The following is a 52,311-nucleotide window of genomic DNA, read 5'->3' on the forward strand; positions in this document are numbered from 1 at the left end:
GCTGGTGTTGGTGCCGGTGCGGGAGTTGGTGCGGGCGCCGGAGTTGGTGCCGGTGCGGGAGTTGGTGCCGGTGCGGGAGTTGGTGCCGGTGCGGGAGTTGGTGCCGGTGCCGGAGTTGGTGCCGGAGTTGGTGCCGGTGCCGGCGGTGGCGGGGGTGGGGTCCCTCCGCCCATACCGGGTGGAGGAGGTGGTGGTGTAGATGGCGGCAAAGATACCAAACAGTTGCCAATCGTATTGACCCAACTGTTTACCATGTGACATGCGCTACAATCATAGCCTGTCGTGGAGCAGTGGCCTCCCGGCAAACTATGGCAATCACTACACTGGCCCAGTGCCTGAGAGTGATCGATAGGAAGCAGGGTGGGTATCCATGCATTCGTGCTATGACAGCCTTCACAAAAAAATGAGGTGTTAGGGTGAGTAGCGGGTTTTGCTGTGGATCCACTGTTGCCATCATGGCAACCGGATTGAGCACAGGGCTGGCCTGCGACTATGGCGTGATTTAATAAGGCACCTAACCAAGAGGTCGTGCTATGGCAGGCTTCGCAAGCGAAAGTGGTTGGGATATGACTGGACCCTTTGCCTGTGGTTATGACGTTATCATGGCAATTTTCACAGGCCTCCGTTGTTTGAGAGTGGTCGATTAACGTAAATGAGTTCCACGTCGTTGTTGAATGACATGCCTGACATAAATCTGATGTGAGTGGGTGGGTGGCTCCTTTATTGGGCGCATAGACATTGTCATGGCATCCGGACTGGGTACAGGCGAGATCCTGTACGGTGGTATGATCCAGAGCTCCGGGTGTTGCACTTGTCAAAGCGGAAATTGCGCTTTCGCCGTAGTCGTTTTGAGCGGTGATATAAAAATAGACGGTGACGTCATTGCTAAGATTTACCTGGGTATGGCTGGTATCTGTGGTTGTCGCGACTAGGGTAATGTTGCCGGGGATTAGGTCCTCACGGGGGCCCATGTAAACATTGTACGCCGTGGCATCATTCAGTGCTTGCCAGTTGATGCGTACAGCGCCGTTCATTTCTATGACTCGGGCAATTTGCGGTGCGTCCGGTATCAAGCCCTGACCGGTGGCGTCCACCGAAATGGAAATATGATCGCCGGCGGAAACCGTTAAACCCATGGCTTCACAATTCCATGCGATTCCCACCGGCTGGTAGGCGCTTACCCTTTCACCTGTGGTTTTATTCTTACATTTTACTTTTTGTATAGTGGTTACGCCGCTTAAGCTGCCACCGGTTTGCTGGGCAAACACGGGTACTGAAATTAGAATGGCGAATAGCAGGACGAAATGCCTGTATTTATGCTTTAAGCGAGCTATATTATCTATCTCCATTAATATGCTCCTTATTATTACAGCTGCTTATATAAGTTAACGTGCAATCTGCGTAACACTAGCAATTAATTTAAGTAATTCAAGTCCGGTTGTGTAAAAAGGTATTATTTGCCTGAAAACTGATGGAGCAATGTGCAAATTGAACAGAGTCTGTTCTAATGGATTTTGGTGTGGGGGTAATAAAAAGGCGGATACGAGTGTATCCGCCGGAGTAGTTTAAGCTCAGTGTTTAATAATTGAGCTTAGAAATTGTAGTTGACCTGGGCACTGATAATGTTAACGGAAAGGTCGTAAGTTCCGTTCAGGGTCTGACCCAGGGCATTTGTTCTATTAATCGCCGTATCGTCGATCATTATGTGTACATAGCCAAAATCAAAACTCATGGTACCTTGTTTGTAACCCAAGCCTAATGCCAGCCAAGTACGGTCGTTGTCCGGTACCCGAGGTGAGCGGTAGGTGGAATTGGGGGCGGCGCCTTCATCGAAAGCAAATCCACCACGGTAGGTGAAGTTTTGATTGGCAAGATAGTTGATCCCGACAGAATATTTGAAAGTGTCTTTCCAGTGCATTTCTTCTACGGTGGTGGGCGTATTGGGATTGCTGTATTCCACTTTCAGCTCATTCAAGCGACTCCATTTTGTAAGAGTGATATCCCCAAGGAGCTGAATTTTTGGAGTCACCATTTGCACGGAACTTAGGCTGGCGGTTTCCGGTAGCGTAAGGTTCGCAGTCGCATCTGAATTAGCAAAGGCTATGGCTATTGGTGTGGCGGCGAGTGGTGCGGGTATAGTGAAGTTGGATTGGCCTTCCAGTTTGTGTTTGACCTTGGATCGGTATGAAAACCCGATTTTGGCAGATTGGGACGGTGCGAATAAAATTCCTGTGTTATAGCCCATAGCCCAACTGTCCCCGGTGATTTCAGCAAATCCGTCCAATGAACCTGCAGGGTTGCCGGAGATGGTACCAAAGTCCACTACATTGCTGAGAGTGGCATCTGCATATTGGAGATTCATTCCAAAACCCAGAGACCAGCCGCCGGCCACGCTAAAGGCTAAAGAGGGATTAAAATTTACGGTTTTCAGTTGGGACTTTACGGCTTGGTATCGTCCTACCCAACTCTTATCGTACTCGGTGGTCAGTCCATAGGGAGCAGAGATACCGATTCCAAATTTAGTTGCGCTGCCAATATTGGTTACATAGTAAGCATTGGGAACCAGCTCCGTACCGCCGGCATCGCCGCCGTTACCGCCGCTCACCGTTCCTCCTCCGCCGTATCGGGTATTGCCATTGCTAAACTTAGCTGAGGGTGTAATGGCATGTAGAGCAAAACTGCCGGTATTGCCATTGAGTTGGGTCATCCCCGCCGGATTAAAGAATACAGTAGAGGCGTCATTGCTAACGGCTGCCGACCCTGCATAGGCGTTGCCCAGACCGCTTACGTTTTGTTCGACAATGGAAAATCCCGCAGACCAAGCCAGCCCCGGTAAGGCCAAGGTGCTTAGAATTGCGGAAGTTTTTATTAAACCCATAGTTGGTGTTTTCATGGGATCAGGCTCCTTGCAGCGTTGGTTTCATAGTTGTTTGTCTTCATAATTAATTCAAAGATAGAAATCGCTATTTCGTATATAAAAAGACGCTGGTATTCTTAACTGGCGCCGTACTTTGTCACACGAAACTCATCAAAAAGCTTCAAAAAAATTACGCCTGGCTTAAATTTTTAAATTGGTGTAAATGTAACAGAAAAATTGGTTGTATAATATTTTTATTGGAGCGAATTCTTTATCTCTATTAAAGTGGAATAGAGCCGTACCATAATAAAACGCACCGGGAGAATCTCAAGTGAAAAAATCACATTTCAAACAAGTCTTGCCGCTAGGATTGATGAGTCTAGTCTTATCGCCTGGGTTGTATGCTACCAACGGTATGAATTTAGAAGGCTATGGCCCCGAAGCACATGCTATGGGTGGCGCTTCCATGGCATATGATAATGGCACAGCTGCCGTTATGAACAATCCGGCTACATTGGGTTTTATGGAAAAAAGCAGGCTGGATGTGGCGTTTGGGTTTTTAGGGCCGAATGTGACTTCCAACGGCGCTGATTCCTCCGCCGATGCGTTTTATATGCCGGCAATCGGGTATATCCAAAAAAACAATAATTTGTTTTATGGGGTTACCATGTTTTCCCAAGGTGGGATGGGGACGGAGTATGACAACGCTGGTTTTATGACAGAAGGGGGCCCAAGTTCCGGTAAAACTGTGCGGTCGGAAGTGGGTGTTGGACGGTTAATTTTTCCATTGGCAATGCGTGTTAATAATCAGCTTAGTGTGGCGGCAACCTTAGATTATGTTTGGGCAGGTATGGACTTGCAAATGGACATGAGCGGAGCACAGTTTGGTGATATGACCGTGGTGGGTTCTCAGTCCAAGGGTTCAGTATCCGGTTCACTCCCAACTCAATTGGGGGGAATGGAATTTGTCGGCATACTGCAAGGCGGTAATCCCGTAAATTGGGCCCGGTTTGACTTTTCAGATGGCAGCCCATTTACTGGAAAAGCAAAAGGCACCGGGCTGGCGGGGAAAGTCGGCGTTATGTTTCAGATGAATTCCCAGGTTTCCTTCGGCGCTACTTACCATACTGAAACCTCGTTAGGTGATATGACCTCGGATAATTCCACCATAATGATGAGCGCCAATATTGATGATAACTACTTAAACCAAACTTGGGATGGCGGCGGTACCGGCACAGCGGCGGGAACATATACTGCGGTAACCATTCCACTAACTGGTAAGATTTCAATCAAAGATTTTCAATGGCCCGCCGCCTTGGGATTTGGTACTCAGTTTAAACTAAACAATATAATCACCTTGGTCGCAGACATTAAACAAGTATTTTGGTCGAGCGTGATGAAGAATTTCAACATGACCTTTAATGCTGGAACTCAACCCGGATTGGCTGCTGGATTCTCTGGTGGAGATCTGAACGCTGCGTTAAAACAGGAATGGGATGATCAAACGGTATTGCAATTAGGGGGAGCCTATCAGTTCAATCCTGATTGGGTTTTTAGAGGTGGTTATAACTATGCATCCAATCCTATTCCTAACGAATACCTCAATCAATTGTTTCCCGCAACGATTGAACATCATCTGACGATGGGGGCAGGGCACAAACTGGATGGATCCTCTTCAATCGATTTTTCATTAGCGTACGCTTTGTCAAATGAATCTGCCGGAGTTAAACACAGCCAGACCAATTGGCAATTTCTTTACACCCATATGTTCTAAGATTGAGCGATTTGCGAGGTCTGATAAAAAACCCCCGGTTAGAAGCCGGGGGTTTTTCGTAGATCAAAACAAATGGTCCGAAGGTGCTATTCCAGCAACTTCTTTAATAACCCCATTTCCCCCCGATCATAGTTTTCCAGGGCAGCGGAGGTATCTTCGTGGCCTTCGTTTTTAGCCAAGGAATATGCCGTGTTGCCCAGTTTGTTAACCTGCGTGGTTAGAGCGCCGTAGCTGAGCAGGGTGTTCAGGGTGTCTGTCTTGCCCAATTCGGCCGCCAGCAACAGGGCGGTGTTGTCATAGTTGTTTTTCAGGTTCACATTGGCGCCGGCGTCCAGTAACATTTTGACAATGTCTTTGTAGCCGCCAGTGGTGGCGAACATGAGAGCGGTGTTACCGCTTTTGGATTGAATATCCACATGCGCGCCTTTTTTCAACAAGATTGTCACAACCTCAGCGTAACCGCCTTTAGCCGCACGCATCAATGGGGTTTGTTGATTTACGTCGCGGATGTTAATCTCGATCTTTCTTTGTGACAGCAACACCTTGACCATATCGGCAGAGCCGTGATCGGCGGCAAACCACAATGCGGACCGGCCGTAACCGTCAGTGCCGTTTATATTGGCACCGGAGGCGACTATTTTACGGGCGATGGCATCATAGGAAAAACGTGCGGCTGTGGTAAGCGCGGTTAAAAACGTTTTGTCCTGAATGGTTCGGTTTGCGCCTTTTTCAATGAGGAAAGAGGCGACATTAAAGTACCCCATACGAATGGACCAAATAAGAGCGGTGCGGCCAAATTTATCGGTTGTGTTCATGCTGGCACCACGGCTGAGAAGCTCAGCGACCGCTTCGCGTTGGCCATTGCGGGCGGCCCAGGCCAAAGGTGTGAGTCCGTCCAAATCTGCCAGGTTGATGTCACCACCGTGTTTTTGCAATAAACGAATGATCGCCGGATGACCGCGCCAAGCCGCATAGGTCATGGCGCTGCGACCGTCTCGGTCACGGGCATTGATGTTGCCTTTCGGGATCAGTTTGCTTACCTCGTCCTGTTTGCCTTTCCATGCGGCATACATAAGCTGGGTCCAACCGTCGTATAACTGGATTTTTTCGGCGGGATCCGGGGTTCTGTTTTTGAATCGCTCGCTTTTGGCAGCCAAAGCGCTGGTCGAGCCCAGTGAGGCAATAAGAAAAATACTACTAAGTGTAGTAAATATGGTAAATTTGGCGCTTGTCATGGCGATATCGATTCCATTATGAATAAAACAGGACAACATATTGTAATATTTACGGTTCGGGACCGGAAGAGGGTTTCCGTTGAAATAGTCTATCGATACAATGGACCCGCTGATTCAGGTTTTTAGCTTATCTTTTATGATGAAAATAAGATATATCATTGTTTTTACGTTTTTTTTAGTGGTCGGTGTAGCATCGGCGGACGAAGCCAAGCCTGTGGAAAGCAAGGCCAAAACTTCGAAAAGCACAAAAAAAACACCATCTCAAGACGATGCAGTGTCTGCTGCTTCTAAACAGGTTGTGATTCCCTCGGCTGTAGAGTGGTATTTGGATATGGCGGAAATGGGGGACAAGGATGCTCAGTTTAATTTGGGTTCCATTTATGAAACCGGTTTTGGCGTAGAGGTGGACTATAAGTCGGCGGTGAAGTGGTATACCGAAGCGGCGAAACAAAATCATCCCGTAGCCCAAATTAAATTAGGTATGATGCACTATCTGGGCTTGGGGGGTGAAGTCAGTATTATTCGTGGTAAAAAATGGATCAATGAAGCGGTAAAAAACGGAAACTCGGTTGCCAAACTGTTGCAAACCAAAGTGCTGGCGCACGATGCAGAAGCCGATATTGACCCAAAGAAAGTTATAGGTAAAGTTCGAGCTGCTTACGATAAAGGCGAAATCAATGCAGAAGAAACTTTGCGTTTGGAGTTACAAAAAATTCAGCGGCAACGCAAAGTAGAACAGCCCAAGGAGCGATTTTCCGGAAAAGTGACCGGCTCCGGCGCTAAACCCGGTTCGGTCAAGAATCGAGTTCCTGCTTTTCTGGAAGACAAAGTCAAATCGGTGGTTCCAACAGGGGATAGCCTGGTCATGATTCGCCGCAATGCTCGCGAAGGAGTTCCTGAAGCCCAGTTCGAATTGGCGCAATTGTATGCAAGTGGGGAAAAAGTAGAACGAAACCTCAAGGAAGCGTTTCGATGGTATTCCTCTGCGGCTAATCATGGGTACAAGGATGCTCAATACCGCTTAGGTTTGGCTTATCTGTATGGGTTGGGGGTCAATAAGAGCCTGGCTCAAGCAGGCATGTGGTTAAAGAAAGCCAGTGAACAGCAGCAGAAATCTGCCAGCTTGTTGTTAGCCTATTCCAGTTCGATTCGTGGCGGAGCCGTGGATAGAGAGAACTCCATACTTCTGAGTTGGTATATCGATGCTGCGATCGACGGTGACGGTGCAGCAATGATGGGTTTGGGGACTATGTTTGAATACGGGTGGGGCGTTCCCATGAATGTGGATGAAGCGAAGCAGTGGTATCGCAAAGCTCGTGATATTGGAATACGCGGCGCCGCCAAAGCCTTCCGCGGAGTGAGAGTCGGTGAGGGTGAAAACGTGGGGCAACAAGGGGCAGCTTCCGAGGACGATGCCAATAAATTCGTTCCGCTCAAGCCTCGACGTGAGCGTGAAGCACCGGAGGAAGCGAGCCCTCAGCGCCGCACAGAGAGCCCGCAGCGGATGGAGAGCCCTCAGCGGATGGAGAGCCCGCAGCGGATGGAGAGCCCTCAGCGGATGGAGAGCCCTCAGCGGATGGAGAGCCCTCAGCGGATGGAGAGCTCTCAGCGGATGGAGAGCCCTCAGCGCACAGAGAGCCCTCAGCATAGCAGAGTCCAAGATCAAGCCGCCGACGGACAGCATACCCCTCTGGTGGTACAACAAGGCAGCCGCAGTCCCTTTCAGCATCCCATGCCAGAGGCTGAATCCTCCGATTCCATTAACATGGACCGCTTGAAAGAAACGGTTACTCCTGTGTTGCTATTGTTTCTGGGTTTATTTCTCGGTGGTATGGCATTTAATTTTTTGCGTCGCATCACCTGAAATGTCGAGTAAACCGGGGTCAAGCGGTTTACTCGATCGCCTTATTCAGTCCCGAACTTGGTTTCGATTTGTATGCCTAGCTCTCGCAACATGGGGGTGGGTAAAACTCCGCCCGCACAGACAATGATTCCGTCATTGGGGAGTTCAAACGTGTCGTCTTTGTATTTCATTACTACGTTGCTTGGCGTGATGTTTTTTACTTGAGAGCCCATTAAGCATTGTAGTTGGCCTGCTTTAACGGCGTCGTCAATTTTCACCACGTTTTTCGGGTTGGCTTTTTGGAAAGCGCTGCCGCGGTAGGACAGGGTGACTTCCGTGCCTATTTCTTCAGAAATCTGTAAAGCGGCTTCCAGAGCACTGTTACCACCACCCACCACCAGTACTCGTTTATTGCGATACTGGCTGGGGTCGTCCAGCTTGTACACCACCTTTTCATGTTCCTCTCCGGGTACGCCCAGCTTGCGTGGGGTGCCCCGTCGTCCGATGGCCAGGAGTATGGTTTTAGTGTGGTACTTATTACGCTGGGTCGTCACTAAATAACCATCATCAAGTTTCTCAATTTTATCCATGCGTTCCAGCGTGTTGATGCGAACCCCGGATTTTTGTTGCGCTGCATTCCAGAAATTGATCAGGATTTCTTTGGTGGTTTCACCGAATTTTACGTGGCCGATGATGGGGAGCTTAACCGGTGCAGTCATCACTATTTTTCCCCTGGGGAAGTGGGCCACAGTGCCCCCCAGAGTTTCCTGCTCAACAGTGATGTAATTTAAGCCTTGTTCATGTGCAAACAGTGAAGCGGAAAAGCCGGCAGGACCGGCGCCAATGATGATTACATCGTAAGGGGCGGAGCTCTCCATCATACGTACCGTCTTTGACAGGTTCTCCATGGCCTGGCGACCCTGTTCTATGGCATTTCGAATCAACCCCATACCTCCCAATTCTCCGGCGACGAAAATGCCGGGTACATTGGTTTCAAAATTGGGCTGTACAAACGGTATGTCCACACCCCGAGTTTCTGTGCCCAGTACTAAGGTGATGGCATCTGTTGGGCAAGCGGTTTTACAGGCACCGTGGCCGATGCAGTGGGAAGGGTTCACCAATTGGGCTTTTTCCTTGATGACGCCCAATACATTACCTTCCGGGCAGGCATCCACACAAGTAGCACAACCCAGGCACAAATTCCTGTCGATAATAGGGTGCAGGGACATGGGTTCAAAATACCCTGTCTCCTGTGCCATTAATAAGCTGCTGGTACTTTCCCGGTCTCTTTTGGCTTTAACTTTTTTGTAGATTGCCCAGGAAAGTAAAACCGGGATCAGATATATGAGAATTTTAGGAGCGTCTTCTAAGCCTGTAACCCTCAATAAATACAGTAAATCGGCTATGAATTGAGATTTGTCTTCCACTGTGAGTCCCCAACCACTGGATTGTTGTTTTTATAGTTTGTGTATTCTTTCTTTTTCCGGATTAATTTCCTTAACAGTTCCATTGTTTTAGCTGCAATTTCCGCAGTCTAAAATATAGATATCATCACCCTAATACAAGCGGTTTATATAAAATTCTGTTTGAAATAACCCGGAGGGATTATAACAAGTTAGAAAATCTGTGCGGTTATTTTTCTTCCTCTACGTACGAAAAAGATTGATGGGGTCATTAAGATATTGCTTGCGGTACTTTTTCTGGCTAGAATGCCAGTAAAAGTATTACTTATGTAGTAAGATTATTTTTTATGAAGTGGTTACGAGATCTCTAAGCGAGATTGAGCTTCTCTCTATAAGTGTTTGATTCTGCAGTTTTGTGGCATAATGAAATTGACAAAACAGGGCAACGCGGTGTCTACTTGCGTGTTTCCGGGCGGTAAAGGTAGGCGGTCGCTATAACTATTTTAATGATTTGATAAGTGTGCTTGATTATAATGACAAGCCAGTTAGCACACTTGGAAAAAGGAGTCACAAGTGGCTGACGATACATTGGGGGCAAAAGGCGCTTTTTCAAAAGTCGCCAAACATCCCTTTAGTTTTGCGGTGCTGGTGTTAAGCCTTGTCATTTTGCTGGTTTGGTATGATCTGCGGGGTACTTTGAAACAGGAGCAGAATCCGGCGAGCATGATAGGACAGGATTCCATGCGAGGCCCAATGGGGTCGAGTGAACCTCTTGTACCGTTGGGGCCGGCTACAAACTCCAACAGCGGACGTTCCCAACCGCAAGTTTTGGAGAATTTGACGGGACAACAATCTTCAGCCGCAGGCGCCATTGGCGATTTGGTGGGCAGATTAGAAGAAAAAGTAAAATCGGATCCCAAAAATATTGGCAATCGGCTGTTATTGGCTCAAACCTATAAAGAACTGGGGCGAGCAGATGAGGCGGTGTTGCTGTTGCAGGAGCTGCATAAAGAAAACCCCGAGAATCAAAGGGCTGTATTGGTCTTAGTGTCCATTTACAGTCAAAGCGACAATCCTCAGGAAGTCTCCGAGGCATTGAAGCTGGTGCAGAAAATTAAACCGGATGCAACAACACCGGAATATCTGCTGCGCATGTATACCGGGGATGCAATGATGCGGCAAAACAATGTAAAAGATGCTGTGGTACAGTGGCAACAGGCCTTAATCACCATGCCACAGAGAGATCCTAATTATACGGTTTTAGAAAAAAGAGTTATGGAATTGTCAGCAAAGGACTCAGCGAACCCCTGATGCAACTGGGGCGACAATTATGACTATTCGTGGTTTTGGGATTTTTCCTTGTCTTGACGTAATGAGCTTGCATAGTGAATCAGGCAAGAGAAGGCATAGAAGAACCCCTTTAGTAGTTATAGGAAGTAGACGTGCATGACAAACTTTAACACAGATATTAAACAGCAGGCGATTGAGCTGGATGGAGGGCCCGCTATGTCATTTGACTCCGGGCCGGCCGCAGAACAAAGATCGCAGCAAACTGCCGAGGCAGCAAAGGCGCAGTTTAAATCACAAACCCATTCAGATGTTTTTGGTCTCAATTCTCCTGGTGGTGGTGCGGCACCCATCATTGGGGCGACGGCGCTATTGGCGGCAAAGTATCCCACCCATGCTGCGGAAAAAAACGATCGCAAATCCCGGTTTGAAACCCGCCTGGTGTTGTTTATCACCCTGGCCTTAACGGCATTGATTGTATATGGGTGGACTCAGTGGGGTAAGATCAATTTCAGGGCATCCTTTGATTTTGTTTATAATTCCGGCTTGATTGGCGGTATTTTGATGCTGTTGACCCTGCTATATGCAATTCGCAAGCGCGTAAAGCTTTTGAAAAAGCTCGGTGGTATGGAAGGCTGGTATTATTTCCATCTGATTGGCGGGGTCATTGGTCCTGTTATTGTGATTTTTCATACCTCATTTTCTTTGAAGTCGGTAAACAGCACCATGGCGTTCGTAGCAATGATGTTGGTGGTGATCAGCGGCTTGGTGGGTCGCTATATATACACTCGCATCGGTTATGGCTTGTATCGCAAAATCGAATACATTCGAGATACCGAAACAGCATTGATAGATTCTTTGCGGCGTTATCCCTCACAGGGGGTGGAGAATATTGAACGCAGGCTGTCTACGTTTGCCTTGGCGTGTTTGGCCGGCCCGAAAGATTTGATTAAATTGCCTTTGAGGTTTTTGGCCATCCGAACCGCTTCAGCCACATGCTACGTTCGCGCATCAGAAGATCTTAGTACTATGTTGCGGTATCTTGCCCAGGAAGAAGGGTGGAGTATCGGTATCTATAAAGATCTTCTGGAGCAAGAGAAGCGTTTGTTGCGGGATCACATTAACTCAGTGGTGGATATCGCTTATGTCCATTTGTACGAGCGACTCCTGGTGCGTTGGCGAATCATCCACATACCTTTGTTATACATTCTGTTCATCACCGGCGTGGCCCATGTAGTGGCTGTGCATATGTATTAGTTGATACAGTACTGGTACATATTTTATGGCTCGTTTGCTTTCCCATCCATTGTCCGGTCCCTTAGCTGATAAAGTTAGGGGTTGACAGCTATGTTTTCACTACGGATAGTACTTCGAACAGTCGTTTTAGCTTGGGGATTTTTTTTGATGACGGTCATGCCCTGGGCGGAGGCTGCGATCGATCCCATGGAGCGTATGGAGCATTTGGTACAACCCGGGGATGTCATTAAAGGGCATGCACGCTTTGAAAAAAAGTGTAATAAATGTCATGAACCGTTTAATAAGGAAAAACAGAATACTTTATGTCGAGATTGCCACGAGCAAATTGACAAGGATTTGAAAGGAAAAAAAGGATTTCATGGGCGAATCCATAATGCCCAGAAGCGTGAGTGTCATACCTGCCATACCGACCATAAAGGCCGGGATATGGATATCGTGCAGATGGACCGGGAGACATTCGATCACGATAAGACCAATTTTAAACTTCGGGGAAACCACGACTCCATAACATGTAACAGCTGTCATAAAAAAGAAGGTTTCTATCGCCTGCCTCGCCATAGCTGCATAGATTGCCACGAGAAAGATGACTCCCACAAACAACGTATGGGCACGAAGTGCGAAAATTGCCATATCGAGGCCGCTTGGTTACCTGCGTTTTTTGACCATTCCAAGACCGATTTCCCTTTACGAAATAACCACACAAATGTCGGTTGTCAGTATTGTCATGTGAATGAGACTTATGCGGATTCACCAAAAAACTGTTATTTCTGCCATTATCTGGATGATGTTCACGAGGGTAACCGAGGTATTAAATGTCACGAGTGTCATAATGACCAGCGTTGGTCTCGAATTGAATTTGATCACGACGACGACACGGAGTTTGTATTAAATAAGGCGCACACTCGCTTATTGTGTAAGGATTGTCATAAGAAAAATATATTCAAAGAGGAGCTTTCCACTACCTGTTTTTCCTGCCACGAGGTTCACGATACTCATGCCGGTTTGTATGGCAAACGCTGCAACGATTGTCACACGGAAAAAGCCTGGTTAGATCTTAAATTTGACCACGACAAGGATACAGGGTTTCCCCTCAAGGGCGAGCACAAAGATTTGAGCTGTAAAGCCTGTCATAAGGGCGATATATTTAAAGATAAGATTTCCGCAAGCTGTTCCGGTTGTCACAAGTTGGACGACGCCCACGAAGGGCAGGTGGGGGACAAGTGTACCCACTGCCACAACGAGGAAAGCTGGGTTAAAAAAGTTACCTTTGATCATGATATTACTAAATTTCCCCTACACGGCTCCCATCCCTTATTGAGCTGCGAGGACTGCCATACCTCCGGAAAATATCAGGATGCTCCTGTGATATGCGACGCCTGCCACAAAAAGGATGACACGCATGAGCGCAAGTTGGGTACTAAATGTGAACGTTGTCATGGTCCTCTTGACTGGTTGGCCTGGAATTTTGATCACGATAAAGAAACAGATTATCCTTTGGATGGTAAACACGAAGGCTTGGATTGCCACGGTTGCCATAGTGAGCCGGTGAAAGACAATAAGTTTGAGTTGGAGACCTTTTGTTTCGCTTGTCACGAAAAAGACGATAACCATGGTGGTCGGTTGGGGCGCCAGTGTGAAAAATGTCATATTACCAAGTCATTCAAAGAGATTCAGGTGAAATAGACCCATTCTATGTGACTTCGCTTTGCGGGATTGCAATATTATTCCACCTCAAACAGCGGACTTATTGAGTAGCAGCATAATTGCTGTAAACTGTCATAGATAGCATTACACCCGCAGGAAAATCGAGAAACTGTAACGTTATGGTTGCGAGTATGATCAAAAAACTGAGCAAACCCATGCTTGGAGCGGGTTATTGCTTAATTTTTTGCCTAAGTTTTGTGTTCCCAGTTCAATCGCAGGTCCTGATTGAGGAATATGACCACTCGGTTCAAGTGGAAGATCCGAGTCGTTTCAGTCATTTAACCACGGGCTTTCCTTTAACCGGTGCTCACGAGCTGATTACTTGTATTTCCTGCCATAGTAACGGGTTTTATGAAAAACTTCCGCGCCGCTGCGATTCTTGTCACAACAATAAGCGGGCGCAGGGTGCATCCGGCCAACATGCAACCATAAACCAGCCCTGCGATGTGTGTCACACAACCTCCGGTTTTTTTGAGACAATCGCTATGGACCACGCCATCGTTAACGGCAACTGTATTTCCTGTCACAATGGCGCCACTATATCGGGTAAACCTCAAACCCATGTTCGAGTCAGCGACTGGTGTGATGCCTGCCATGATCGCCGCTACTGGAAACCCTTGCGAAAATTGGATCACGAGCAAACCCAGGCGCCTTGTCTGGATTGTCATAATGGCAGTATCGCGACCGGCAAATCAGCGAGTCATATTGTCAGTACGGACCACTGTTCCGGGTGTCACCAGTCCCTCACCTCATGGGAGCTATCGGCGCGACTGAATCATGACCAATTACAGAATCCGTGCACGGTCTGTCATCGTTCGAATGCTAAACATTTACGTGTATCACAACAATGCCAAAGCTGTCATGGTACATCCCACTGGATACCGGTTATCAAACTGGATCATTTGGCTTTGATGGGAGATTGCGCTAATTGTCATGATCAGCCGGTTCAGCACCCAAGAGCAACGGTATCTTGTATCTCCTGTCATAGCACGACCAATTGGCGTTTAATGGAACTTGATCATAACCATTTTTTGGGTACGTGTTCGCAGTGTCACCAAAAGGATTTCCCGTCTGCCCATATTCAAGTTCGACGTAATTGTGGTGCTTGCCACCATACAAAAACTTGGCAAGATAATGTTAAAATGGACCACGAAGAAGTGCAGGGTTTATGTAAGAGTTGTCATCAAAGTCCCAAAGAACATCCTGTTTTCGGTTATGACTGTGTGGTTTGTCATAGCACACGAGGTTTTGAGCCTGCCGTGATTGATCACAGCGCTATTTCTCCTCATTATTGTCGTGTTTGTCACAATGGTAGAATTGCTGAAGGTAAACCGGTGGAACATTGCCGGACTCGCCGCGAGTGCGATTATTGCCATGAGAAATCGGGTTGGGAGAATGCACGATCGTGTAAATCCAGGTAAACTTCGACTCGGTCTAAACAATTTGATATAAAAACAATATTGAGGGTGAATCGCGGGTGTCTGTTAAAAATATTATATTGATAATGGTTCTCATCACCATTGGATATATATATACCACCTACATGGGGGAGAAACCAGAATCTTTGGTTGCGGATTTGGTGTTAACCAAAGAAAAGGACGGTGGCAATATTCATCTGGATTTTTCCGGGCCTGTTCGGCATTTGGGGCATTTTCCAGAAGTGGAAGGGAATATCATTCAAATTAAACTGCGAGCCATTTCTTTTCATAAATTTCAGGAAAATTTCTCGGTTGTTGATAAGTTTTTGCTCGCGGGACGGGCTGGAGATTATTTTATCCAAGATATTCGTTACGAAGGCGATGTACCCGGCGGCCCTTTTGTCATCATAAAGTTTACCAAACCCATGAGCTATCTGGTCAATGAAGGGGACGGGTTGAAGGGTTTATTAATTAATTATAAATCACTTTGATTTATCAGAATTAATTGTTAATTTATACGAATTTATAATAATAATTCACCTTATTAGGGCATGGGATTTAAAGGTTATCGAATGTCATACTGTTCTGAGAGTCGCTTACGCGCTGGCTTGTATCCTGTAGTATTACTGGCCGCGATATTATGCCTGTTAGGTCAGCGAGCAATGGCCGCCGAGGTGGTATTGCAGGATATAAAAATCACCAAGGAGGGCGCCGCCACTCAAGTGGAAATTTCCCTTGGGCGGGCACTGGGCTATGTGAAGCATTTTCCGCAAACATTTGGCGAAATAATTCAGATCCAATTGTTGTTGGATGCGGACAAACAGCGGTTGATCCATAAGGAAATGCGTCAGGGCAAAGAGCTGCAGGCAGTCGCCGGTGGTAAACAACCTTTGACTTACGTCACTTACGAAGAAGGTGTACCGGGAGGACCCTATTTAACGTTACGTTTTACCCACCCTATGGAATTCACGGTTGAAGCAAAAAGCGACACTTCTTTGCTCATCACCCTGACAGAAAAGCAACAAACCCAACAGGCGTCTTCAGACATTTCCACAGGATCCACGCCCCCCGGTATGTCGCCACCGCCAGGAACTACCAGCACCGCGCCACAAAGCAAGCAACTCAATGTAGGCGAGCTTATGGCTAAGGCCCGACAGGCTTTAACTTTCGGTGATAATGAAGGCTCAGCAAGATTGTTACGCAAAATTATTGCGATTCCGGATAACCCTCACGCACAGGAGGCGCGCGAATTGTTGGGGCTGTCTTTAGAGCGTAGTAAGCAAATCGATCGTGCCCGATTCGAATATAACAAATACCTGGAGCTGTATAAGAAGGGCGATGGTCCGACCCGAGTCAAACAAAGACTGCAGGCGTTAGACAGCATGGGTATTGTGAAAAAACGTAAAAAACTGCGTGTGGTTCGCCGCGAAGAAGACCGGCAAACTTACAAATTCTTTGGGCGAATTTCTCAAGACTATGGGCAAAATCTGGCCCTGGACAATCCGGAGTTGGGGCCGGGCGAAACTGCATCCAGTGATGAAAAATTTGTTAAAACCGTTCGCAGCAGCAGCCATGTCAGTTTACGGGGTCGCTATCAGGATGGAAATCGTATTATCAATTCAGTTATGACCGGCAGTTATTCCTGGAGTCAGTTTGGTGACCGGGACCCCAGGAAAGATACGAGGCCATCGGATTTTTATGTTAATTATTCCCAGGATCGAGACACCTTGTTTGCCACCTTGGGATTGCATCGGGCTCGAAGCGCCGGGGTTTATGATCGATTCTGGGGTGTGACGGGCGGAGCGGAAGTGTCTGAAGGTGTGACCGTAAGTCTGCTCGGCGGGGATGTTTATACTCATGATGTAACTTATGAGAAAAACTTTTTTGCTGTAAAAGCTGCATTGGGTAAACGACGTGCCATAGTATCCGGTAATGTGTATATGGTAAATCAAACGGTTGACTCCATGGCAGATCGTGAGGCCATGGGTGGAGATATGCGTTACTCTGAAAAGGAAGTTACCATGTTCGGCAGCCTGGATTACGACACATTTTACGGGGTGCCCACCTTGGGTAATGTACGGTGGGGGTGGCAGTACAACAAAAAGTCTCGTCTCAATATCTCTTACGATTATCGCAATCTGATTTTTACCAGTCAGGCAACACGCTTGTATTACACAAATGCCACTCTTAACTATGCCTTTGACGGTATCGATGAAATGCGTAAAGTGTTCTCTGATGAGCGAATCAAGGAAATTGCCAGAGCCTATACGGCCAAAACCCATTCCATAACAGCGGGTACCAGTATTCAGGAAGACAAGGATAATCAATACACATTTGATTTTTCCATGTACAAATCCTTAGACGGTGACTCGGTCACGATTACCCAGGCAGAGGTAGATCGCGTGCCTGGAGGCGCCACAACGATTGGAGAAGGAAATACCATTTCACCGCTGTTAGAGAATCGTACCTATACGTTGTCTGCTCAGTGGATTGCCAGTAATGCGCTGCAGGAAAACGATTTGCATGTCGTTGGGGTACGCGCATCGCAGTATCAGACTCGAAATGCAGGCTCTGGCCAGTTGGAGACTACGTCCACGGATGTATCTTTGTTTGTCAATTCACGTTTGGCTCCCATTAATAATTGGAACCCTCGCCCCCGACTAACCATGAGCTACCGTAAGTTTGCGGGAGTTAGCACAGGTAACCGCCTCATGGTTCAACCGACGGTTAAATTGGACTACCGTTGGAAGAAAGAGTGGGTTTTCGATGTGGAGTTTGGCATTACATGGCTGGACTACGCTAACGATGATTTTGATAAAAACGAGGGTGCCATCCGATTGGGTTATAACTACACCTTCTGATGAACAGCTGTTTCTTTAAGCGGTGTTTGGGTGCTTGTGTCTCTGATTGAGACACTGTTATGTCTTAAGCTGGGGCATTGAGGCACATTGCTTTGAGACACATGGCATTGACACATCAGTGCCATGATGCTTGTTGTGTTAAAATGTATTCGAGTTATTTTTTCTTCTTTTTCTCCAGCTCACCCTTGGGTATTTTAAAATCGGGGACCCGGGCTCCGGAATTCTTCAGCAAGCGATAAGTCTCATCATGACCGTAGCTGGCAGCGATGTAAATGGGAGACAGGCGTCGATTGGACACGGCATTGATATCGGCGCCTTTGTCAATCAGGGCTTTAGTTACCCGAATGTGGCCATTTCTGGCGGCCAGCATCAGCGCGGTCCAGCCTTGATTGTTTCTCATGTTTGGGTTGGCGCCTTTATCAATGAGTTCCAGTACCAACTCGGGTTTGTTGATTTCTGCGGCGTGCATAAGTGCGGTAAATCCATCGGTATTGCGTTCGTTTAGAGAGGCGCCTTGTTGAATAAGGAAATTGGCCACTTTATCCTGCTTGCCACGTACAGCTGCGATTAAGGCCGTGTCGCCAAATTGGCTGCGGCCGTCTATACGGGCTTTGCCCTTGAGTAAAGTTTTCACCATGGGTAGGTTGCCTCGTTCTGCAGCAATGACCAATGCAATATTGCCGCGCTCATTGGGCACTTGCGGATCGACACCACCTTTGAGTAGAGCCGTTACGACCTTTTCCAAGCTATATATGGTTGCGTAAATCAAGGCGGTATTCCCGTGATTATTTTTTGCCAAACCGATGGTACCGGTGGCTGTATTGAGTAATAAAGAATTTATGGCCTTGAGGTTGGCTTTTTCCACGGCAAGGAGCAAAGGGGTTAAACCGGTTTTGTCGGCAATAGCGGCTGAGGCATTGTGTTCCAGCAGGATTCTAATGGTGGCCGGCTTGTCGTTAAATGCGGCGTGATGTAGAGCCGTTCGCCCCAGAGCATCCTGATGATTGATATTGGCTTTGGCTTTTAGGAGTTCCTTCACAATGCCCTGGTGGTCAGCGGCAGCCGCAATAAGCAAAGGCGTGCGCTCTAAAGCATCCGTGTTTTCTAAATCCGCGTCTTCTTCGATCAGGACGCGCGTGGCATCCGCATTGTTGCGCATGGCCGCATAGGCCAATGCGGAATAGCCGGCTTTATCTTTCATGTCGCTTAAGGCTTCACGTTTTATCAAGGTTCGTACGGTGTCTGCACGGTTGAAATAGGCGGCTTCCATTAGTGCGGTACGAGCGCTTTTATCTGCAGCATTAACGCCGGCTCCCAATTTGAGTAGTTCCAAAGCGGTGTTGCTATGACCTTCAGCAGCGGCCCATCGTAGTAAGTCGTTTATGTCCAGTGGGTCCTTGTCTTTGCTCTTTTTTTGTTTGCGAATATCGAAATTGAGATTGGCCATAGGATCGTTGGACATTTGTTCGAGTTTTTCTTTGGCCAGTTCCACTTTTTGCGATGCGGCCTTGCGGAACCATTGGTAGGCTTGTTCTTTGTCCTGTGGCGTGCCCCAACCCTTCAAGTGCATCATGCCCAAATTGTATTGGGCTTGAGGGTGACCTTTTTCTGCCGCCCGTTTGAACCACTGAAATGCCTTGTCAATGTCCTTTTTAGCGCCGGTCCCAAGGCGGTGCATGACTCCCAGGCGATATTGCGAGTTGGTATGGCCTTTTTTGGCCAGCTCATTCCACAGTTTGATGGCGGTGTCATAATCCCGTAATTTAGCCGATTCCATTGCTTTAATGTAATTTGGGTGTTCTTGCGCCGCATGAACCGGCTCCAGACTGAGTAGGGCGGCCATTAGCAATACGGCCGGTCTCATTGCGGTAAGGATCAAGGATAAGATTGGGGTGGCATTCGGTCTGATCATAACTATTCTCTACATTAAATACACGAGGCCGTCAGGTGATTTTATATCAAAAAGCTGTAAGATGTATTGAATTCTCAAGACTAAATGGTGAAAATTCCTGCGCTATGCAGCTGGGATATTGGGTCCCTGCGAAATGGTGCAGAAAAAATAACCATACAATGTATACAAGATATAGTGGCGCAGGGAAAAAGGGAAAAGCATGAATCTTCATGAATATCAGGCAAAAAATCTATTTAAAGAATACGGAATTCGAGTCGCTGACAGTTGCGTCGTCGATACCCCGGAAGCCGCCGTAGCGGCCGCACAACAGTTGGGTGGATCATCTTGGATGGTGAAAGCCCAGGTTCACACCGGTGGACGTGGTAAAGCCGGTGGGGTAAAAAAAGTCTCCGGACAGGAACAATTGCTGGACACCGCACGCGCCATGTTGGGATCCACCCTGGCTACCCATCAAACGGCATCAGAAGGTTTGCCGGTGAACCAGGTTTTAATTGAAGCCCTGAGCGAATTTACACAGGAATTGTATTTGAGTGCCTTAGTGGATCGAGGTAACCAGCGGGTAGTGTTTATTGCGTCGGCATCCGGCGGAATGGATATTGAAGAAGTGGCGCGGGATCAGCCCGAGGCTATTTTTACCACTGTCATTAACCCCTGCACCGGGGTGATGCCCTATCAATGTCGTCAATTGGTGTTTGATATGGGTTTGTCCACCAAGTTGATTACGCCGCTATACCAGGTGATGAAAAGCCTGTATACCCTGTTTCTGGAAAAGGACCTTAGCCTGATTGAAATTAATCCCCTGGTTATTACCTCAGACGAGCAACTTTTGGCCTTGGATGCAAAGATCAATATAGACGACAACGCCTTGTTTCGGCAATCGGCTTTGAGTGCCCTGCGGGATTCATCACAGGAAGATGAGCGTGAGCATCATGCCCGTCAGTTTGATTTAAATTATGTCACCTTGGACGGGAACATTGGGTGCATGGTCAATGGGGCCGGATTGGCCATGGCGACGATGGATTTGATTAAACTCCATGGAGGTAATCCGGCGAATTTTCTCGATGTCGGAGGGGGTATCACGGTGGATCGGGTGGTAGAGGCCTTCAAACTGGTGATGTCCGATTCCAAAGTCAACGCTATATTGGTGAATATTTTCGGCGGCATCGTTCGTTGCGACCTTATTGCGGATGGCATTATACGGGCTATCGAGGAAGTGTCCTTGTCAGTTCCGGTTGTGGTGCGGTTGGAAGGTACCAATGTGGAGCAGGGTTTGAGTCTGTTAAAGGCCAGCGGTCTGCAAGTGGAAACGGCTGAGAATCTGACCGAAGCTGCCGTGAAAGTGGTAAAAGCAGCGAGGGGGGCTTAATGGCTATTTTAATCGATAAAAATACTCGGGTGATTTGTCAGGGGTTTACCGGCAAACAAGGCACGTTTCATTCTGAGCAGGCCATCGCTTACGGAACCCAAATGGTGGGTGGTGTTACGCCAGGCAAGGGTGGGCAAACCCACCTGAATTTACCCGTTTTCAATACTGTGAGAGAGGCAGTGGACCAGGCAGGTGCCAATGCCACCATGATTTTTGTACCTGCGGCTTATGCGGCTGACAGTATTCTGGAAGCCGCTGAAGCCGGAATCAAAGTGATTGTGTGTATTACCGAAGGTATCCCGGTTTTGGATATGGTGAAAGTCAAAGCCATATTAAAGGGCAGTGACGTACAATTGATCGGTCCTAATTGCCCGGGTGTAATTACACCGGGTGTCTGCAAAATTGGAATTATGCCCGGTTCCATTCATCAGCAGGGAAGTATCGGTATTGTGTCCCGTTCCGGTACACTGACGTATGAAGCGGTTTACCAGACTACACAAAACAGTCTTGGGCAGAGTACCTGTGTAGGTATCGGTGGAGATCCCATTCATGGGCTCAATTTTATCGACTGTCTGCAAATGTTTGAGCAGGACCGTCAAACCAAGGGAATTATTATGGTGGGTGAAATTGGCGGTACAGCGGAACAGGAAGCGGCGGAGTTTATTAAAAGTAATGTGCGCAAACCTGTGGTGGGGTACATCGCGGGAGTTACCGCACCGCCGGGCAAACGCATGGGGCATGCCGGTGCCATTATCAGCGGTGGATCCGGGACAGCGCATCAAAAATTTGCTGCATTGGAAGCAGCGGGGGTCAATATTGCCCGGTCACCAGCGGAGTTGGGGGTGAAAATGCTGGAATTTTTTTCCGGGTAGTTTACAAACCGGTAGTTCGATGTATTTGCTGCTAAATGCAGCGAACGAAACGGCTGGAGTAGGAAGTGAAACCACGATTAAAAATCATCATGGCACAATTAAATCTGTTTGTCGGTGATATCACCGGAAACACGAGCAAAATTATTGATGCCATTCACGACGCTAAATCCCAGTTTGGCGCCGACTTAGTCGTTTTTCCGGAGCTGACCATTACAGGGTATCCTCCGGAAGATTTATTGCATCGCCGGACGTTTGTGAAATTAGTGCAAAAATCCCTATACCGAATCTGTCAGGAAGTCAGCGGTATTGATGTTGTTCTGGGTTATCCGGAGCAGGGTGAGGACGGTTTGTATAACGTCGCTGCCTGGGTTCGCGATGGAGAAATTGTTGGGTCTTATCGCAAGCACTATTTGCCTAACTACAGTGTGTTTGATGAAAAACGTTACTTCTTGGCCGGGACCGATCCCTTAGTTGTGAACATTAAAGGTATTCCTGTCGGTGTCACTATTTGTGAGGATGTTTGGTTTCCAGAACCGACACAAAAAGCGGTTAGGCAGGGTGCAGAGTTGATCGTAAACCTTAACGCTTCTCCTTTCGATTTACACAAACTACACGAACGTAGCAGTACTTTAATGCAACGAGTGGAAGAAACCGGTAAACCCATAGTTTATGTGAATTTGGTGGGCGGTCAGGACGAATTGGTTTTTGACGGAGCTTCTTTTGTTATGGATGCTCATGGCCTGGTTTGTAATCGGGCGCCGGCTTTTGAAGAAGGTTTATATTCTGCAGAATTCGAGTTGGAGGCTGTACCGGTTCCGGTTACCGATCCCACCTATAAACCCTTGGGTGAAGTGGAGGCGGTTTATAAGGCCTTAGTGTTGGGTGTTAGGGACTATATCGAGAAAAATCGCTTTCCCGGTGTCATAATGGGCCTATCCGGTGGTATCGACTCCGCATTGACTTTAGCCATTGCGGTGGATGCTATTGGTGCTGATCGAGTGGAAGCCGTCATGATGCCGTCTCGCTATACCTCAAACCAGAGCAAGATTGACGCTCGCGAAGAAGCTCAGGCATTGGGAGTCGAGTTTCATGAGTTACCAATCGAAGACATGTTCAATGTAACCTTGCAAACACTGGCTGGTGAGTTGGCCGGAACCCAAGCCGACGTAACGGAGGAAAATATTCAAGCGCGCTGTCGTTGTATCTTGCTCATGGCAATATCCAATAAGAAAAATAAAATGGTGCTGACCACGGGCAATAAGAGTGAAATGGCCGTGGGTTATGCCACCTTGTATGGGGATATGGCCGGTGGTTTCAATGCGCTGAAAGATGTGCCAAAAACCTTAGTGTATAAACTGGCCGAGTATCGCAATGTGCTTGGTCGAGTCATCCCTCAGTCTGTGATTCACAAGGCCCCTTCTGCGGAGCTGGCACCGGATCAAAAGGATTCGGACAGTCTGCCCGATTATGGTGAATTAGACGGCATACTTGAACTGTATATTGAAAGGGATAAGTGTAGAGACGAAATCGTTGAGCTGGGTTACGCTGAAGCAACTGTGCAGCGTGTAATCGACATGGTGAACAGAAATGAATATAAAAGGCGGCAGGCGGCTCCTGGTGTTAGAATAACGCGCAAGGCTTTTGGCCGCGACAGGCGGTACCCTATTACGTCGGGGTATCGATAAGCTAATGTATGGTAAACGAGGTGAGAAAATGAAAAAAATCGAGGCAATCATTAAACCGTTCAAACTGGACGATGTGCGGGAAGGATTGTCCGAAATAGGCGTCACAGGAATGACGGCCATTGAGGTTAAAGGATTCGGACGGCAGAAAGGTCACACGGAGCTGTATCGTGGTGCAGAATACGTGGTCGATTTTTTACCGAAGGTAAAAATCGAAGTTGTTGTAGCGGATGATACCGTGGATCGTTGCATTGAAGTGATCACCGAGGCGGCGCGCACCGGAAAAATTGGTGACGGTAAGATTTTCGTAACCTCTGTGGAGCACGTGGTGCGTATTCGTACGGGTGAAAAAGACGCTGAGGCCTTATAGTCTTTAGATTCGGATTATGACGCTGCCGAGGATGGTTATCGGCAGCTTTTCCCGTCGCTCCGTTTAATTCACCTGGCTCGGCTCCGGGTAGTTCTTTTCCAAGACCCGTTTTGCATCCTGAGCCAATTCATGCATTTGTAGCTTGGTATAGGCAATATTAAGCAGCTTTAACGCTTTTTCCACGGCCGGGGTACGCGGATAGTGTTCCACAACATATTTGGCCCGGTTGATGACGGCCACGTAAGCTTCACGCTCCAGGTAATAATCTGCAACCTTTATTTCGTGCATGGCCAGCGTATTGCGTTGGAATTTCATGCGCTTAATCGCATCAGGAACGTATTTGCTGCTGGGAAAGTGTTTCACCAGTTTGGAGAAATAATTGAAAGACTCCTTAGCGGAGCTGGGATCGCGCATCGCAGGGTCCTGTGGCACCAGGCTGTCCAGGGGCGAATCTTTTTTATGAAAGCTGGCCAGTCCGCGTAGATAATACATGTAATCCACATTAGGATGGGTGGGGTGTAGTTTTATAAATCGATCAGCTGACGCGATTGCGGAATCGTATTCTTCATACTTGTAGTGCGCATACGCGGCTTCCATCTGAGCGTTTTCCGCCAAAGTTCCGAATGGAAATCTGGATTCAAGTGTTTCATAATATTCGATTGCCAATTGATAATCGCCGTCTTTGACTTCTTTTTGGGCGTGTTGATACAGTTGCTGGGCGCTCCACCCGGCGGTGGGATCGTCATTTTCCTCTGTGGTGCCGGCGCAGGCGCTGAGTACGAGTACAGTCACAGCGGTGAGCACAGATCGAAACAGGGGCTTATACTGGAGCTTGAGCCATGTAGGCAATGCGGGCTTGACGGTTTTTGTCACAGTGGAGTCCGGTAATAGTAAGGTCAGGAAAGTTGGCAAAATTTGCATAGTTTTAAATATCAACAAGTTACTGGTGTCGGGTCAATCGAAAAGCCTATTATAACTCACTGTGGTAGCGGACTCTATGGGGGCGCTTTGCCTCAATGTTCACTCATGCTGTCGGTAGCTTGCAGTTGGCTCCCACAGGCATCATTACCACAAGCCGCATTATTGCCATGACCGATTCCTATTTTAAAGTTCAAATTCCCAGTCAATGTTCCGGTGATCGTTTGGACATCGCATTAACGACTTTGTTTCCTGAGTTTTCCCGTTCACGTTTACAAAAATGGATCAAGCAGGGCTTGGTGCAGGTGGATCATGAGTATCGTAAACCCAAAGACACGGTACATGAAGGGGAATGGGTGGAGGTATGGGCCTCAGTTGAACAAAGCAATCAGTGGCAGGCACAAGCCATCGACTTGGAAGTGGTTTATGAGGATGAAGACATTATTGTCATCAACAAGCCGGCGGGCTTGGTTGTGCATCCGGGTGCCGGTAATCCCGATGGCACCTTAAGTAATGGACTGTTATATGCCTATCCTCAATTGACAAGTGTACCTAGAGCCGGTGTAATTCATCGCCTGGATAAGGATACTACCGGATTGCTGGTGGTGGCGCGTACCTTAGCTGCCCACAAAACCCTGGTGGAGCAATTGCAAGCGCGAGAGTTTGAACGTTGTTACCAGGCTTTATGTTGCGGTGTGTTGAACAGTGGGGGCACCGTGGACCAGCCCATACGGAGGCATCCGTTGCATCGAACTCGAATGGCCGTGGTGTCGGGAGGCAAGGAAGCCGTGACCCACTATCGTGTTGGCGAACGGTTTCGCTTCCACACTTTGCTCAATGTACGTTTGGAAACCGGACGTACCCATCAGATTCGGGTGCACATGGCCTTCATTCACCATCCTCTGGTGGGTGATCCGACATATGGCGGGCGATTAAAGTTGAGTTCAAATTGCTCGGAACGATTTACCACCGAGTTGCGTAGTTTTAAGCGTCAGGCTTTACATGCGCAAAAATTGGGTTTGCAGCACCCGCGTAGCGGAGAAGTGTTGCAATGGGAGGCCCCTCTGCCGGAGGATATGATGAGCTTAATTGCTGCGGCCAGGGAAGATGCTGAGGCTGGGTGTTGATTCAGAATGTCGAAGCACGCAAATAATGTGATGCAGGGCCAATGGACGAACACAACAATTCGTGACAATAATGAACGACGACAATAAATTTATCATGCCGCAATGGGGTGTGCCGAGTTGGGTTAGGGCAGCGGTGACCACTCGCCTGGGAGGCGTTAGCAGCCAACCGTATGACAGTTTTAACCTGGGTGACCACGTGGGGGATGATCCCGGCACCGTAGCCTTAAACCGTCAACGTCTGCTGGACGAAATGCAGCTACCGTCTGTACCGGTTTGGTTGCAGCAGGTTCATGGTATCCGGGTGGTTGATGCCGCCGGGGTGAGTAAAGCGGATGCGGTACAAGCGGATGCGGCCTTCACCCGAACTCCCGGAGTGGTATGTGCGGTCATGACGGCCGACTGTTTACCTGTTCTATTCTCTGATCGTGAGGGTACCGTGGTGGCGGCTGCCCATGCCGGTTGGCGGGGCTTGGCGCAAGGGGTGTTAGAAGCAACGGTAGCAGCCATGGGCGTAGTGGATATTAGCGAGCTATGTGTCTGGTTAGGCCCTGGTATCGGCGCCAAAGCCTTTGAAGTCGGTGAGGATGTACGCAACGCTTTTCTGGCTTACGACGAACAGTCTGTCTTGGCTTTTGCGGATGTGGGTAACAAAAAGTTTTTAGCAGATATGGATTTGCTGGCCAGGCAGCGACTGCAAAGCCTGGGGGTGACTCAGATTAGCGGTGGGGGATATTGCACCTATTCTGATGCACAGCGGTTTTACTCCTATCGCCGGGATAAGATTACCGGGCGCATGGCTTCATTAATTTGGCTGGACGCCTCGTCGGCGTAACCGTTTGGAATCATTCATGGATATAATTTTTTGGATCGTACTGTTTAGCCTTATTGGTGGTGTGCTCAGCGTACTATTGGCTGCTTCTTTTTTGTTTCTGCCGGAGACCGTTCGCAATCGTCTTGTGCCGCACCTGATCAGTTTTGCTATTGGTTCGTTGTTGGGAGCTGCATTTTTGGGTTTGCTGCCGCATGCCTTTGAGGAATTAAAGCACGGCGATTATCACAATATTTTCTTGGCTGTGTTATTGGGCTTGCTGGGTTTTTTCGTGTTGGAAAAGTTGGTGTTGTGGCGTCATTGTCATACGGATCATTGCGAAGCTCACGGGGCTCATGAGGCGCACGGGTCTCATAATCAAAATTCTACCGCAGGAATTCTGGTACTCATTGGAGATGCTGTACACAATTTTGTAGACGGGGTTTTAATTTGCGCTGCATTTCTAGCCGATTTTGATTTGGGTGTGGTTACCGCCATCGCCATTGCGGCGCATGAAATTCCCCAGGAGGTAGGGGATTTCGTGGTGCTATTGCACAGCGGTTTTAGTCGTAAGAAAGCCTTGGTTTACAATATGCTCGCCAGTTTGGCAACAGTGGCCGGGGCTTTGTTGGCATATTTCGGTTTACAACAGATGCAGGCCCTGTTGCCGTGGGTGTTGGCAGTGGCAGCTTCCAGTTTTATTTATGTGGCCGTGGCGGATTTGATTCCCGGTTTGCACAAGCGAGCCCAAATCAATCATACCGCTCAGCAGTTATTTCTCATTGCTGCCGGCGTGCTGACGATATATTTTACCCATTCTTCCATGCACTGAACCGGGGAGTCATATCGGAGGGGCTATGCAACAAAAGGTACAACAATGGTACATGCTCAGTGTCTTGGGCAAGGATCAAGCGGGGATTGTATCTCGGGTATCCACCGAGCTTTTCAATGCGGGTTGTCATTTAGGCGAGGCTTCCATGAATCGCCTGGGGGGTAATTTCACCATCATGATGATGGTGCGGGCGGATAATCCGGAAGATTTAATACAACGGCTGAATCCTATAACCCTGGATATGGATTTGCGTTTACATATCGACCCCATTGCTGCCAGTTTGCATGATCATCGCCAGGCGAATGTGCGCATCAGCGTGTATGGGGCCGATCGAGCCGGTATTGTGTCGCACGTGACTTCAGTGCTTGCCCGGGCCGGTCTGGATATTTTGGATTTGCAATCCGATGTGGCCGGCAGTGAGGACAAACCCGTTTACGTGATGAATATCGAAGGTTATGCGGCACAAGGTGTAGAGGCGCTGCAACAAGCGCTGGCTCAGATATCCTCTGACGTACAGGTAAATTTGCAGCCCATAGATACTTTGTTTGCTTAATTCGGTAGGGCGAGTAAATGGCTTTTGATATTCTCACCGTGCCTGACGAACGTTTAAAACAACCGAGCGGGTCGGTACAGGAATTTAATGCAGAACTTCGGCAATTTGTTCAGGCATTGGAGCAAACCATGCGTAATGGCCCTGGCGGTGTGGGCATCGCCGCGTCTCAGGTCGGTCGGTTTCAGCGCATTGCCATCGTGGATGTATCGTCCAAACCCAAAATCAAACACAATGGCTGTATGGTATTGATTAATCCCCAAATCACGCATTGGGAGGGTATGGCTAAAGGCCGGGAAGGCTGTATGTCAGTGCCAGATTTTACCGGTGATGTGATTCGAGCTGAATGTATTTCCATAGAAGCTTATGATGTTAATGGTATGTTGCAGCAATACCATTGTGAAGGCTACGAAGCTCGTGCTGTGCAACACGAAGTGGACCACATGGACGGGATATTGTTTTTAGATCGCCTGGTAAGTCGTCGTACCGATTTGTTTCCACGCAAAGTCTACAAGAAATAAATTCTTTGAAATGACTTACACTCCGGCCTGAGGGGTAACGCTACTATTTAAGCGCAGCCCTGGGAATCAAAGGACGCACATAAGGCCACACCGTATCCAGCATCAGGCTCTGTGCATTTTCTTTAGGGTGTATCCCGTCTTTTTGCATATACTTTGGATTGTTAGCAAATCCTTTCATTAGGAAGGGGACCAGGGTTAATTGGTATTTTTCGGCGAGATTTTTATACGTTTGTTGGAACTGTTGCGTGTAGAATTTGCCATAGTTTGGAGGGAGCTGCATGCCTATGAGAACAATTTTGGTTTTTCTCGGTAGGATGATTTTTATGATGCGCTCCAAATTGTCTTCCATCAGCGATAAAGGTAAACCTCGCAAGCCGTCATTGCCGCCCAACTCCAGGATGACAATGTCCGGATTGTGCTTACTTAATAAAGATCCAATTCGTGCCAAACCGCCTTCGGTGGTTTCTCCGCCGATGCTGGCGTTGATGATTTTTGCGCGAAAATAACGGGTGGAAAGACGTTTTTGCAATAGGTTTACCCAACCGGCTTGCGGCTCCATGCCATGGGCGGCGCTGAGGCTGTCACCCAATACCAATATTTTGGGTACATTGGGGCCGTCAAGCAATGGATTGCTGGAGGCCGGGGTTGGGGTGTCACCTAATGCCAGGTGCTTGGATGCATTGGGTCCGTCCGGAGCCTTTGCATTGACCGGTGTATTGGCGTTGAGAAACAAAACACAAACGGTATAAAACAAGATTGTCTTTAAGGATATTGCACTCATGGTTCAAATCTTACCCATAATACAAGTTCAAAATCTATACAAAGCGGTGGCGGGTCCGCAGTCACAACAAAATTTGACCATTCTAAACCAAATTAATTTCACTATTAACAATGGCGAAACTGTGGCCATTGTTGGGCCATCCGGGTCTGGAAAATCCACTTTGTTGGGATTGTTGGCCGGTTTGGACCAACCCAGCGGTGGCAGTGTTGTATTGGACGGAGCCTCATTGTACGACAAGGATGAAGACAGTCGAGCCGTGTTGCGGGCACAAAAGCTGGGTTTTGTATTTCAGGCATTTCAATTATTACCGACGTTAACTGCATTGGAAAATGTTATGTTGCCACTGGAAATTCTAGACCAAAAGAATGCCAGAAGCACAGCCCTGGAGGTTTTGGAACGGGTGGGGTTACAGGATCGAGTTTCCCACTACCCCAACCAGTTATCCGGCGGTGAGCAGCAAAGAGTCGCTATCGCCAGGGCTTTTGCCCCCAGGCCAAAAATTCTACTGGCCGATGAGCCAACCGGCAATCTGGATACTCACACGGGGCAGCGCGTCATCGATTTGCTGTTTGAGTTGAACGCAGAACAAGGGACCACTTTGGTGCTGGTAACCCACGATCATAATTTGGCGCAGCGTTGTCAGCGTGAACTGCGCCTGGAAGGTGGTAGTTTGTTGCAGGAGCGAACATGAGAGCCGGGTTACTATTGGCCTTGCGCATGTTAAAGCGGGACTGGAGTGCCGGCGAGTTGCGGGTGCTGGGTGCATCCATTGTGGTGGCGGTGAGCTGTGTGACTGCGGTGGTGTTTTTCACCGATCGCATTTCCCAGGCTTTGACACATCAAGCCGGTGAGTTGATTGCCGCGGATCTGCGTTTGGTAGCGGATCATCCGGTGCCGGACCGGTATGAACAATTGATGCAAAGGCAATCGCTGCGAAGTGCTCGGACGATTAGTTTTCGCAGCATGGTGTTACATGGAACGAAAACGCAATTAGCGGAGCTTAAGGCCGTTTCCGGTACTTATCCTTTGCGAGGGCAGGTCCGTATCAGTCGCACCCTGTACGGTGCTGGAGAAGCGGCATCGGGAGTCCCTGCGGCGGGTAAAATATGGGTCGAGGCGGCCTTGCTGCGGCAATTGGGTATGGGCGTAGGCGATACTGTTCAGCTCGGTGCACATCCTTTTGTGGTCGATGCGGTTATCGTGTATGAGCCTGATCGCAGCGGCGATATGTTCAGCATTGCTCCTCGGGTGATGCTCAATGTCGTGGACTTGGGCAATACCGAACTGCTTCAGGAAGGCAGTCGAGCGCATTATTCCCTGCTGGTGGCAGGGGAGCCAAAGGCAATTGCTGCCTATCGAAACGCCATCGAACCTAAACTGGGGCGGGGAGAGCGTCTGGAAACGGTGCAAGATGCACGTCAGGAGGTACGTATCGCATTGCAGCGGGCGCAACAATTTCTGGGGCTGGCGGCCATCGTCAGTGTGATTCTGGCCTGTGTTGCGGTGGCGCTGTCTGCACGTCGCTTTGCCGAACGGCATCTAAACGCCTGTGCCATCCTGCGTTGTTTGGGGGCGCGTCAAGTACAGATTACTCAGATCTATTTTTTTCAACTATTGATATTGAGTCTGGTTGCCAGTGCGCTGGGCTGTGGTTTTGGTTACGCTGCCCAAAGCGTCTTGGCGGATTTGCTGGGGCAGCTGTTATTGGTGCGCCTACCCATGCCTTCGGCTTGGCCGGTGCTTACCGGATTTGTTATTGGCATGGTGGGTTTGTTGGGTTTTGCTTTACCCCCGGTGATGCGTTTGAAGCGGGTGTCTACCTTGCGGGTGTTTCGGCGCGAACTGGGTTCCATCCCGCCTTTGTCCCTGTCGTCCTATTTGCTGGGAATTATTGCTTTGCTGTTGTTAGTGCTGTGGCAGTCCGGCGATTTGAAGTTGGGCGGGATTGTTTTGGCCGGCTTGCTGGTGACCACCCTGGTGTTGATTGCGCTGGCGTATGTACTGGTTTTGGCATTAACCCGAGTGCCGTTAGGCGAGGGGGTGGCTTGGCGTTTTGGAATTAAAAACATCGTGCGCAAACCGGCCGCCAGCGTGGTGCAGGTGCTGGCTTTTGGGGTGGGTATCATGGTGATGTTGTTGTTGACGCTGGTGCGCGGAGATATTCTTCAGGCGTGGCAAAATAAGTTGCCACAAGATGCCGCCAACCGCTTTGTCATCAATATTCAAAAGCACCAAACCGAGGCGGTTTTGGAATTTTTCCAACAACAAGGTCTGAGTAAGGTGTCCTTGTTTCCCATGGTTCGCGGCCGGCTTCAAACCATTAATGGTATCCAAATAGATACAGGCAAGTATGAGGAACAACGAGCTAAGAACCTGTTGAATCGTGAATTTAATTTGTCCTGGGCCCGTAGGATGCAGGAAGACAACAAAATCGTCGCCGGCGCTTGGTGGCCGGACAACGGACAGTGGCGCAATGAAATCTCCTTGGAGCAAGGTATCGCCAAGACCCTGGGAATTGAACTGGGCGACGAGTTGAGTTTCATGATTTCAGGCTCCTTGTTTAAGGCTAAAGTGACCAGTATACGCACGGTACAATGGGATAGTTTTCGTCCTAATTTCTTTGTGATTTTACCGCCGGTGTTAGCTGAGTATCCGGTCAGCTATATCACCAGTTTTCACCTGACCCAAGATCGAACAGAAATTTTGGAGCAACTGGTCAAACGTTTTCCCAATTTAACCGTGGTGGATATTTCCGCCGTGATGGATCAAGTACGTAATATTATGGATAAGGTCAATTTGGCGGTAGAGTACGTTTTTATGTTCACACTGTTAGCAGGATTAATGGTTTTGTACGCAGCCATTCAAACGACTCAGGACCAAAGGGTACGGGAAAACGCGATTCTCCGCGCCTTGGGAGCAAAACGCCGGCGTTTATTGCAGGGCCTGGTAGCGGAGTTTGCGGTGGTGGGGGCTTTGGCGGGCATACTGGCTGCGGCTCTGGCACTGGTGTTGGCTTATGTAGTTTCGGTACAGGTGTTGGAGTTGGCTTATGCATTTAATCCGTGGATTCCGTTACTGGGCCTATTAGGCGGCGCCTTGGGAGTGGGAGTGGGGGGCACCTTGGGTGCGCGGAAAGTGCTGGCGAAACCACCACTGGTAGTGTTACGTGATGCGCTTTAATGTAAAGCTTCGTTAAGCGACTAAAAGGTTCCGCCATCCCAACCCCATAAGTTTCCAGGGGCATTACTGAATTCGATATAAACCCGGTTTTGATCAATTCCCAACTGGTCGGAAATCAAGGCGCACAGACTTTGCGACAATTGGGAAGTTTGGGCGTCAGGCAAACCGATACTTTTAAGTTCCAGATACGCTAAAGGCTCAGAGCTGCCGGCAAACATCATGGGGACGGGATCGGGCAATGCCACCATCACATAGCTCTCCGGTTTACCCAAAATTTCCGCCACCGTCAAAGAGGCTTTTCGCAGCAATTCATTGGTGTTGATTTGATCCGGGCCTTGATTGGTCTGGATGCTTAAGTAAGGCATGACAAACTCCTCCGCAAAATAGTAATGCGGAGGAGTTTACAAGGTTTTACACCTGAAAACAGATTTATACAGATCAGTTTTGTAAATTTTTACAGTGGTATCAAGAGTTAACCACTTTTTCGTCTTCCAGCTCAAACATGTTGAGATGGTTGTTGTCCACCCAGCTCATAATGTAAGTGTACATTTCCGGGTAGGTTTCCTTCAATAGGGGGTCAACGGAGACGCATTTTACACCGTTGATGGTCATAGGACGCAGCAATGGGGAATAGCGGATTCTTTGGTCCCGGCCGAATGTGGACAGGGCGCCGCTCATGCGTTCGGCCCAGTCGCTTGGCCGAAATTTGCGGCCATTTTGTGTAATACCTTCGATAACTATTTTTTTCACGGCTTCTGTACTAGATGTTGTTAACATGAAATTCGAATCTGTATTTCGGCTTCAATGGTCAAAACTTGAAAATTGTTTCGTGGAAAACCGATTTTCAGAAAAAATTGCGGTTTTCGGCGAACACGAGGACAGCAGTGGAAGAGACAACAGATGAATTAACAAAGTTCTGGGCCCCCGACCATAAAAAACAGTTCCATCCGGTACTAAGCATACATCATTAATTGATATAATATTTTATCATTTGCAAATAAGGTTTGTATACTGCTTTCTGGGGAACTGCGGTGGATATCCCGGAGGCATGCAGGGTTTTGTGCCTGAGCGTGAGCTGAGGGTGGCCATAGAGAGTGGTGCCGGGTGCTGTGGTGGAAAAAGTCTTGACGCAGACCGGGGTTGCACGTTACTTTTCCCTGTTTGGCTAGAGCGTGCTTCTTTGTACCGCAAAGTCGAAAAACCATGTCGCAGAGTGGATTTGGGTCAATCAAATAAGAGAGAGTTTGCTGTGGAATTAAGCGGTTCAGAAATTCTAATCCGGTTCCTCGAAGATGAGGGTGTGGAGTACCTGTTTGGGTATCCCGGCGGTGCCGTGCTGCACATTTATGATGAATTGTACAAGCGCGACAAAATTAAGCACATACTGGTTCGCCATGAACAGGGTGCTACTCACGCGGCCGATGGATATGCCCGCGCCACCGGAAAAACCGGCGTGGTTTTAGTCACTTCAGGTCCTGGGGCCACCAATGCAGTTACGGGTATCGCCACGGCCTACCTGGATTCCATTCCTATGGTGATCATCACCGGTCAGGTGGCTACCCAATTTATAGGCAGTGATGCCTTTCAGGAAGTAGACAGTGTGGGAATTACCCGTCCCTGCGTTAAGCATAATTTTTTGGTGAAAAACCTGGAAGATTTGGCGCTTACCCTGAAAAAAGCCTTCTACGTGGCCAGCACCGGCCGACCGGGTCCGGTGGTAGTGGATATTCCCAAAGATATTACCGCGCCTAATTTAAAAGTACCCTATGAATTTCCCAAATCTTTGGAAATGCGCTCTTATAATCCCGTATGCAAGGGACACCCGCGCCAAGAAAAGAAAGCGGTAGACCTGATTTTAGGCGCTAAAAAACCCATGATTTACAGTGGCGGCGGTGTTGTTTTGAGCAACGCCCATGAAGAATTAACTGCATTTGCCCGTTTATTGGGTTTCCCGATAACCAATACCCTGATGGGCCTGGGCGCTTATCCTGCCTCCGATGAACAATTTGTGGGTATGTTAGGTATGCACGGCACTTACGAAGCCAATATGGCCATGCATGATTGCGATGTGTTATTGGCAATTGGTGCTCGTTTCGATGACCGGGTAACGGGGGATACGGAGAAGTTCTGCCCGGATGCCAAAATAATCCATATCGACATTGATCCTTCATCCATATCCAAGAACATTCAAGTGGATGTGCCCATCGTGGGTGATGTGAAGGAAGTGCTACAGAATTTAATCGCCGAGATCAAATCTCGCAAAAACAAGCCCGATGCCACGGCTTTGAAGCAATGGTGGGGACAAATCAGAGAGTGGCAGAAAGAAAATTGTCTAAATTATGACCGTAACAGTGAATTGATCAAGCCTCAATATGTTTTGGAAAAACTCTATGAAGTAACGGGCGGCGATGCTTTCGTTACCTCCGATGTGGGGCAGCATCAAATGTTTACGGCGCAGTTCTACAAATTTAACAAACCTCGTCGCTGGATCAACTCAGGTGGTCTGGGAACCATGGGCTTTGGCCTACCCGCTGCCATGGGGGTGCAACTGGCCTTTCCTGACGATCCGGTGGTTTGTGTTACCGGTGAAGCCAGTATCCAAATGTGTATCCAGGAACTGTCTACCTGCAAGCAATACGATTTACCCGTCAAACTGGTGAATCTCAACAACCGCTACATGGGTATGGTGCGGCAATGGCAAGAGTTTATTTACGAAAGTCGTTACTCCCACTCCTATATGGAAGCTTTGCCTGACTTTGTTAAACTGGCGGAGAGCTATGGCCACGTGGGTATTCAGGTGACCAAACCGGCAGACGTGGAGCCGGCCCTGCGAGAGGCCTTCGGCAAGTACAAGAAACGACTGGTGTTTTTGGATTTTATTACGGACCAGTCAGAAAATGTGTATCCCATGATTATGACCGGCCAAGGTCATAATGAGATGTTTCTGTCTTCATCCCGGGAGTTGGCATAATGCGGCATATTATTTCTATATTATTGGAAAATGAAGCAGGTGCCTTGTCGCGTGTTGCCGGTTTATTTTCGGCCCGGGGGTACAATATAGAATCCCTGACGGTCGCGCCTACGGAAGATCAGACCTTATCCCGCATTACCCTGGTGACCAGCGGCTCGGATAATATTATCGAGCAAATAACCAAACAGCTTAACAAACTTGTGGATGTGGTTAAGTTGGTGGATTTAACCGAAGGTGATCACATTGAACGGGAAATGATGATGATTAAAGTATCCACCAATGGGGCGGATCGGGATGAAGTGAAGCGGTTGGTGGATATTTTTCGCGGCCGCATTATTGATGTCAGTGAATCCACTTATACCATCGAATTGACCGGTTCCGGGCCCAAGCTGGACGCTTTTATCCGTTCTCTGGGTTCCCCCATATTGGAAACCGTACGTTCGGGTGTGGCGGCCATTTCCAGAGGTTCAAAAGCCTTGCACATCTAATCGGACCCAACGGTAAAAAAAATTTTAAAGCTATTTAGTACAGGAGATATCTTAGAACAATGAATATTTATTACGATAAGGATTGTGACCTTTCCTTAATTCAGGGTAAAAAAGTTTCCATCATCGGTTATGGTTCCCAAGGACACGCCCACGCGAACAATTTGAAAGAATCCGGGGTAGACGTTACTGTAGGTTTGCGCGCCGGTTCCGCATCAGCGATCAAGGCAGAGCAAAGTGGTTTAAATGTACAGGATATTGACGCGGCGGTTAAAAATGCCGATGTGGTGATGATTCTGGCGCCGGATGAGCATCAGGCCAAATTGTATCGTGATAACGTGGCCCCTAACATCAAAGAAGGTGCGGCTCTGGCTTTTGCACACGGTTTTAATATTCACTTTGGGCAAATTGAGCCGCGAGCAGATCTGGATGTAATTATGATTGCTCCGAAAGGACCCGGTCATTTGGTTCGTTCAACCTATACCCAGGGTGGTGGTGTTCCCAGCTTGATTGCGGTATATCAAAATGCATCCGGCAAAGCCAAAGAGCTTGCCCTGTCCTATGCCTCAGCTAATGGTGGTGGTCGTGCCGGGATTATTGAAACCAACTTTCGTGAAGAAACCGAGACCGATTTGTTTGGTGAGCAGGCGGTATTGTGCGGCGGTGCCACGGCACTGGTACAAGCGGGTTTCGAAACGCTGGTGGAAGCCGGTTACGCTCCTGAAATGGCCTATTTCGAATGTCTGCACGAGCTCAAATTGATTGTGGATTTAATGTATGAAGGCGGTATTGCCAATATGCGTTATTCCATTTCCAATACTGCGGAATATGGTGATTTGACCCGTGGTCCGCGTGTGATCACCGGTGAGACTAAGGACGAAATGCGTCGCATTCTCACTGAAATACAAAACGGTGAGTTCGCGCGTGAATTTATTCTGGAGAACCAATCCGGCGCCGCGACCTTAAAAGCCAAACGCCGCATTGGTCGTGAACACCAAATCGAAGTGGTGGGCGAGAAGTTACGCAGCATGATGTCCTGGATCTCAAAAAACAAGATCGTGGATAAAACCAAGAACTAATCGTCGTTGTAAGGTAGAAACAGTTGTGTCGCAGTCCGTTTCAGTTGGATATCCAAGGGACGGACTGTGGCTGCGCGTGTATGCCATTTGGTGCGCATGAGTTGGGGTTGAGTGTGAGATGGTAAATAAACGATACCCTTTGGTGGCTCGGGAAGCGTGGCTGGTTATCACGGTGCTGGTTCTGGTTTCTTTTACAGTTCACTATGCTCTGGGAGTCATCGTTGCGATTCCATTGTGGTTGCTAACCCTGGGGGCTGCCTATTTATTTCGAGATCCTAACCGTCCGGTTCCACCCAAGCCCCTTGCGGTGGTGAGCCCGGTGGACGGAACAGTGCTGGCCGTGGAGACGGTGGACGCCAGCCCATATACTGACGCGGCCGTTGTGAAAATCTGTTTGCGCATGGGGCCGGCCGATGTTTACACCATACGCAGCCCCATGGAGGGCAAGGTCCTGAAGCAATGGCTTCCACGCGAACATACCGAAAGCCAAGCAGGTTGCGACCGCTTTGCCCAATGGGTGCAAAGTGATGAGCAGGACGATGTGATACTCACGGTTAAACCGTCCCATGTTTTGAAACGACCGCATTGCTATGTACACAGTGGGGAGCGAGTGGGACAGGGGCAGCGTTGCGGCATAGCACCTTTTGGAGCCATTGTGGATGTGTACGTGCCGAATTCCTCTCGGATTGAAACCCAAAAAGGTGATAGAGTGCACGCCGGTTCGGACACATTGGCGACTTTGGTGCACTAGGGCTGACGAAACGACAGTTAGACGAAACGACAGTTAGACGAAACGACAGTTAGACGAAACGACAGTTAGACGAAACTACAGTTGGACGAAACTGCAAATGCCGGATTAAACAACCAAACCCAAATGACAAATTGCAAACCAATTTACTACCAATCAAGCTAATCAAGCAGTCGGGAACAGCATATGGACAACGGCTCGGAAAAACCGCTCAGCAGTGAAGAAAAGAAAAGACGACGGGGTATATACCTGTTACCCAATTTGTTTACCACAGCCTGTTTGTTTTCAGGATTCTATGCTGTGGTGGCGGCCATGGGTGGGCGCTATGAAGCGGCCGCCATAGCCGTTTTTATTGCCATGGTGATGGATGGCTTGGACGGCCGGGTGGCTCGTCTCACTAACACCCAGACGGATTTTGGGGCTCAATACGACAGTTTGGCAGACATGGTTTCCTTCGGTGTGGCACCGGCTTTGGTCATGTATGCTTGGTCTTTGAGTCAACTGGGAAAACCCGGTTGGCTGGCGGCCTTTATATACACAGCGGCGGCTGCGTTGCGATTGGCGCGATTTAATACCCAGGTGGGTGTTGCCGACAAGCGCTATTTTCAAGGTTTGGCCAGTCCGGCTGCGGCAGCTACAGTGATGGGTGGTGTCTGGGTGGCGGTGGACTTCAATTTCACCGGCGCAGACCTGAAAATTGTGGCGTTTATCCTGACGGTTGCCTGCGGTGTGCTCATGGTCAGTAATGTGCGTTACCGCAGTTTCAAAGATTTGGATTTGAAAGGCAAAGTCCCGTTTGTAGCCATGCTGGTACTGGTGCTGGTGTTTGTGTTTATCTCTTTTGATCCGCCCACCGTATTGTTTTGTATATTTTTTCTGTATGCCATGTCGGGGCCCGTTTTTATGATTCCCACATTGCGCCAACGACTTAAAGCCAAACGCGCGGCGAGAGCGGCAGTATCACCGCAGCAAACCGAGGTGGAGCAAGAGGATGCTTTGCCTGACGCGAACTCCGGATTGGGGTCCACAGGGGATGACGAGGAGCGCAAACATCTGAACTAACTATCTGCCGCTTATTGGGTGCCTAAAACCAAGATCTAACCCCAAGATTTCCAGACTGCCCGGTTCAATGTGTCAAAGCTCATAACATTGGCATTGGAGACTTGAATCTTTTAGTTTTTTATGTTTTATTTATGTTATGAATTTTAACCTTCTTGACAACTTCTTCTCTTTTTCCGTGGCTGCTCTACCGGCCGTTCTGCTGCTGCCCTGCGGGCAGTGAATCCTACTTAAAAAATATCCAGTTTATCTACCCTTATCCTGCGTTTCTTAACAACGCGGTCGGCGTGTTGTCCCCAATGGGACGGTTCACATCTAAGGGAGAAGCGAACAAAAGCATGCGCCAAAAATCATACAAACTGGTATGATGCGCACAAATACGGAGCAATACCATGAGCGAGAAGTTGATAATTTTTGATACCACGTTGCGTGATGGGGAACAAAGCCCGGGCGCGTCTATGACCAAAGAAGAAAAAATTCGAATTGCCACCGCGCTGGAAAAAATGCATGTGGACGTGATCGAAGCGGGGTTTCCTATCGCCAGTCAGGGAGATTTCGAAGCGGTGCAGGCAGTGGCTAATACCATCAAAAACAGTACTGTCTGTGGTTTGGCTCGAGCCTTGGACAAAGACATAGACCGTGCCGGCGAGGCGCTTAAGGGAGCAGCATCGGCACGTATCCATACCTTTATAGCCACTTCGCCCATCCACATGAAAATGAAATTGCGTATGTCGTCTCAGGAAGTGTTGGATCAAGCGGTGTATGCGGTGAAACGGGCTCGGCAATTTACAGATAATGTGGAGTTTTCACCCGAAGACGCCGGTCGCTCTGAGTTGGATTTTTTGTGCCGGGTATTGGAAGCGGTTATTGATGCGGGCGCGCGCACGGTCAATATCCCGGACACCGTGGGATACAATGTGCCCGATCAGTTCGGATCTTTGATACGCCAGTTAATTGAAAAAGTGCCCAACTCAGACAAGGCGGTATTTTCGGTACATTGCCACAACGATTTGGGTTTGGCCGTGGCCAATTCCTTATCGGCCGTACTCAATGGTGCCCGGCAGGTAGAATGCACCATCAATGGTTTGGGAGAACGGGCCGGCAATGCCTCTTTGGAAGAAGTGGTCATGGCCGTAACCACACGCCAGGATATTTTTCCCTGTAATGTCGGTCATATCGATAAAACACAAATAGTACCTTGTTCCCGCTTGGTGTCCGGAATCACCGGTTTTACCGTGCAGCCCAATAAGGCCATTGTAGGGGTAAACGCATTTGCTCACGAGTCGGGAATTCATCAAGACGGCGTGTTGAAAAGCCGGGAAACTTACGAAATTATGCGTGCCGAGGATGTGGGCTGGAGCACCAATCGCATGGTGCTGGGTAAACATTCCGGGCGCAATGCATTTAAAACCCGCTTACAGGAATTGGGTATCAGCTTCGCCTCTGAGCAGGAATTAAACCAGACGTTTCTTCGTTTTAAGGAATTGGCGGACAAGAAGCACGAAATTTACGATGACGATTTACAGGCCTTGGCTACCACCGCAAACCTGGAATCTGTGAACGAACGCATCAAATTGGTTTCATTGAAGGTGTGTTCTGAAACCGGGGAAACGCCTTGCGCGCAGGTGACCGTGACCATTGACGGTAAGGAGCAAAATGCCAGCAGCGAAGGCGGAGGGCCGGTGGATGCGGCATATCAGGCTATTGAATCCGTCGTCAAAAGCGAGAGTACGCTGCAGTTGTATTCGGTCAACAACATCACCACGGGCACGGACTCACAGGGAGAAGTTACGGTCAGACTGGAAAAAGCCGGACATATAGTTAACGGCCAGGGTGCCGATACAGATATAGTGATTGCATCAGCTAAAGCCTATATTAATGCTTTAAACAAAATTGTTGCGCCGGAGCAAAGACAACACCCGCAGGTATAGAGACAAGAGTACGGACTAAAGTGGATACATTGCAGCAACAATATCTTCAAGCGCTGGGCATACAGACCTGGGAACTGAAGCTCACTCCGGAGACGGGTGTGGATGACAGTTGCAAGGTTTCGGCGCGGGCACACTCCCTGGAGTCAATCCAGAGTCCGGTCGCTGTGCCGGAGCCGCAAAGGGAATCTGTACCGCGATCATCCCCGAACTCGCCCCCGGCGGACTGGAAAACTCTGCAGTACCGGGTGCAACACTGTGATAAGTGCTCTTTACACCAAAATCGCACCCAGGCCGTATTTGGGGTAGGGGACATGCAAGCTCGTTGGATGGTTATCGGCGAAGCTCCCGGAGCCGATGAGGATCTTCAGGGGGAGCCCTTTGTGGGGCGGGCGGGGCAACTGCTGAATGAAATGTTGCTCGCCATGGGGTTGAAACGAGAGCAAGTATATATTGCCAATATCCTCAAATGTCGTCCGCCGAATAACCGTGATCCACGCCCCGAAGAGGTGCAGCAGTGTGAAGGCTATTTGCAGGCGCAAATTCAGTTGATTCAACCCCGATTGATCCTGGCATTAGGTCGTATTGCGGCGCAAAATTTGTTGCGCACTGACACGGCCGTGGGGCGATTGCGCAAACAACGCTTTGAATATTGTGATATACCCGTGATTGTAACTTACCATCCGGCCTATTTGCTGCGCTCCGGTAAAGAGAAACGTAAAGCCTGGCAGGACTTATTATATGCCATGCAGGTGTATCGAAGCTTGGAGAAAAAGGAATTGGAACAACAGGGGTTGCTGCAGTGAGCGCCGTTATGCAGCAGCCAAGCTTTGATGTACGGCCTATGCAGGCAGGTGATGTGATTGCCGTTATGGATATCGAAATGCAGATGTATGCTTTTCCCTGGACCCGGCAGATTTTTCTGGATTGCCTGCGCGTGGGCTACGATTGCCTGGTGGGGGAGCATGACGGCGAGGTGGCCGGCTATGCCATTATGTCCAGTGGCGCGGGCGAGGCGCATTTGCTGAATCTGTGCACCCGCACAGAGCAGCAGCGGCGTGGACTGGGTGAAACCTTGTTACGGCGCGTGATTGCATTAGCGAAATCCAAACAAGTGGATTCACTGTTTTTAGAAGTCAGACCTTCCAATCATGCGGCCCTGCATCTGTACAGTAAAATAGGCTTTAATCAGGTGGGACTGCGTAAAAATTACTATCCCACTTCTCACGGGCGCGAAGACGCGGTGATTTTGGCATACGCCATCGACTAAGGAATCTCTTTGTATCCCGCAATATTTCTAATGGGTCCAACGGCCTCGGGGAAAACTGCGTTGGCATTTGAGTTGGTGCAGCAACTACCCTGTGAGATTATCAGTGTCGACTCAGCTTTGGTGTATCGGGGTATGGATATCGGTACGGCCAAACCGGATGCCCGCTTGCTACAACAGGCCCCGCACCGGCTTATTGATATTTGTGATCCTTCAGAAACTTATTCCGCCGCTCGGTTTCGTCAGGATGCTTTACTGGCCATGGAGGAAATACAGCGAGCGGGTAAGATTCCCCTGTTGGTGGGCGGGACTTTTCTGTATTTTCGGGCTTTGGAGCAAGGCCTGTCTCCCTTACCGCAAGCGAATGCTCAGGTGCGTCAGAAAATCGAACAGTGGGCGCAACAACAGGGATGGGAGCAGGTACACCGGCGTTTGCGTCAAGTGGACCCGGAGGCGGCACAACGGATCCATCCCAATGACCCACAACGAATCCAGCGCGCTTTGGAAGTTTATGAGATCACCGGAATGTCTATGAGTGAACTGATGGCCAAAGGCAGGGATGACGCTCCTCCATATAACATCAGTAAAATAGTCGTCGCGCCGCAGGATCGAACCGTGCTGCATGAACGTATCGCTGCACGTCTTAACATTATGATGCAACAGGGGTTTATTGAAGAAGTTCAAGGCCTGTGGGAGCGAGGTGATCTGAACGCGGAACTGCCGTCCATGCGCGCTGTCGGATATCGGCAGGTATGGCAATATTTGCAGGGCGAATTAGAGCGTGTCCAGCTCGAGGAAAAAATCCTGTTTGCAACCCGCCAATACGCCAAACGGCAGTTAACCTGGTTGCGTTCTGAGGCCAATGCCCAGTGGTTTGACCCCACTGAGCAAGAAATTTTACCAAATGTATTGAAAAAGTTGAGATTCGACACCATTTTTTGAACTTTCAATATGGAAATCAACCTAATGTGCTATAGTTTTTGTAAGTTTGCGGCATTTCCGCGAACCGGCGCGCTTAATTGGGCGAGATCATGGACTTTGTGATTTCCTCCTAATTTATACAACAAAGATAAAATTGAGGAGATTTTGACATGCCAAAAGGGCAATCACTACAAGACCCTTTCTTAAATGCTCTGAGAAAAGAACGAGTACCCGTGGCGATCTATCTCGTTAACGGCATTAAACTACAAGGGCAAATTGATTCGTTTGATCAATTCGTAGTACTTCTGAAGAACAGCGTTAGTCAAATGGTGTATAAACATGCAATTTCAACAGTGGTTCCGGCACGTAATGTTAAGTTGCCAGCCAGCGAAACCAATTCAGAACCAAGAAGTTCATAAATTTGTCCCCAGATTTTTTAGTACCTGTTCGGTAGGGGGCGCCCTTGTTTGAGCGCCCCCAATCGGGTGAACGAGCGATACTTGTCCATATCAATTTTTCATCCAATTCCGGTGATGAACAAATTCAGGAGTTTCGAGAACTGGCTGTATCAGCAGGTGCCACGCCTGTTGCTGTGGTGACAGGTTCTCGTCGTACCCCGGAACCCAAGTATTTAATCGGAGCCGCCAAAGCCGAAGAGGTGGCGGTGTTACTGAAAAGTGAAAATGCCGATTTGGTACTGGTGGATCATGAGCTGACACCGGCTCAGGAACGTAATCTGGAACGTCTGTTACAGTGCCAGGTATTGGATCGCAGCGGATTGATATTGGACATATTTGCTCAAAGAGCCTCGTCCCATGCGGGTCGTCTGCAAGTTGAGCTGGCGCAACTGCAACACCTATCTACGCGCTTGGTTCGCGGATGGACTCACTTGGAACGCCAAAAGGGTGGTATAGGTTTGCGTGGTCCGGGGGAAACCCAGTTGGAAACGGACCGACGTCTTATCGGCGTACGTATAAAACAACTGAAAAAGCGCTTACAAAAAGTACAAAATAGTCGGCACCAGGGGCGCAGAGCCCGTCAAAAGGCAGAAATTCCCACCGTGTCTTTGGTTGGGTATACCAATGCCGGTAAATCCACATTGTTTAATCGTATGACCAGCTCTGCCGTGTATGCGGCTGATCAATTGTTCGCCACATTGGATCCCACTTTGCGGCGTGTGCCTCTGGACTATGGCGATTCCATTATACTGGCGGATACGGTAGGTTTTATTCGACAACTCCCCCATGATCTGGTGGAAGCGTTTAAATCCACCCTGGAAGAAACCCGCGAGGCGGCTTTATTGCTGCACGTGGTTGACGCCGGCGATGTTAACTACAAAGATAATATAGATCAGGTGAATTTGGTGCTGGAGGAAATCGGCGCTGATGCCGTGCGTCAGATCGAGGTGTACAATAAGATAGACTGTCTGGAACAAAGCGAACCCCGAATTGACCGGGATGCGGATGGTAAGATCAAGCGAGTGTGGTTATCTGCGGCGACCGGCAATGGAGTGGATTTATTGCAACAAGCTTTAAAGGAAGAATTTAACCGTCAAGTGCAAACCACTTGGGTCAAGTTTCCAGTAGAAGCCGGCGATATACGCGCCCATTTGTATCGAAACGGTCAAGTGCACAACGAAAGAATGAGTGGTACAGACTTGTTGTTACAGGTCACCATAGACAGTAAGGAATTGGAAAATATCACCTCAGTAATGGGTGTAATTTCCTTGTTGGACGGCGAAGATGAACAAAAAGCCGCATCAAACGGTTGCGGCTAAGCGGAGAGGGTCCTACAATTCACCCCTTGGCGCGTAATTACCGGGGAATCTTTGCGTTTTTGTAAAATTCGGTAGGTTGGGCGGAGCCGGCGTAATTTGCTCTTGCCACGGTTGGCATTTTGCCGCAAGGTCCATGGATCTGCGGGGGATGCACAAGTTTCGTGGGAGGCAGGAGCCGGGAGCGATTGGCCAGGCGACGCATCAGATTTTTAAAACTGTTTCTAAACAAATATGGAGTAGATGAATGGCCTGGAATGAGCCGGGAGGTTCTGGAAAAAAAGACCCTTGGGGTAATGGCGGTGGAGATCAGGGACCGCCAGACCTTGATGAGGTTGTAAAAAAAATGCAGGAGAAATTCGGTGCCTTATTTGGTGGTGGCAAAGGCCGCGGTCAATCCGGTTCGAGTTCCGGTAAGGGGGGGTCCATTGGTTTGGGCGCCATCATACTTCTTGCTGCAGCTATCTGGGGGGCTTCCGGAATCTACATCATCGACGAGGGTCGCCGTGGTGTGGTATTGCAGTTCGGTGCTTATAAAGAAACCACTTTACCTGGGCCGCATTGGTTCCCACGTTTTATTCAAAGCGTGGAAGTGGTGGATATCCAGAATATCCGCAGTGCCACCATTGGTTATCGCAGTGGTTCCGGATCCGGATCCGGGTCCGGATCTTCGCGCCAGTCCAATATTGGACGCGAGTCACTCATGCTCACCAAAGACGAAAACATTGTTGATATTAAAATGGCAGTGCAATACAAGGTGAAAAGTGCCAGTGATTATCTGTTTAAAGTGACCGAGCCCGATATCACGCTACGCCAGGCCACTGAAAGTGCTGTGCGTGAAATTATCGGTGGCAATAATATGGACTTTGTTCTGACCGAAGGCCGAACTGAAATCGCCTCGAAAGCACATGCGCTTACTCAGGAAATTCTGGATCGCTACAACACCGGATTGGAAATCACCAGTGTCAATATGCAGGATGCCCAACCACCTGAGCAGGTGCAAGCCGCGTTTGAAGATGCCGTAAAAGCTCGTGAGGATAATGTGCGAGCCATCAATAAAGCTCAGGCCCATGCCAATGAGGTCTTGCCTAAGGCCCGAGGTAATGCGGCGGTGTTGGTTGCGGAAGCCAAGGCTTATCGGGATAAAGTTATCCTGGAAGCCCAGGGTGAAGCCAATCGCTTCCTGAAGATACTGGAGGAATACAAGCGGGCGCCTCAGGTAACCCGGAAACGTCTATACCTGGAATCCGTGGAAACCGTCATGACGAATGCCACCAAAATCATGGTGGATGTGAAAGGCGGCAATAACCTGATGTATCTGCCTTTGGATCGACTGATGGATCAAAATGTAAGGTCTCAGATATCACAAACGCCGGTGATTGTAGAAGAGGAGCCCGTGAAAGTGGAACGGCGCCGTGAACGCCGACGCCGGGGGGAAAGATAATGGCACAACTTAAAATGTTAGGCGGGTTTATTGCGGTGGCAATTTTGCTGGTTGCTTCCTTTGCCGTGTTCATTGTTGACGAGCGTGACAAAGTTATATTGTTCCGTTTGGGGGAAATTGTTAAAACCGATTTCGCTCCGGGCTTGTACTTTAAAATGCCCTTTGTGAACAATGTGCGCAAGTTTGACTCCCGGATTCAAACCCTGGATGCCAAACCGGAGCGTTATTTAACCAGTGAGAAAAAGAACGTCATCGTGGATTCTTTTGTCAAATGGCGCATTAATAATGTTTCCAGCTATTACACCACCACCGGTGGTGATGCCCTGCGAGCCAACGAACGATTGTCACAGTTTATTAAAGACGGCTTACGCGGCGAGTTTGGTAAACGTACCATCCAGGAAGTGATTTCCGGGGAACGTAAAGAAATCATGGATTTGATTAACGCAGAAGCGAACAAACTGGCCGAAACCTTCGGTATCGAAGTGGTGGATGTTCGCATCAAACGGGTGGACTTGGCTGAAAACGTCAGCGCCTCCGTTTACAGTCGAATGGAAGCGGAGCGTGAGCGTGTTGCCAAGGACTATCGAGCCCGAGGTCGGGAAGAGGCGGAAAAAATCAAGGCTGAAGCCAATCGTGAGGCGACCATCATTGAGGCTACCGCATTCAAAGAAGCCGAGACCCTCAAAGGTGACGGAGACGCCAAGGCTTCCAAGATTTATGCTGACGCTTACAAGAAAGACGCAGAGTTTTATTCCCTGTATCGAAGTTTGAACGCCTACAAGACCACCTTCGCCGATAAAAATGACGTATTGGTCATAGAGCCCAACTCTGAGTTTTTTAAGTACTTTAAATAATAATTAGGCAGCCGGGCCTTCCGGGCCCGGCAATGTTAGAGGGGGCGGCGTTTTTGTCTATAAAAATGACCGCGAAGCCGTACGACAATCCTATGTGGCATGAACTGTTGTAGCATTAGCCCTGTTGCTGGTTATAGGGGTTGTTTGCGTTCTTAAATCCTCAGGCATTTCGTCAAGTGAATGGAAAATAAAAGTTTGCGTTCCTCGGCCCTGGTGAGTATGGTTCTGGGCGTGTTACTGTTGTACCTGGCTAATCTCTGAGCAGAGGTTTTTTAGAAAATCAAACATGAAAGATGATCGTTGGATATTGCCGGAAGGCATAGAAGAGTTGTTACCCGAGGACGCCCGGCGTCTGGAGCTGTTACGACGGCAACTGCTGGATCTCATGCACAATTGGGGTTACGACATCGTCATGCCGCCCTTCGTGGAGTATATCGAATCCCTACTCACCAGTATGGGTACCGAACTGGATCTGCAAACCTTCAAACTTCTGGACCAGAAAACCGGCCGTACCATGGGTATTCGGGCCGATATGACCACTCAAGTGGCCCGTATTGATGCGCATCGATTGCGTCGGAATGAACCGACCCGGCTTTGTTATATGGGTACCGTATTACGCGCCCGCAGTGATGAATTTGCCAGTTCTCGAAGCCTGATCCAAATTGGCGCGGAGTTGTATGGCCACGCGGGTGTTGAGAGCGATGCGGAAATGCTGTGCTTGATGTTAGAGGTGCTGGCTTTTGCGGGTATCCAAAGCTATGTGGATATTGGGCATGTGGGAATTTTTCAGGGCCTGGCTACACAGGCGGCTTTGGATAAAGAACAAAAAGATTTTTTATTCAATGCCTTGCAGCGAAAAGCGGTGCCGGAGATTGACGCCTATTTACATCAACTGTCATTGCAGCAAGACCACCGCGACATGTTGGCCGCTTTGGCCTGGCTCAATGGAGGCACCGAAGTCTTTGAGTTGGCACGGCAAAAGCTCAGCGCCGCCACTGCAGAGGTAAAACAGGCGATAAGCGAAATGGAGCAGGTCGCTCAACTGGTCAGTGCCCGCCATCCCCAAATTCCCTTACACTATGATTTTGCAGAGGTTCGCGGGATTAAATACCACACCGGTGTTGTTTTTGCCGCCTATCATCCGGATTTAGGACAGGCTCTGGCCCAAGGCGGCCGTTACGACGACATTGGTAAAACCTTTGGCCGGGCTCGGCCCGCCACCGGATTTAGTGCCGATTTACGCACATTAATGCGCCTGGGGTCATCGGAACCCAGCACAAAAAATGCTATATTTGCCCCCGCGGGATCGGACCCCGCACTGTTGAAAAAAATAGCGGACTTGCGAGCCTCCGGACAACGAGTGGTGCAGCAATTGCCCGGCCAGACGGGAGGAGCTAAGGAACTGCAGTGCGATCAGGTTTTGGAGTTAATCGAAGGGGAGTGGGTGCTGCGTTAGTACCCGCAATGACAGTAAAACAGCAATAGAGCCAGTTTTAATATAGGAACAGCGTGATGGGTAAAAATGTAGTGGTAATCGGCACCCAGTGGGGGGATGAAGGTAAAGGTAAGGTGGTGGATTTGCTCACCGATCGAGCCGGAGCCGTGGTACGTTTTCAGGGGGGCCATAATGCCGGACATACCCTGGTGATTAATGGTGAAAAAACCATTTTGCACCTGATTCCCTCAGGAATTTTGCGTGACAATGTGCAATGTTATATTGGCAACGGTGTGGTGGTTGACCCTAAAGCTCTGGTGGAAGAAATCGAGATGCTGGAGCAACGTCAAGTTCCGGTAATGTCTCGCCTGAAAATCAGCGAAGCCTGCCCCTTGATCCTGCCCTACCATGTGGCTCTGGACCATGCCCGTGAGATTGCCCGTGGTAAATCCGCTATCGGTACTACCGGACGGGGTATTGGCCCTGCCTACGAGGACAAAGTCTCCCGTCGCGGTTTGCGTGTGGGGGATATGCTGCATAGAGAGCGGTTTGCCGCTAAGCTGGGCGAAGTTCTGGATTATCACAATTTTGCCCTGCAGAATTATTACAAAGTTGAAGCCGTGGATTTCCAAAAAGTGTTGGATGACACCCTGGCCCTGGCCGAACGCATCAGCCCATTGGTTGCTGATGTACCGGAAGACCTGTATCAAATGCAACAACGTGGCGAAGGCATTTTGTTCGAAGGGGCTCAGGGCGCCTTGTTGGACATTGATCACGGTACTTATCCATATGTAACTTCATCCAACACCACCGCAGGCAATGCCGCCACCGGCAGTGGCGTGGGCCCGGCCCGCTTTGACTATATTTTGGGAATCACCAAAGCCTATACCACAAGGGTAGGCTCCGGCCCGTTTCCTACCGAATTGGATGACGCCCACGGCCGCCACCTGGCAGAAAAGGGCCACGAGTTTGGGTCAACCACCGGACGTGCCCGGCGTTGCGGTTGGTTCGATGCGGTAGCCCTGCGGCGCTCCAATCAAATCAACAGCGTATCCGGTCTGTGCATCACCAAGTTGGATGTGCTGGATGGTCTGGAGACCATTCGTCTGTGTATCGGTTATAAATACAATGGCGCCGAACGCCAAACCCCGCCCGTCGGCGAAGAAGCCATTGCCGCCTGCGAACCCGTCTACACCGATATGCCGGGTTGGACCGAATCCACCGTTGGCATCAAAAACTACAACGATTTACCCGACAATGCCAAAGCGTACCTGAAACGCATCGAAGAAATCACCGAGACACCCATCGATATTATTTCTACCGGGCCGGACCGAAACGAGACCATCGTATTGCGACATCCGTTTGAGGCGTAGTTTGGTTGTTGTTCTGTAGCGCGGGTAGATATTGTACCCACGCGGAACATTGCTTGGTGTTAGGTGTTGCTGTAGTCGATCACCTCGGGGCGGATGTGCGTAACTGTAGGGCGGGTTAGCTCGCGTAACCCGCCGAGCAGAGTATCGGTTGTTCTCAATTTTTCTATTAGTCCTTAGTCCTTGTTCCTTTGAACGAAATCTAATAAATAAAAGAACTGAATTCGTTCAATGGACTAAACAGGAAACAAAAGCCCCACCACCAATCATATCGCCTGAAATATCAAATGAATCCCAATCAACGTCATTAAATAAATAAAACTCTGCTTTAATAAACGCTCATTGATCCGCTGCGATAAATGCGCCCCCAATTGCCCACCGATAATCGTACCCAAAGCGCCGGCGGCAAAATGTTTCAAGGGTAAATCGGCGGTGTTGGACCAATGTACCGTCGCAGCTACCGCGGCCAGAGCAAAGGTCATGGGAATCGCTGTGGCAATGGCGCGTTTCATTTCCAAATGCAGGCGGTTGCGCATAGCCGGGATAAGCCATTCGCTGATCCCAACAGATAAGGAACCCATTAACAGACCGAGAAATCCGGGGATAGCACACAATCGGGTGACTATACGTTTATCGAATTCGTATCGGGCATTGTCGGAAAGCTCTTCCTGAGTGGAGACAAACAGCACGGCCAGGATCATGGCCATTAATCCCAAAGACATTTGTACAACTTCCTGAGAGAGCTTGAAGCTGAGAAAGCCACCCAGGATGACTCCGGGCAGAGCACATAAAATAAAAATACCGGTGAGTTTTTTCTCCACTAAGCCGGCGCGCAAATAAGCGATAGTGCCACTACCGGTTCCGGCCACCTGAATCATCAATGATGTGGCAACCGCTTCCTGCGGGGAAAAGCCATAGCCTAAAATGAGCAAGGGCGTCCACAAAATACCGGCACCTATGCCCATGGCCATAGCGACAGTGGCGATGGCCAGGCCCGCCAGGGTTAATATCGCTAACTCAATCATCATCTATGTCGGTATGCAGTAGGGTAAAGGAATCCACAAAGTGACACAGGGTCTTTAAATGATCCTTCATGTCGCTTAATGCTTCGGTGTTGTCCGGCTTGGCTTCAATCAATTGGTTGAGCCGATCGATGGCTTCCATGGTGGTTGTGGCCGTGAACTTAGCCACCTCCTGGAGGTTGCTCGTGAGTTCGTTGATGGCGGTGCCCACCTGTCCGATTTCATCACCGGTTTCGATGGGGACCACCTGGCTGAGATCGCCCTCATTGATTTTGGCGGCCACGTCCGCCATTTTTTGCAAGGGGTGGGTAATATTCTTGATAAACATCATTAATACAATCGCTACAACCAGCGTTAATACTCCAAACATGATGACCACTTTGTTGCGTAAATTGATCAACGGTTGGGAAACTGCATCATCGGTCGCATGGGCAGGTACAGCACACATTTCCGTTTGCAGTCCGGTGCGATTCATCTCGAAATAGAATTCGACACCAATGAGCATAGCTGCAAAGGCGATCAACAGAAAATAGTTGATCAGACGGGTTTGCAGTTTATTGTTCATATACCAAATCCCTGGACTATTTTCATCAAAGAAGTTGTTTTAGCGAAGGAGTAAATTATGTATGCACGGCCAATGCCATATAAACGAAACCATATTTATTTGTATGTGACTATTTTTACCCGCATACCCGGATAGATCTTGTGTGGATTTTTGATTTTGCTGAGCTTGGCCAGTTCTTTATAACGGAAAGGGTTCTGTATATAGCGCTTGGCGATATCCCACAAGGTGTCACCTTTTACAACCACATGAACAATCTCCTGCTTGGTGTCGCGGCCTTGTTTGGGTTGATTTAACACAATGGTGACATCGTTGCCGATTTGTTCGATGGAGGCTTTGTACTCTTCCATCTGAGAGTCTTGCTGTTTTAATTTGCGTTCCATCCATTCGATGCGTGCACGCATGTCGCTGATAAGTTGTAAGTCTGTGGCGTTACCGGACGTGGTGTCGCCGTCGTGATACCCGGCTACTTTCGTTTCCAACGCCGTTAAAGCAGACTGAAGTGCAGCAATGTTGTCTTCGGCGAACTTCATACGTGTGAGCAGGGATTCCAATTGAGAATTTGTGCTGCTCTGCATCTTCTCCCATGATTGCATGGCAATTTCTCGAATTTCCGATTTTGTTAGAGAATGTGCCACGGATTGCGTCTCAGTTGGTTTAGAGCCCACGGCAGAGCCGCTGGAGGACATAGAGCCAGAGCCATCAGCGAATGAAGAGCCATCAGCGAATGAAGAGCCATCAGCGGGTGAAGAGCCATCAGCGAATGAAGAGCCATTAGCGGATGAAGAGCCCCCAGCGGGTGAAGAGCCCTCAGTTCCCTTAGTGGCTAATGGG

General features: G+C 48.9%; 47 protein-coding genes. 35 read left to right on the forward strand and 12 right to left on the reverse strand.

All coding sequences use genetic code 11. The annotated features are described in order from the left end of the window. Positions 1 to 1,349: fibronectin type III domain-containing protein (locus OEY58_19880; protein ID MDH5327721.1), on the reverse strand; the 1,349-nt coding region annotated here is incomplete at its 3' end. Positions 1,350 to 1,591: 242 nt separating this feature from the next. Further along, complete coding sequence (locus OEY58_19885) at positions 1,592 to 2,893, reverse strand: outer membrane protein transport protein (protein ID MDH5327722.1); 1,302 nt, start codon at positions 2,891 to 2,893, stop codon at positions 1,592 to 1,594. 295 nt (positions 2,894 to 3,188) lie between these two features. On the opposite strand from OEY58_19885, the gene OEY58_19890 reads away from it, so the two are divergent. Then, on the forward strand, positions 3,189 to 4,631 hold the full coding sequence (locus OEY58_19890; GenBank protein MDH5327723.1) for an outer membrane protein transport protein: 1,443 nt from the start codon (positions 3,189 to 3,191) through the stop codon (positions 4,629 to 4,631). 86 nt (positions 4,632 to 4,717) lie between these two features. Here OEY58_19890 and OEY58_19895 read toward each other — a convergent pair whose 3' ends face one another. Continuing rightward, on the reverse strand, positions 4,718 to 5,866 hold the full coding sequence (locus tag OEY58_19895; protein ID MDH5327724.1) for an ankyrin repeat domain-containing protein: 1,149 nt from the start codon (positions 5,864 to 5,866) through the stop codon (positions 4,718 to 4,720). 136 nt (positions 5,867 to 6,002) lie between these two features. On the opposite strand from OEY58_19895, the gene OEY58_19900 reads away from it, so the two are divergent. Further along, entirely contained in the window at positions 6,003 to 7,730 is a 1,728-nt protein-coding gene (locus OEY58_19900) for a hypothetical protein (GenBank protein ID MDH5327725.1), read from the forward strand. Between the two features lie 41 nt (positions 7,731 to 7,771). Here OEY58_19900 and OEY58_19905 read toward each other — a convergent pair whose 3' ends face one another. Then, positions 7,772 to 9,136, reverse strand: a complete 1,365-nt coding sequence (locus OEY58_19905; protein ID MDH5327726.1) for an NAD(P)-binding domain-containing protein — start codon at positions 9,134 to 9,136, stop codon at positions 7,772 to 7,774. A 549-nt stretch (positions 9,137 to 9,685) separates the two neighbouring features. On the opposite strand from OEY58_19905, the gene OEY58_19910 reads away from it, so the two are divergent. From OEY58_19910 to OEY58_19935, 6 genes are all read left to right on the forward strand, one after another. After that, positions 9,686 to 10,423 (forward strand): tetratricopeptide repeat protein, encoded by a 738-nt coding sequence (locus OEY58_19910; protein ID MDH5327727.1) that lies wholly within the window; start codon positions 9,686 to 9,688, stop codon positions 10,421 to 10,423. A 135-nt stretch (positions 10,424 to 10,558) separates the two neighbouring features. Further along, positions 10,559 to 11,656, forward strand: a complete 1,098-nt coding sequence (locus OEY58_19915) for a hypothetical protein (protein ID MDH5327728.1) — start codon at positions 10,559 to 10,561, stop codon at positions 11,654 to 11,656. 147 nt (positions 11,657 to 11,803) lie between these two features. Then, positions 11,804 to 13,339 (forward strand): cytochrome C, encoded by a 1,536-nt coding sequence (locus OEY58_19920; protein ID MDH5327729.1) that lies wholly within the window; start codon positions 11,804 to 11,806, stop codon positions 13,337 to 13,339. A 152-nt stretch (positions 13,340 to 13,491) separates the two neighbouring features. Beyond that, the gene (locus OEY58_19925) at positions 13,492 to 14,781 is read left to right on the forward strand and encodes a hypothetical protein (protein ID MDH5327730.1); all 1,290 of its coding nucleotides are present in this window, start codon (positions 13,492 to 13,494) and stop codon (positions 14,779 to 14,781) included. A 56-nt stretch (positions 14,782 to 14,837) separates the two neighbouring features. Further along, entirely contained in the window at positions 14,838 to 15,269 is a 432-nt protein-coding gene (locus tag OEY58_19930; GenBank protein MDH5327731.1) for a hypothetical protein, read from the forward strand. Between the two features lie 81 nt (positions 15,270 to 15,350). After that, the gene (locus tag OEY58_19935) at positions 15,351 to 17,639 is read left to right on the forward strand and encodes a tetratricopeptide repeat protein (protein MDH5327732.1); all 2,289 of its coding nucleotides are present in this window, start codon (positions 15,351 to 15,353) and stop codon (positions 17,637 to 17,639) included. Between the two features lie 154 nt (positions 17,640 to 17,793). On the opposite strand, the gene OEY58_19940 is transcribed toward OEY58_19935, so the two are convergent. After that, the gene (locus tag OEY58_19940) at positions 17,794 to 19,551 is read right to left on the reverse strand and encodes an ankyrin repeat domain-containing protein (protein ID MDH5327733.1); all 1,758 of its coding nucleotides are present in this window, start codon (positions 19,549 to 19,551) and stop codon (positions 17,794 to 17,796) included. Between the two features lie 199 nt (positions 19,552 to 19,750). Between OEY58_19940 and sucC the strand changes: the two genes are divergently transcribed. The 4 genes from sucC (at position 19,751) to OEY58_19960 (ending at position 23,841) form a co-directional block, all read left to right on the forward strand. Next, positions 19,751 to 20,917 carry an ADP-forming succinate--CoA ligase subunit beta gene (sucC, locus tag OEY58_19945; GenBank protein MDH5327734.1) on the forward strand — a complete coding sequence of 389 codons (1,167 nt, stop codon included), beginning with the start codon at positions 19,751 to 19,753 and terminating at the stop codon, positions 20,915 to 20,917. Beyond that, entirely contained in the window at positions 20,917 to 21,789 is an 873-nt protein-coding gene (gene sucD / locus OEY58_19950) for a succinate--CoA ligase subunit alpha (protein ID MDH5327735.1), read from the forward strand. The genes sucC and sucD overlap by 1 nt, the downstream gene beginning before the upstream one ends. A 65-nt stretch (positions 21,790 to 21,854) precedes the next feature. Next, on the forward strand, positions 21,855 to 23,474 hold the full coding sequence (locus tag OEY58_19955; GenBank protein MDH5327736.1) for an NAD+ synthase: 1,620 nt from the start codon (positions 21,855 to 21,857) through the stop codon (positions 23,472 to 23,474). A 28-nt stretch (positions 23,475 to 23,502) separates the two neighbouring features. Next, positions 23,503 to 23,841, forward strand: coding sequence for a P-II family nitrogen regulator (locus OEY58_19960; protein ID MDH5327737.1), 339 nt, complete (start codon positions 23,503 to 23,505; stop codon positions 23,839 to 23,841). Positions 23,842 to 23,904: 63 nt separating this feature from the next. Here OEY58_19960 and OEY58_19965 read toward each other — a convergent pair whose 3' ends face one another. Beyond that, the gene (locus OEY58_19965) at positions 23,905 to 24,714 is read right to left on the reverse strand and encodes an outer membrane protein assembly factor BamD (protein MDH5327738.1); all 810 of its coding nucleotides are present in this window, start codon (positions 24,712 to 24,714) and stop codon (positions 23,905 to 23,907) included. A gap of 215 nt (positions 24,715 to 24,929) precedes the next feature. Between OEY58_19965 and rluD the strand changes: the two genes are divergently transcribed. The 5 genes from rluD to def all read left to right on the forward strand — a co-directional run bounded on the left by rluD (position 24,930) and on the right by def (position 28,597). Continuing rightward, on the forward strand, positions 24,930 to 25,886 hold the full coding sequence (gene rluD / locus OEY58_19970) for a 23S rRNA pseudouridine(1911/1915/1917) synthase RluD (protein MDH5327739.1): 957 nt from the start codon (positions 24,930 to 24,932) through the stop codon (positions 25,884 to 25,886). A 70-nt stretch (positions 25,887 to 25,956) separates the two neighbouring features. Beyond that, positions 25,957 to 26,718, forward strand: a complete 762-nt coding sequence (gene pgeF, locus OEY58_19975; protein MDH5327740.1) for a peptidoglycan editing factor PgeF — start codon at positions 25,957 to 25,959, stop codon at positions 26,716 to 26,718. 16 nt (positions 26,719 to 26,734) lie between these two features. After that, positions 26,735 to 27,526, forward strand: a complete 792-nt coding sequence (locus OEY58_19980; protein ID MDH5327741.1) for a ZIP family metal transporter — start codon at positions 26,735 to 26,737, stop codon at positions 27,524 to 27,526. A 25-nt stretch (positions 27,527 to 27,551) separates the two neighbouring features. Continuing rightward, positions 27,552 to 28,079, forward strand: a complete 528-nt coding sequence (locus OEY58_19985) for an amino acid-binding protein (GenBank protein MDH5327742.1) — start codon at positions 27,552 to 27,554, stop codon at positions 28,077 to 28,079. A 17-nt stretch (positions 28,080 to 28,096) separates the two neighbouring features. After that, the gene (gene def / locus OEY58_19990) at positions 28,097 to 28,597 is read left to right on the forward strand and encodes a peptide deformylase (GenBank protein ID MDH5327743.1); all 501 of its coding nucleotides are present in this window, start codon (positions 28,097 to 28,099) and stop codon (positions 28,595 to 28,597) included. 43 nt (positions 28,598 to 28,640) lie between these two features. Here the strand turns inward: def and OEY58_19995 are convergent, their stop codons facing one another. Then, positions 28,641 to 29,378: an arylesterase gene (locus tag OEY58_19995; GenBank protein ID MDH5327744.1), complete on the reverse strand. Its 738-nt coding sequence runs from the start codon at positions 29,376 to 29,378 to the stop codon at positions 28,641 to 28,643. Here OEY58_19995 and OEY58_20000 point away from each other — a divergent pair. Together OEY58_20000 and OEY58_20005 are read left to right on the forward strand one after the other, a co-directional pair. Then, positions 29,377 to 30,069, forward strand: coding sequence for an ABC transporter ATP-binding protein (locus tag OEY58_20000; GenBank protein ID MDH5327745.1), 693 nt, complete (start codon positions 29,377 to 29,379; stop codon positions 30,067 to 30,069). The genes OEY58_19995 and OEY58_20000 overlap by 2 nt on opposite strands. Next, positions 30,066 to 32,558 carry an FtsX-like permease family protein gene (locus tag OEY58_20005; GenBank protein ID MDH5327746.1) on the forward strand — a complete coding sequence of 831 codons (2,493 nt, stop codon included), beginning with the start codon at positions 30,066 to 30,068 and terminating at the stop codon, positions 32,556 to 32,558. Before OEY58_20000 ends, OEY58_20005 begins: the two co-directional genes overlap by 4 nt. 20 nt (positions 32,559 to 32,578) lie before the next feature. On the opposite strand, the gene OEY58_20010 is transcribed toward OEY58_20005, so the two are convergent. Then, positions 32,579 to 32,923, reverse strand: a complete 345-nt coding sequence (locus OEY58_20010; GenBank protein ID MDH5327747.1) for a phenylpyruvate tautomerase MIF-related protein — start codon at positions 32,921 to 32,923, stop codon at positions 32,579 to 32,581. A 100-nt stretch (positions 32,924 to 33,023) separates the two neighbouring features. Next, positions 33,024 to 33,335, reverse strand: coding sequence for a DUF3579 domain-containing protein (locus OEY58_20015; GenBank protein ID MDH5327748.1), 312 nt, complete (start codon positions 33,333 to 33,335; stop codon positions 33,024 to 33,026). Between the two features lie 472 nt (positions 33,336 to 33,807). Between OEY58_20015 and OEY58_20020 the strand changes: the two genes are divergently transcribed. From OEY58_20020 to OEY58_20090, 15 genes are all read left to right on the forward strand, one after another. Beyond that, on the forward strand, positions 33,808 to 35,529 hold the full coding sequence (locus OEY58_20020) for an acetolactate synthase 3 large subunit (protein MDH5327749.1): 1,722 nt from the start codon (positions 33,808 to 33,810) through the stop codon (positions 35,527 to 35,529). After that, positions 35,529 to 36,017: an acetolactate synthase small subunit gene (ilvN, locus tag OEY58_20025; GenBank protein MDH5327750.1), complete on the forward strand. Its 489-nt coding sequence runs from the start codon at positions 35,529 to 35,531 to the stop codon at positions 36,015 to 36,017. Before OEY58_20020 ends, ilvN begins: the two co-directional genes overlap by 1 nt. A 59-nt stretch (positions 36,018 to 36,076) precedes the next feature. Beyond that, positions 36,077 to 37,093 (forward strand): ketol-acid reductoisomerase, encoded by a 1,017-nt coding sequence (ilvC, locus tag OEY58_20030; protein MDH5327751.1) that lies wholly within the window; start codon positions 36,077 to 36,079, stop codon positions 37,091 to 37,093. Between the two features lie 118 nt (positions 37,094 to 37,211). Then, positions 37,212 to 37,844 carry a phosphatidylserine decarboxylase gene (locus tag OEY58_20035; GenBank protein ID MDH5327752.1) on the forward strand — a complete coding sequence of 211 codons (633 nt, stop codon included), beginning with the start codon at positions 37,212 to 37,214 and terminating at the stop codon, positions 37,842 to 37,844. Between the two features lie 183 nt (positions 37,845 to 38,027). Continuing rightward, on the forward strand, positions 38,028 to 38,903 hold the full coding sequence (gene pssA, locus OEY58_20040) for a CDP-diacylglycerol--serine O-phosphatidyltransferase (GenBank protein ID MDH5327753.1): 876 nt from the start codon (positions 38,028 to 38,030) through the stop codon (positions 38,901 to 38,903). Positions 38,904 to 39,292: 389 nt separating this feature from the next. Further along, positions 39,293 to 40,831 carry a 2-isopropylmalate synthase gene (locus OEY58_20045; protein ID MDH5327754.1) on the forward strand — a complete coding sequence of 513 codons (1,539 nt, stop codon included), beginning with the start codon at positions 39,293 to 39,295 and terminating at the stop codon, positions 40,829 to 40,831. A 20-nt stretch (positions 40,832 to 40,851) separates the two neighbouring features. Further along, entirely contained in the window at positions 40,852 to 41,634 is a 783-nt protein-coding gene (locus OEY58_20050; protein ID MDH5327755.1) for a uracil-DNA glycosylase, read from the forward strand. Further along, positions 41,631 to 42,098 carry a ribosomal protein S18-alanine N-acetyltransferase gene (gene rimI, locus OEY58_20055; protein MDH5327756.1) on the forward strand — a complete coding sequence of 156 codons (468 nt, stop codon included), beginning with the start codon at positions 41,631 to 41,633 and terminating at the stop codon, positions 42,096 to 42,098. Before OEY58_20050 ends, rimI begins: the two co-directional genes overlap by 4 nt. A gap of 30 nt (positions 42,099 to 42,128) precedes the next feature. Then, positions 42,129 to 43,037 carry a tRNA (adenosine(37)-N6)-dimethylallyltransferase MiaA gene (miaA, locus tag OEY58_20060; GenBank protein ID MDH5327757.1) on the forward strand — a complete coding sequence of 303 codons (909 nt, stop codon included), beginning with the start codon at positions 42,129 to 42,131 and terminating at the stop codon, positions 43,035 to 43,037. A gap of 149 nt (positions 43,038 to 43,186) precedes the next feature. Beyond that, complete coding sequence (gene hfq / locus OEY58_20065; GenBank protein ID MDH5327758.1) at positions 43,187 to 43,435, forward strand: RNA chaperone Hfq; 249 nt, start codon at positions 43,187 to 43,189, stop codon at positions 43,433 to 43,435. 44 nt (positions 43,436 to 43,479) lie between these two features. Beyond that, complete coding sequence (gene hflX, locus OEY58_20070; protein MDH5327759.1) at positions 43,480 to 44,793, forward strand: GTPase HflX; 1,314 nt, start codon at positions 43,480 to 43,482, stop codon at positions 44,791 to 44,793. Positions 44,794 to 45,037: 244 nt separating this feature from the next. Continuing rightward, positions 45,038 to 46,234 carry an FtsH protease activity modulator HflK gene (gene hflK / locus OEY58_20075; GenBank protein ID MDH5327760.1) on the forward strand — a complete coding sequence of 399 codons (1,197 nt, stop codon included), beginning with the start codon at positions 45,038 to 45,040 and terminating at the stop codon, positions 46,232 to 46,234. Beyond that, a complete protein-coding gene (gene hflC / locus OEY58_20080; protein ID MDH5327761.1) occupies positions 46,234 to 47,088 on the forward strand; it encodes a protease modulator HflC in 855 nt (284 codons plus the stop codon). Before hflK ends, hflC begins: the two co-directional genes overlap by 1 nt. A 286-nt stretch (positions 47,089 to 47,374) precedes the next feature. After that, positions 47,375 to 48,544 (forward strand): ATP phosphoribosyltransferase regulatory subunit, encoded by a 1,170-nt coding sequence (locus OEY58_20085; GenBank protein MDH5327762.1) that lies wholly within the window; start codon positions 47,375 to 47,377, stop codon positions 48,542 to 48,544. Positions 48,545 to 48,600: 56 nt separating this feature from the next. Continuing rightward, a complete protein-coding gene (locus OEY58_20090; protein ID MDH5327763.1) occupies positions 48,601 to 49,896 on the forward strand; it encodes an adenylosuccinate synthase in 1,296 nt (431 codons plus the stop codon). Between the two features lie 263 nt (positions 49,897 to 50,159). Here the strand turns inward: OEY58_20090 and OEY58_20095 are convergent, their stop codons facing one another. The 3 genes from OEY58_20095 to OEY58_20105 form a co-directional block, all read right to left on the reverse strand. Further along, positions 50,160 to 50,921: a sulfite exporter TauE/SafE family protein gene (locus OEY58_20095; protein ID MDH5327764.1), complete on the reverse strand. Its 762-nt coding sequence runs from the start codon at positions 50,919 to 50,921 to the stop codon at positions 50,160 to 50,162. After that, positions 50,911 to 51,480 (reverse strand): HAMP domain-containing protein, encoded by a 570-nt coding sequence (locus tag OEY58_20100; GenBank protein MDH5327765.1) that lies wholly within the window; start codon positions 51,478 to 51,480, stop codon positions 50,911 to 50,913. The genes OEY58_20095 and OEY58_20100 overlap by 11 nt, the downstream gene beginning before the upstream one ends. Before the next feature lie 95 nt (positions 51,481 to 51,575). Beyond that, a complete protein-coding gene (locus OEY58_20105) occupies positions 51,576 to 52,055 on the reverse strand; it encodes a LysM peptidoglycan-binding domain-containing protein (GenBank protein ID MDH5327766.1) in 480 nt (159 codons plus the stop codon). Positions 52,056 to 52,071: 16 nt separating this feature from the next. On the opposite strand from OEY58_20105, the gene OEY58_20110 reads away from it, so the two are divergent. Then, a partial coding sequence (locus OEY58_20110; GenBank protein ID MDH5327767.1) for a hypothetical protein occupies positions 52,072 to 52,311 on the forward strand: 240 nt, incomplete at its 3' end.

This window comes from Gammaproteobacteria bacterium, from assembly GCA_029882975.1.
In the GTDB taxonomy this organism is placed as follows: domain Bacteria; phylum Pseudomonadota; class Gammaproteobacteria; order SZUA-152; family SZUA-152; genus JAJDNG01.

Coding starts and splice junctions, on each gene's coding strand:
- OEY58_19885 (MDH5327722.1), bottom strand. CDS start 2,893: ATGAAAACACCAACTATGGGTTTAATAAAAACTTCCGCAATTCTAAGC.
- OEY58_19895 (MDH5327724.1), bottom strand. CDS start 5,866: ATGACAAGCGCCAAATTTACCATATTTACTACACTTAGTAGTATTTTT.
- OEY58_19900 (MDH5327725.1), top strand. CDS start 6,003: ATGATGAAAATAAGATATATCATTGTTTTTACGTTTTTTTTAGTGGTC.
- OEY58_19915 (MDH5327728.1), top strand. CDS start 10,559: ATGACAAACTTTAACACAGATATTAAACAGCAGGCGATTGAGCTGGAT.
- OEY58_19920 (MDH5327729.1), top strand. CDS start 11,804: ATGACGGTCATGCCCTGGGCGGAGGCTGCGATCGATCCCATGGAGCGT.
- OEY58_19925 (MDH5327730.1), top strand. CDS start 13,492: ATGATCAAAAAACTGAGCAAACCCATGCTTGGAGCGGGTTATTGCTTA.
- OEY58_19935 (MDH5327732.1), top strand. CDS start 15,351: ATGTCATACTGTTCTGAGAGTCGCTTACGCGCTGGCTTGTATCCTGTA.
- OEY58_19940 (MDH5327733.1), bottom strand. CDS start 19,551: ATGATCAGACCGAATGCCACCCCAATCTTATCCTTGATCCTTACCGCA.
- sucC (MDH5327734.1), top strand. CDS start 19,751: ATGAATCTTCATGAATATCAGGCAAAAAATCTATTTAAAGAATACGGA.
- sucD (MDH5327735.1), top strand. CDS start 20,917: ATGGCTATTTTAATCGATAAAAATACTCGGGTGATTTGTCAGGGGTTT.
- OEY58_19960 (MDH5327737.1), top strand. CDS start 23,503: ATGAAAAAAATCGAGGCAATCATTAAACCGTTCAAACTGGACGATGTG.
- rluD (MDH5327739.1), top strand. CDS start 24,930: ATGACCGATTCCTATTTTAAAGTTCAAATTCCCAGTCAATGTTCCGGT.
- pgeF (MDH5327740.1), top strand. CDS start 25,957: ATGAACGACGACAATAAATTTATCATGCCGCAATGGGGTGTGCCGAGT.
- OEY58_19980 (MDH5327741.1), top strand. CDS start 26,735: ATGGATATAATTTTTTGGATCGTACTGTTTAGCCTTATTGGTGGTGTG.
- OEY58_19985 (MDH5327742.1), top strand. CDS start 27,552: ATGCAACAAAAGGTACAACAATGGTACATGCTCAGTGTCTTGGGCAAG.
- def (MDH5327743.1), top strand. CDS start 28,097: ATGGCTTTTGATATTCTCACCGTGCCTGACGAACGTTTAAAACAACCG.
- OEY58_20000 (MDH5327745.1), top strand. CDS start 29,377: ATGGTTCAAATCTTACCCATAATACAAGTTCAAAATCTATACAAAGCG.
- OEY58_19995 (MDH5327744.1), bottom strand. CDS start 29,378: ATGAGTGCAATATCCTTAAAGACAATCTTGTTTTATACCGTTTGTGTT.
- OEY58_20005 (MDH5327746.1), top strand. CDS start 30,066: ATGAGAGCCGGGTTACTATTGGCCTTGCGCATGTTAAAGCGGGACTGG.
- OEY58_20010 (MDH5327747.1), bottom strand. CDS start 32,923: ATGCCTTACTTAAGCATCCAGACCAATCAAGGCCCGGATCAAATCAAC.
- OEY58_20015 (MDH5327748.1), bottom strand. CDS start 33,335: ATGTTAACAACATCTAGTACAGAAGCCGTGAAAAAAATAGTTATCGAA.
- ilvN (MDH5327750.1), top strand. CDS start 35,529: ATGCGGCATATTATTTCTATATTATTGGAAAATGAAGCAGGTGCCTTG.
- ilvC (MDH5327751.1), top strand. CDS start 36,077: ATGAATATTTATTACGATAAGGATTGTGACCTTTCCTTAATTCAGGGT.
- OEY58_20035 (MDH5327752.1), top strand. CDS start 37,212: ATGGTAAATAAACGATACCCTTTGGTGGCTCGGGAAGCGTGGCTGGTT.
- pssA (MDH5327753.1), top strand. CDS start 38,028: ATGGACAACGGCTCGGAAAAACCGCTCAGCAGTGAAGAAAAGAAAAGA.
- OEY58_20045 (MDH5327754.1), top strand. CDS start 39,293: ATGAGCGAGAAGTTGATAATTTTTGATACCACGTTGCGTGATGGGGAA.
- miaA (MDH5327757.1), top strand. CDS start 42,129: ATGGGTCCAACGGCCTCGGGGAAAACTGCGTTGGCATTTGAGTTGGTG.
- hfq (MDH5327758.1), top strand. CDS start 43,187: ATGCCAAAAGGGCAATCACTACAAGACCCTTTCTTAAATGCTCTGAGA.
- hflK (MDH5327760.1), top strand. CDS start 45,038: ATGGCCTGGAATGAGCCGGGAGGTTCTGGAAAAAAAGACCCTTGGGGT.
- hflC (MDH5327761.1), top strand. CDS start 46,234: ATGGCACAACTTAAAATGTTAGGCGGGTTTATTGCGGTGGCAATTTTG.
- OEY58_20085 (MDH5327762.1), top strand. CDS start 47,375: ATGAAAGATGATCGTTGGATATTGCCGGAAGGCATAGAAGAGTTGTTA.
- OEY58_20090 (MDH5327763.1), top strand. CDS start 48,601: ATGGGTAAAAATGTAGTGGTAATCGGCACCCAGTGGGGGGATGAAGGT.
- OEY58_20095 (MDH5327764.1), bottom strand. CDS start 50,921: ATGATGATTGAGTTAGCGATATTAACCCTGGCGGGCCTGGCCATCGCC.
- OEY58_20100 (MDH5327765.1), bottom strand. CDS start 51,480: ATGAACAATAAACTGCAAACCCGTCTGATCAACTATTTTCTGTTGATC.
- OEY58_20105 (MDH5327766.1), bottom strand. CDS start 52,055: ATGCAGAGCAGCACAAATTCTCAATTGGAATCCCTGCTCACACGTATG.